General features: G+C 67.5%; 49 protein-coding genes and 2 pseudogenes. 29 read left to right on the plus strand and 22 right to left on the minus strand.

Annotated features, from left to right (window positions below; all coding sequences use genetic code 11):
* From MFF30_RS11480 to MFF30_RS11490, 3 genes are all read right to left on the minus strand, one after another.
* Positions 1-1,304: phosphatase PAP2 family protein (locus MFF30_RS11480; protein WP_238279530.1), on the minus strand; the 1,304-nt coding region annotated here is incomplete at its 3' end.
* 98 nt (positions 1,305-1,402) lie between these two features.
* Entirely contained in the window at positions 1,403-1,870 is a 468-nt protein-coding gene (locus tag MFF30_RS11485) for a hypothetical protein (RefSeq protein ID WP_238279532.1), read from the minus strand.
* Between the two features lie 170 nt (positions 1,871-2,040).
* Positions 2,041-2,784, minus strand: a complete 744-nt coding sequence (locus MFF30_RS11490) for a sulfite exporter TauE/SafE family protein (protein ID WP_238279533.1) — start codon at positions 2,782-2,784, stop codon at positions 2,041-2,043.
* Positions 2,785-3,065: 281 nt separating this feature from the next.
* Between MFF30_RS11490 and MFF30_RS11495 the strand changes: the two genes are divergently transcribed.
* From MFF30_RS11495 to sorB, 8 genes are all read left to right on the plus strand, one after another.
* Positions 3,066-3,383, plus strand: a complete 318-nt coding sequence (locus MFF30_RS11495) for a UxaA family hydrolase (protein ID WP_238279534.1) — start codon at positions 3,066-3,068, stop codon at positions 3,381-3,383.
* 25 nt (positions 3,384-3,408) lie between these two features.
* Positions 3,409-4,671, plus strand: coding sequence for a UxaA family hydrolase (locus MFF30_RS11500; protein WP_373320888.1), 1,263 nt, complete (start codon positions 3,409-3,411; stop codon positions 4,669-4,671).
* Positions 4,672-4,817: 146 nt separating this feature from the next.
* Positions 4,818-6,176 carry a cation:dicarboxylate symporter family transporter gene (locus tag MFF30_RS11505; protein WP_238279535.1) on the plus strand — a complete coding sequence of 453 codons (1,359 nt, stop codon included), beginning with the start codon at positions 4,818-4,820 and terminating at the stop codon, positions 6,174-6,176.
* 34 nt (positions 6,177-6,210) lie between these two features.
* Positions 6,211-7,182 carry a hydroxyacid dehydrogenase gene (locus MFF30_RS11510; protein ID WP_238279536.1) on the plus strand — a complete coding sequence of 324 codons (972 nt, stop codon included), beginning with the start codon at positions 6,211-6,213 and terminating at the stop codon, positions 7,180-7,182.
* 5 nt (positions 7,183-7,187) lie between these two features.
* On the plus strand, positions 7,188-8,177 hold the full coding sequence (locus MFF30_RS11515) for an Ldh family oxidoreductase (protein ID WP_238279537.1): 990 nt from the start codon (positions 7,188-7,190) through the stop codon (positions 8,175-8,177).
* Between the two features lie 161 nt (positions 8,178-8,338).
* Positions 8,339-9,067 (plus strand): GntR family transcriptional regulator, encoded by a 729-nt coding sequence (locus MFF30_RS11520; RefSeq protein ID WP_238279538.1) that lies wholly within the window; start codon positions 8,339-8,341, stop codon positions 9,065-9,067.
* A 37-nt stretch (positions 9,068-9,104) separates the two neighbouring features.
* Positions 9,105-10,319, plus strand: a complete 1,215-nt coding sequence (gene sorA / locus MFF30_RS11525; protein WP_238279539.1) for a SorA family sulfite dehydrogenase catalytic subunit — start codon at positions 9,105-9,107, stop codon at positions 10,317-10,319.
* An 11-nt stretch (positions 10,320-10,330) separates the two neighbouring features.
* Entirely contained in the window at positions 10,331-10,657 is a 327-nt protein-coding gene (gene sorB / locus MFF30_RS11530) for a SorB family sulfite dehydrogenase c-type cytochrome subunit (RefSeq protein ID WP_238279540.1), read from the plus strand.
* Positions 10,658-10,710: 53 nt separating this feature from the next.
* Here sorB and MFF30_RS11535 read toward each other — a convergent pair whose 3' ends face one another.
* The gene (locus tag MFF30_RS11535) at positions 10,711-10,953 is read right to left on the minus strand and encodes a hypothetical protein (RefSeq protein WP_238279541.1); all 243 of its coding nucleotides are present in this window, start codon (positions 10,951-10,953) and stop codon (positions 10,711-10,713) included.
* 134 nt (positions 10,954-11,087) lie between these two features.
* Here MFF30_RS11535 and MFF30_RS11540 point away from each other — a divergent pair, with 134 nt between their 5' ends.
* Positions 11,088-12,173: a YeiH family protein gene (locus MFF30_RS11540; protein ID WP_238279543.1), complete on the plus strand. Its 1,086-nt coding sequence runs from the start codon at positions 11,088-11,090 to the stop codon at positions 12,171-12,173.
* Between the two features lie 20 nt (positions 12,174-12,193).
* Here the strand turns inward: MFF30_RS11540 and MFF30_RS11545 are convergent, their stop codons facing one another.
* Both MFF30_RS11545 and MFF30_RS11550 read right to left on the minus strand, forming a co-directional pair.
* Positions 12,194-12,901 (minus strand): TetR/AcrR family transcriptional regulator C-terminal domain-containing protein, encoded by a 708-nt coding sequence (locus MFF30_RS11545; protein ID WP_238279544.1) that lies wholly within the window; start codon positions 12,899-12,901, stop codon positions 12,194-12,196.
* An 88-nt stretch (positions 12,902-12,989) separates the two neighbouring features.
* A complete protein-coding gene (locus tag MFF30_RS11550; RefSeq protein ID WP_238279545.1) occupies positions 12,990-14,129 on the minus strand; it encodes an anhydro-N-acetylmuramic acid kinase in 1,140 nt (379 codons plus the stop codon).
* A gap of 134 nt (positions 14,130-14,263) precedes the next feature.
* Between MFF30_RS11550 and tyrS the strand changes: the two genes are divergently transcribed.
* Positions 14,264-15,550, plus strand: coding sequence for a tyrosine--tRNA ligase (gene tyrS / locus MFF30_RS11555; protein ID WP_238279546.1), 1,287 nt, complete (start codon positions 14,264-14,266; stop codon positions 15,548-15,550).
* Positions 15,551-15,594: 44 nt separating this feature from the next.
* On the opposite strand, the gene MFF30_RS11560 is transcribed toward tyrS, so the two are convergent.
* Entirely contained in the window at positions 15,595-16,035 is a 441-nt protein-coding gene (locus tag MFF30_RS11560) for a PaaI family thioesterase (protein WP_238279547.1), read from the minus strand.
* A gap of 59 nt (positions 16,036-16,094) precedes the next feature.
* On the opposite strand from MFF30_RS11560, the pseudogene MFF30_RS11565 reads away from it, so the two are divergent.
* Positions 16,095-16,517: pseudogene (locus MFF30_RS11565) on the plus strand (CoA-binding protein); the annotation flags it as partial.
* A 43-nt stretch (positions 16,518-16,560) separates the two neighbouring features.
* Here the strand turns inward: MFF30_RS11565 and MFF30_RS11570 are convergent.
* The 4 genes and pseudogenes from MFF30_RS11570 to MFF30_RS11580 form a co-directional block, all read right to left on the minus strand.
* On the minus strand, positions 16,561-16,815 hold the full coding sequence (locus MFF30_RS11570; RefSeq protein WP_238279549.1) for a hypothetical protein: 255 nt from the start codon (positions 16,813-16,815) through the stop codon (positions 16,561-16,563).
* A gap of 90 nt (positions 16,816-16,905) precedes the next feature.
* Positions 16,906-17,526, minus strand: coding sequence for a TOPRIM nucleotidyl transferase/hydrolase domain-containing protein (locus MFF30_RS26085; protein ID WP_306424574.1), 621 nt, complete (start codon positions 17,524-17,526; stop codon positions 16,906-16,908).
* Positions 17,512-18,663: pseudogene (locus tag MFF30_RS11575) on the minus strand (AAA family ATPase); the annotation flags it as partial. The pseudogene MFF30_RS11575 and the gene MFF30_RS26085, both read right to left, overlap by 15 nt.
* A 222-nt stretch (positions 18,664-18,885) precedes the next feature.
* Positions 18,886-20,202, minus strand: a complete 1,317-nt coding sequence (locus tag MFF30_RS11580) for an MFS transporter (RefSeq protein ID WP_238279550.1) — start codon at positions 20,200-20,202, stop codon at positions 18,886-18,888.
* Between the two features lie 236 nt (positions 20,203-20,438).
* Between MFF30_RS11580 and MFF30_RS11585 the strand changes: the two genes are divergently transcribed.
* The 5 genes from MFF30_RS11585 to MFF30_RS11605 all read left to right on the plus strand — a co-directional run bounded on the left by MFF30_RS11585 (position 20,439) and on the right by MFF30_RS11605 (position 24,279).
* Positions 20,439-21,719 (plus strand): O-acetylhomoserine aminocarboxypropyltransferase, encoded by a 1,281-nt coding sequence (locus MFF30_RS11585; protein ID WP_238279551.1) that lies wholly within the window; start codon positions 20,439-20,441, stop codon positions 21,717-21,719.
* Positions 21,720-21,787: 68 nt separating this feature from the next.
* On the plus strand, positions 21,788-21,943 hold the full coding sequence (locus MFF30_RS11590) for a hypothetical protein (protein WP_238279552.1): 156 nt from the start codon (positions 21,788-21,790) through the stop codon (positions 21,941-21,943).
* Between the two features lie 62 nt (positions 21,944-22,005).
* The gene (locus tag MFF30_RS11595) at positions 22,006-22,410 is read left to right on the plus strand and encodes a response regulator (protein WP_238279554.1); all 405 of its coding nucleotides are present in this window, start codon (positions 22,006-22,008) and stop codon (positions 22,408-22,410) included.
* Positions 22,411-22,446: 36 nt separating this feature from the next.
* Positions 22,447-23,742, plus strand: a complete 1,296-nt coding sequence (locus MFF30_RS11600; RefSeq protein WP_238279555.1) for an O-acetylhomoserine aminocarboxypropyltransferase/cysteine synthase family protein — start codon at positions 22,447-22,449, stop codon at positions 23,740-23,742.
* Positions 23,743-23,880: 138 nt separating this feature from the next.
* The gene (locus MFF30_RS11605) at positions 23,881-24,279 is read left to right on the plus strand and encodes a tautomerase family protein (RefSeq protein WP_238279557.1); all 399 of its coding nucleotides are present in this window, start codon (positions 23,881-23,883) and stop codon (positions 24,277-24,279) included.
* 227 nt (positions 24,280-24,506) lie between these two features.
* Here MFF30_RS11605 and MFF30_RS25970 read toward each other — a convergent pair whose 3' ends face one another.
* The 6 genes from MFF30_RS25970 to MFF30_RS11640 form a co-directional block, all read right to left on the minus strand.
* Positions 24,507-26,834 (minus strand): putative bifunctional diguanylate cyclase/phosphodiesterase, encoded by a 2,328-nt coding sequence (locus MFF30_RS25970; RefSeq protein ID WP_283205891.1) that lies wholly within the window; start codon positions 26,832-26,834, stop codon positions 24,507-24,509.
* A 63-nt stretch (positions 26,835-26,897) separates the two neighbouring features.
* A complete protein-coding gene (locus MFF30_RS11620) occupies positions 26,898-27,728 on the minus strand; it encodes an RNA methyltransferase (protein ID WP_283205892.1) in 831 nt (276 codons plus the stop codon).
* Positions 27,729-27,813: 85 nt separating this feature from the next.
* Complete coding sequence (locus tag MFF30_RS11625) at positions 27,814-28,362, minus strand: formaldehyde-activating enzyme (RefSeq protein ID WP_238279558.1); 549 nt, start codon at positions 28,360-28,362, stop codon at positions 27,814-27,816.
* A 96-nt stretch (positions 28,363-28,458) separates the two neighbouring features.
* Complete coding sequence (locus MFF30_RS11630) at positions 28,459-29,040, minus strand: TadE/TadG family type IV pilus assembly protein (RefSeq protein WP_238279586.1); 582 nt, start codon at positions 29,038-29,040, stop codon at positions 28,459-28,461.
* A gap of 113 nt (positions 29,041-29,153) precedes the next feature.
* The gene (locus MFF30_RS11635; RefSeq protein WP_238279560.1) at positions 29,154-29,744 is read right to left on the minus strand and encodes a TadE/TadG family type IV pilus assembly protein; all 591 of its coding nucleotides are present in this window, start codon (positions 29,742-29,744) and stop codon (positions 29,154-29,156) included.
* Complete coding sequence (locus MFF30_RS11640; RefSeq protein ID WP_238279561.1) at positions 29,741-31,003, minus strand: TadE/TadG family type IV pilus assembly protein; 1,263 nt, start codon at positions 31,001-31,003, stop codon at positions 29,741-29,743. The genes MFF30_RS11635 and MFF30_RS11640 overlap by 4 nt, the downstream gene beginning before the upstream one ends.
* Positions 31,004-31,413: 410 nt before the next feature.
* Here MFF30_RS11640 and MFF30_RS11645 point away from each other — a divergent pair, with 410 nt between their 5' ends.
* Positions 31,414-32,625 (plus strand): NADP-dependent isocitrate dehydrogenase, encoded by a 1,212-nt coding sequence (locus MFF30_RS11645; RefSeq protein ID WP_238279562.1) that lies wholly within the window; start codon positions 31,414-31,416, stop codon positions 32,623-32,625.
* A 360-nt stretch (positions 32,626-32,985) separates the two neighbouring features.
* On the opposite strand, the gene MFF30_RS11650 is transcribed toward MFF30_RS11645, so the two are convergent.
* The 3 genes from MFF30_RS11650 to glgX all read right to left on the minus strand — a co-directional run bounded on the left by MFF30_RS11650 (position 32,986) and on the right by glgX (position 37,398).
* Complete coding sequence (locus tag MFF30_RS11650) at positions 32,986-33,309, minus strand: plasmid stabilization protein (protein WP_238279564.1); 324 nt, start codon at positions 33,307-33,309, stop codon at positions 32,986-32,988.
* A 16-nt stretch (positions 33,310-33,325) separates the two neighbouring features.
* On the minus strand, positions 33,326-34,942 hold the full coding sequence (locus tag MFF30_RS11655; protein ID WP_238279565.1) for a histidine kinase famiy protein: 1,617 nt from the start codon (positions 34,940-34,942) through the stop codon (positions 33,326-33,328).
* Between the two features lie 179 nt (positions 34,943-35,121).
* Entirely contained in the window at positions 35,122-37,398 is a 2,277-nt protein-coding gene (gene glgX / locus MFF30_RS11660) for a glycogen debranching protein GlgX (protein ID WP_238279566.1), read from the minus strand.
* A gap of 238 nt (positions 37,399-37,636) precedes the next feature.
* On the opposite strand from glgX, the gene MFF30_RS11665 reads away from it, so the two are divergent.
* Positions 37,637-38,467 (plus strand): SHOCT domain-containing protein, encoded by an 831-nt coding sequence (locus tag MFF30_RS11665; RefSeq protein WP_238279567.1) that lies wholly within the window; start codon positions 37,637-37,639, stop codon positions 38,465-38,467.
* A gap of 36 nt (positions 38,468-38,503) precedes the next feature.
* Positions 38,504-39,571: a spore photoproduct lyase family protein gene (locus MFF30_RS11670; RefSeq protein WP_238279568.1), complete on the plus strand. Its 1,068-nt coding sequence runs from the start codon at positions 38,504-38,506 to the stop codon at positions 39,569-39,571.
* A 126-nt stretch (positions 39,572-39,697) separates the two neighbouring features.
* On the opposite strand, the gene MFF30_RS11675 is transcribed toward MFF30_RS11670, so the two are convergent.
* Positions 39,698-40,528: a trypsin-like peptidase domain-containing protein gene (locus MFF30_RS11675; protein WP_238279569.1), complete on the minus strand. Its 831-nt coding sequence runs from the start codon at positions 40,526-40,528 to the stop codon at positions 39,698-39,700.
* Positions 40,529-40,556: 28 nt separating this feature from the next.
* Positions 40,557-40,805, minus strand: coding sequence for a hypothetical protein (locus tag MFF30_RS11680; protein ID WP_238279570.1), 249 nt, complete (start codon positions 40,803-40,805; stop codon positions 40,557-40,559).
* Between the two features lie 435 nt (positions 40,806-41,240).
* On the opposite strand from MFF30_RS11680, the gene MFF30_RS11685 reads away from it, so the two are divergent.
* From MFF30_RS11685 to MFF30_RS11730, 10 genes are all read left to right on the plus strand, one after another.
* Positions 41,241-43,124 carry a methanol/ethanol family PQQ-dependent dehydrogenase gene (locus MFF30_RS11685; protein ID WP_238279571.1) on the plus strand — a complete coding sequence of 628 codons (1,884 nt, stop codon included), beginning with the start codon at positions 41,241-41,243 and terminating at the stop codon, positions 43,122-43,124.
* Between the two features lie 133 nt (positions 43,125-43,257).
* Positions 43,258-44,106 (plus strand): methanol oxidation system protein MoxJ, encoded by an 849-nt coding sequence (gene moxJ / locus MFF30_RS11690; protein WP_238279572.1) that lies wholly within the window; start codon positions 43,258-43,260, stop codon positions 44,104-44,106.
* 112 nt (positions 44,107-44,218) lie between these two features.
* The gene (moxG, locus tag MFF30_RS11695; RefSeq protein WP_238279574.1) at positions 44,219-44,812 is read left to right on the plus strand and encodes a cytochrome c(L), periplasmic; all 594 of its coding nucleotides are present in this window, start codon (positions 44,219-44,221) and stop codon (positions 44,810-44,812) included.
* 101 nt (positions 44,813-44,913) lie between these two features.
* Positions 44,914-45,204 carry a methanol dehydrogenase [cytochrome c] subunit gene (locus MFF30_RS11700; protein WP_238279575.1) on the plus strand — a complete coding sequence of 97 codons (291 nt, stop codon included), beginning with the start codon at positions 44,914-44,916 and terminating at the stop codon, positions 45,202-45,204.
* 153 nt (positions 45,205-45,357) lie between these two features.
* Positions 45,358-46,389, plus strand: coding sequence for an AAA family ATPase (locus MFF30_RS11705; protein WP_238279577.1), 1,032 nt, complete (start codon positions 45,358-45,360; stop codon positions 46,387-46,389).
* Positions 46,386-47,243: a DUF58 domain-containing protein gene (locus MFF30_RS11710; RefSeq protein ID WP_238279578.1), complete on the plus strand. Its 858-nt coding sequence runs from the start codon at positions 46,386-46,388 to the stop codon at positions 47,241-47,243. Before MFF30_RS11705 ends, MFF30_RS11710 begins: the two co-directional genes overlap by 4 nt.
* Before the next feature lie 8 nt (positions 47,244-47,251).
* On the plus strand, positions 47,252-48,199 hold the full coding sequence (locus MFF30_RS11715; protein WP_238279579.1) for a nonribosomal peptide synthetase MxaA: 948 nt from the start codon (positions 47,252-47,254) through the stop codon (positions 48,197-48,199).
* Positions 48,196-49,299, plus strand: a complete 1,104-nt coding sequence (locus MFF30_RS11720) for a vWA domain-containing protein (RefSeq protein ID WP_238279580.1) — start codon at positions 48,196-48,198, stop codon at positions 49,297-49,299. Before MFF30_RS11715 ends, MFF30_RS11720 begins: the two co-directional genes overlap by 4 nt.
* A 59-nt stretch (positions 49,300-49,358) precedes the next feature.
* Positions 49,359-49,940 (plus strand): MxaK protein, encoded by a 582-nt coding sequence (locus MFF30_RS11725; RefSeq protein ID WP_238279587.1) that lies wholly within the window; start codon positions 49,359-49,361, stop codon positions 49,938-49,940.
* Positions 49,937-50,625, plus strand: a 689-nt coding sequence (locus MFF30_RS11730; protein WP_238279581.1) for a VWA domain-containing protein, incomplete at its 3' end; no start/stop codon positions are given. The genes MFF30_RS11725 and MFF30_RS11730, both read left to right, overlap by 4 nt.

Here is a 50,625-nt window from a genome sequence, read left to right on the forward strand (position 1 = left end):
TCGTCGAGGAAGCCGCCGCCCGGGCCCAACGTCGCCGTCAGGATCGCGTTGGCCTCCTCCAGGCTCAGAGTCGGGAACGCGGCGGTGAGGAGATGCCCGGCCTCGGGCGCCACTTGGTTCACGTCCGCGACCTGACCGGCGCGCTCGAGGTGAACGACGGGCAGGCCGTAGGTCTGCGTCGCCGCGTAGAGGGCGGCGTTGGCGGCCGGATCCCGGAAGCGACCACCGTCGCCGGCCGCGCAGGCCGCGACCGTCTCGCCGCACGCCTCCCGCAGGAACGCCGTCAGGTCGGCGCGGGCGGCTTTCAGGGCCGCCGGGTAATCCGCGAGGGCCACGGCCGCATCGGTGGCGTGGCTCATCTCGTTGACCACCGCCGGGTTGCGCCGGACCTGACCCACGTAAGCGGGATCGTTGGCGAGGAGGTGCGCCACCGCGTGCAGGGCGACCGCCCGGCCGCCCAGCACGTCCATCGCGTAATGCGCCCCGACGACGATGCGGTTGCTGCCGTATTCGGCTGCCCGAGCGATCATCTGCTGGTAACGCTCCGGCACCAAGATCGCGAGAATCAGGGATTCCGTGTAGCCGTAGGTGGTGTGGCCGCTCGGGTAGGAGGGGCTGTCGGTCAGGCTCTGGCCCGGCCCCCGCAGCCAGTCCAGGCTGTGGGAGGGACGGCCGAAATAGTCGTATCCCCGATAGGCGAACAGCTGCGGCAGCGTCTGGAACGGGCGGGCGTTGCCGTAGACGTCGGACCCCGGCGTTCCCGCCGGCCGCTCGTAGGCTTTGCCGAAGATGTCGGGGGTGCCGCCCCGCTCCGTCAGGATGGCGGCGGCGTCCGCCGAGACCGGCGTCTTGCCGTCCCGGGTCGCGTTGGCGAAGAAATACTTGCCGGCGTTCGAGTCGGACTTGGCGACGTTGTTGGTGTAGCCGATGAGGTCGGCGACGGACTGCGCGACGTTCGTAAAGCTGTCGTGGGCGGTGTAGCGGGCCTTGGCCTGATAGAGTTCGCCGAGGCGGCTGCCGAGGCCGTCGGCGAGTTCCGTCGCGTTCCCGTCCGTGATGAAGGCGTCGCGCAGGGCAAGCTGGCGCTGCTCGGCGAGCGACAGCAGGAAGGCCGGCTGCCCCCAGCCGGACTGGATCTCGCCCGTGACCCTGAGATTCGCCTCGAGGGCGGCCCGCCCCTCCGCGCTGCGGGCGAGCGCGCTCACGGGGGCGAGGCCCCGCAGGCCGGTGAGGTTTGGGGCCGATTGCGCGGAAGCTTGAACGGGGGCAAGCAGGCAGAGGGCGAGCGCCCAGACTCTCGGCATCTCGGACCTTTCCGCATCTCGGGGCATGGCGCGCCTTTCGGTGATCGCCACGTGGTAGCGCGGGCCGAAGCTGGATGCCAACCGGGTTCCGGGCTTGCTTATCGGGGCAGGCGCAGGAGCCGCGGCCGCCAGATCCCCAGGACGACGTTGGCGGTCGCCACCGCGAGCAGCACCCAGAGCGTGTTGCGCTCCGCCCCGAGGGTCTCCGCGAGGGTCGCGGGATCGACGCGCCCCGCCAGCGCCAGGGCGCTCTGCTCTGCCTCCTGGCGCATCGGACCCTGCACGTAGACGAGCACGCCCTCGAACATCAGCACCCCGGTGGCGAGCTTCAGCCAGGCCCATCCCGCCTGGAGGAGGCCGCGATTCAGGGTCATGGCGAGGAGGCCGGAGACCAGCGTCAGCGCGAGGCTCGGCAGCACGATCCAAGTGGCGACCGCGCCCATAGCGCCCCGCGCTGCGGCGTAACCGCCGAGGGCACTTGGGGGCGGTGCCACGCCGAGCATGACCACGAGGGCCGCCATCGCGCCCATCAATCCGGTCGCCCCCATCGTGTGGAGGAACTTCATCAGGCGTCGCCGCACGCGTCTGCCTCCCCTCGGGACCGGCCGATCCTACGCGAGAAGGCCGGCGCGGCGGTAGCGGGCACGCATCGCCACGAAACCGGCCGCGCCCCGGCCCCTCCGGTCCGACACCGGTTTCATCGCCATTTGGACCCGAGACCGGAGGTTCCGGTGCCTCAGTGCAGCAGGCCGGGGAGCGCAAGGGCGGTCGTGGTCAGGCCGATGGCGGCCAGCAGCGCCAGGACGAGGGAGCGGAATCGGCGCTGGTCGATCTTGGCGAACAGCGACAATCCGACGAGCACGCTGACCAGCACGATGGGGAGCCCGAGGGCGAGGTCGCCCATCAGCTCGGGTGGGAACGGGTTGAACACCGCCAGGATCGCCAGAGACCAGACCTGCAGGACCAGGGTGAAGCTCTGGTAGACCGCCCGCTGCATGCGCGGCTCCCAGCCACGTACCAGGCTCCAGGCGGTGGGCAGCGCGCCCGACAGGCCCGCGATGCCCCCCAGGATACCGCCGAGGAAGCCGACGGCGCCGTCGCTCCAGGCGTTGCCGAAAGACACCCGGTAGTCGCTACGCAGCAGCGCGACCAATGCGCTGTAAAGGATCAGGAACACCCCGATCATCACCTTCACCACCTCCGGGTTGAGGTCCTTGAGGAGGTAGATCCCGATCGGCGCGCCGAGCAGGCCGGGGCCGATCATCGCCAGGGCGGTGGCCCGCGGCGGCAGAGTCCGCAGGCGCATCACGGAGAGGACCTGCGAGAGGATACTGCATGTGAGAACCAGTGCCGTCGCCTCGATGGGCGCCCGGATCGACAGCAAGGTGCCGGAGGCCACCAGCGCGAAGGCAAAGCCCGTCAGGCCCGAGATGAGACCGGCGCAGCTCAGGCACAGGACGATCTGGAGAGTCTCGTTCACGGGGCGTCCTGGTCTCCGGGGACTCGGGAACGGTTCGAGCCGCGCCGGGGTGCGATGCCCGGACGTCCTTGTCTTATATAAGATTCATGACCGATCAAGGGATGAAGGCGGAGGGACTTGAGAACCAAGCATCCTCGGCTCCGCACTGACGTGTTAAGCCTACGCTTGCCGCTTCGCTGAACGTCCGTCGCGTAATCCCGGTTGACGCCGAAAATTCTGATATCTTATATAAGACTCAGTCGCCGCAAAGAGCCGACGGCTTCACCAAGGAGGATCCCGGAATGAGCAGCCACGCCGGATCGGGTGGGGGGCGGACGAAGCCGCACCTTCTCGCCCACAGCCCGCTGGACAACGTCGCCGTCGCCGTCATCGAGGGCCTGAGCGCCGATACCGACGCCTTCGGCGTCGTCACCGAGAACGATACGACCTTCGCGGTGCATGTGCGCCACGACATCCCGATCGGTCACAAGGTGGCGCTCGCAGACCTGAAGGCGGGCGATACGGCCATCAAGTACGGTCAGGACATCGGCAAGATCATCCAGGACGTCGCCAAGGGCGAGCATGTCCACGTGCAGAACCTCAAGACGAAGCGCTGGTGAGGTCGCGATGCCCGGAGAAACCATCATGAACGCCCCCGAGACCGCCTCCCCCTTCGTCGGCGGAGCCCCCGATCAGTTCGCCACCGCGGCTCTTGGCTCCAGCCGCGCCTCCGTGGACACAAAGGCCGCCACCTTTATGGGCTGGCGCCGCGAGAACGGCCGCGTCGGCGTGCGCAACCACGTCGTCCTCCTGCCCCTGGACGATCTCTCGAACGCCTCCTGTGAGGCGGTCGCCAACACCGTGAAGGGCACGATGGCCCTGCCCCACGCCTACGGCCGGCTGCAGTTCGGCGAGGATCTCGAGCTCCACTTCCGCACCCTGATCGGCATTGGCTCCAACCCGAACGTCGCGGCCGTGGTGGTGATCGGCATCGAGGACCAGTGGACGAACCGGATCGTGGAGGGCATCGCCAAGACCGGCAAGCCCGTGGTCGGGTTCGGCATCGAGGGGCACGGCGACATCGCCACCATCGCCAAAGCCAGCTACCAGGCCAAGCGCTTCGTGCAGTGGGCGACCGAGCTCTCCCGCGAGGAATGCCCGATCTCGGACCTTTGGATCTCGACGAAGTGCGGCGAGTCCGACACCACCACCGGCCTGTCCTCCTGCCCCACCGTGGGTAACCTCTACGACAAGCTGATCCCCCAGGGGATCTACGGCGTGTTTGGCGAGACCTCGGAGATCACCGGCGCCGAGCACCTCTGCCGCGAGCGCGCGGCGACGCCCGAGATCGGCGACAAGTGGTTCGCCATGTGGAAGTCCTACCAGGACGACGTCATCGAGGCGCACAAGACCGACGACCTCTCGGATTCCCAGCCGACCAAGGGCAACATCCTCGGCGGTCTGAGCACCATCGAGGAGAAGGCCCTGGGCAACCTCGAGAAGATCGGCCACGACTGCCGGTTCATCGACGCGCTGCAGCCGGCCGAGGCCCCCGCCAAGGGACCGGGCCTGTACTACATGGACACCTCGTCGGCGGCGGCCGAGTGCGTGACCCTGATGGCGGCGGCGGGCTACGTGGTCCACACCTTCCCCACCGGCCAGGGCAACGTCATCGGTAACCCGATCGTCCCGGTGATCAAGATCACCGGCAACCCGCGCACGGTGCGGACCATGGGCGAGCACATCGACGTCGATGTCTCGGGCGTGCTCACCCGCGAGATGACGATCCCGCAGGCCGGCGACGCCCTGATCGATATGGTGGTGCGGACCGCGAACGGCCGGCTCACGGCCGCCGAATCCCTCGGCCACCGCGAGTTCGTGATGACGAAGCTGTACCGGAGCGCCTGACCGGCGGCCAATTCCGCCGCGTTCCGTGACGGAACGCGGCGTCCCCACCCCGACGCCATCGGGGTTTTCGCGAAGGGATCCAGACCGCGCAGCGGCGCATCCCGTTCGAAGCGCGCGTGGGAGGAACGCCAATGCGATTCGCGCCAATGCGATTCTTGCGATCGATCTACGGGCAGGTCCTGATCGGCATCGCCCTCGGCATCGTCGTGGGCGTGCTGTTTCCGGATTTCGCCGTCGGCCTGAAGATCCTCGGCGACATGTTCATCAACCTGATCAAGATGGTCGTCGGACCGGTGATCTTCTGCACGGTGGTGGTCGGCATCGCCCATGTGGGCGACATGAAGAGCGTCGGCCGCATGGGCCTGAAGACGCTGGTGTATTTCGAGGTCTCGACCACGGTGGCGCTGGGCGCCGGCCTCCTCTTCGTCAACCTGCTGCGGCCGGGCGACGGCATCAACGCCACCATCGAGAGCCTGGATGCCAAGAGCGTCTCGGCGATCGCCGGCAAGGCTCACGCCCAGAGCGTGATGGAGATCATCGCCAACATCATCCCGCACAGCGCCGTCGACGCCTTCGCCAAGGGCGACCTCCTGCAGGTGATGTTCTTTTCCGTACTGGTCGGAATGGGGCTCGCCGCAATGGGGCCGAAGGGGCAGTTCCCCCTCAAGGTGATCCATGCCTTCGGCGATATCCTGATGAAGGTCGTGGGCATCATCATGCGCTTTGCCCCGATCGGTGCCTTCGGCGCCATGGCCTTCACCATCGGCAAGTTCGGGCTCGGCATCCTGGCCCAGTACGGGATGCTGATCCTGTCCCTCTACCTGACCTTTTTCGTGTTCATCGTGCTGTTCCTCGGCGGCGTGATGCGGTTCTACGTGGGCCTGAGCCTGTGGAAGCTGTTCCTCTACGTCCGCGAAGAGATGTTCATCCTGCTCGGCACCACCAGCACGGAATCTGTTCTGCCTCGCCTGATGGCCAAGCTCGGGGGGCTCTCGGTCGAGAAGGGCGTCACCGGCCTGGTCATGCCGGCGGGCCTGTCCTTCAACATGGACGGGTCGTGCATCTACCTCACCATGGCGATCGGTTTCATCGCCCAGGCGCTCAACATCCCGCTCACCTGGGAGCAGGAACTCGGGATCCTGGCCATCGCGCTCGTTACCTCGAAGGGAGTCGCGGGGGTCGCGGGCGCCATCCTGTTCGTGCTCGCCGCGACGCTCCAGGCATCCCAGTTGCTGCCAGTTGCCGGCATCGCGCTCATCATCGGCGTCGACCGCATCCTGAACGAGCTGCGCTGCATCACCAACGCCATCGGCAACATGGTGGCGACCCTGGTGATCGCCCGCTGGGAGGGCAAGATCGACCTCGCCCATGCCCGCGCCGTCCTCGATGGGCGCATCCAGCCCGACCTCGACAGCCTCGATGAGCCGGATGAGGCGATCGATGACCCCGCCCCCGCGAGTCAGGCCCGCCACCGGGCGATGCCCGCGGTGATCCCGGCTACCTGACGAATCGCATCCCTCGAACCGGAGGCCCAGGGCCATGCCGACATCCCCTGCCCCGCAGGGCCGTCACCCGAAAGTGGTGATCGCCGAATTCATGGACGAGGCCGCCATCGCGGCCGAGCTCGGCGGCTTCACGACGCTCTATGACCCGGCCCTGGTCGACCGGCCGGCGGACCTGCGAGCGGCGCTGGCCGACGCGGACGCCCTCGTGGTCCGCAACCGCACCCAGGTGAACGCGGCGCTCCTGGCCGCCGCCCCCGACCTCAAGGCGGTCGGGCGCCTCGGCGTCGGTCTCGACAACATCGACCTCGCGGCCTGCCGCGCCCGCGGCATCGCCGTCTACCCCGCCACTGGCGCTAACGACGTCGCGGTGGCCGAGTACGTCATCGGCACCGCGATGCTGCTCCTGCGCGGGGCCTACGGCGCTACAGCCGCCGTGGCGGCCGGGACCTGGCCGCGCAACGCGCTGATGGGCCGGGAGATCTCGGGCAAACGCCTCGGTCTCGTCGGGTTCGGCGCCATCGCCCGCGAGACCGCGCGGCGCGCCCTCGCCCTCGGGATGCGGGTCTCGGCTCACGACCCCTTCCTGCCGGCCGACGACCCGGCCTGGCGGCTGGAGTGCGGTCCGGTCGATCGCGCCGACCTCGCGACACTCATCGCCGGCAGCGACGTCCTTTCCCTGCACGTACCGCTGACGGACGAGACGAAGGGGATGATCGACGCGGGCGCCATCGCGCGGATGCCGGCCGGGGCGGTGCTGATCAACGCTGCGCGGGGCGAGGTGGTCGATGGCGCAGCCGTGGCCGAGGCCTTGCGCGCCGGGCATCTCGGCGGCGCCGCCCTCGACGTCTTCCCGCAGGAACCCCTCGACGCCGCTGCTGGCGCGGCCTACCGCGACCTGCCTAACCTTGTTCTGACGCCGCACATCGCCGGGGTGACCCAGGAATCGAACGTGCGCGTGTCCCGCGTTACGGCCCAGGCCGTGCGCCGCCACCTCTCCGAGGGCTGAACCCCATGACCACCCTGAGCCTCGCCGCCGCCCACGCCCTCGTCAGCGAGGCCCTGGTCCGTTGCGGAACGCGCGCGCCGGCCGCCGAAAGCGTCGCCCGCGCCCTGGTCGGGGCCGAGGCCGACGGGCTCAAGGGTCACGGGCTCTCGCGGGTGGCCTCCTATGCGGCCCAGGTCCGGGCCGGCAAGGTGGTGGGCGACGCCGCCGTCGCGGTGAGCCGGCCCCGGCCCGGGCTGCTGGCTGTCGACGCCGCCCACGGCTTTGCCTATCCGGCCCTTGACGCGGTGGTGGAGCAGCTTCCGGCCCTCGTCCGAGAGCAGGGCGTCGCGGCGGCCGGCATCCGGCGCTCGCACCATTGCGGCGCGGCCGGACGCCCGGTCGAGGCCCTGGCGGAGGCCGGACTGGTGGCGATCCTGCTGGCCAACACCCCCGCCGCCATGGCGCCCTGGGGCGGCTCGCGGGCGGTGTTCGGCACGAACCCTCTCGCCTTCGCCTGCCCCCTGCCCGGCCGCGCACCCATCGTGGTCGACCTGTCCCTCTCGAAGGTGGCGCGCGGCGCGATCATGGCCGCTCGCCAACGCGGCGAAGCCATCCCCGACGGTTGGGCCCTCGACGCCGCCGGGCAGCCGACCACCGATGCGGGCGCGGCCCTCAAGGGCACCATGGTGCCGCTCGGCGACGCCAAGGGTACCGCGCTGGCCCTGATGGTGGAACTCCTCGCCGCCGGCCTGACCGGCGGGCGCTTCGCCGGCGAAGCGAGCTCGTTCCTCGACGCGCAGGGCGATCCGCCGGGGACGGGGCAACTCGTCATCGCCCTCGCGGCGGATGCCTTCGGCCCCGGGGCACTGGCCAGGTTCGCGGACCTCGCCGGATCCATCGAGGAACAGGACGGGGCCCGCCTGCCCGGTGCGCGCCGCCTCGCCCTCCGGGCCAAGGCTGAGGCGGAGGGTCTCAGCGTCCCGGACGCCCTCGTGGCCGAGATCGCGGCGCTCTGACAATGCGGACCGCCCTTCCGAACGGAACCCGCCCCCGGCCGCCGGCCCTGCGGATCGACCGATTGCCCGGAGCCAAGCACGGCCTTATCGATGATCGGGACACCGTGCTGGGAAACCTCTCCTTTCCTCCTCCCACGCCCGGAGAGCAGCGGCGCACCGACATGGAACGCACAGGTGGGAATGCGGTGGGTTTCCGGCCGCTCTATCGGCAGGTCTACGACACGCTGCTGCGGCGCCTCGCCGACGCGGTCTGGCAGCCGGGCCAGATCCTGCCGAGCGAGGGCGTGCTGGCGGCCGAACTCGGCGTCAGCCAGGGCACCGTCCGCAAGGCCCTCGACGCGCTGACCGCCGACAGCCTGTTGGTGCGCCGCCAGGGGCGCGGCACCTTCGTGGCCGAGCACGACGACAAGCAGAGCGTCTTCCGCTTCTTCAAGCTGCGCCCCGACGGAGCGGTCGCTGGCATCCCGACGAGCCGCGTCCTCGCGATCGCGGAGGCCGCCGCCACCCTCGACGAGCGTGATCGCCTCGCCCTCATCCGCAACGCGCGGGTGGTGCGCCTGGAGCGGGTGCGCGCCCTCGACGGGCGGGTCTGCCTCGTCGAGACCATCGCCGTCCCGGCGAACCTGTTCCCGGGCCTTGCCGCGATGGAGCTTCCGAACACGCTCTACAGCCTCTACGCGACCCGATTCGGTATCACGATCGCCACCGCACACGAGCGCCTGAAGGCGATCGCGCTGCCCGCCGACAAGGCGGCCTTCCTCGGCCATGCACCGGGTATTCCGGTCCTCGAGGTCGACCGCGTCGCCGTCGACCTCGAGGACCGGCCGGTGGAGTGGCGTCTCTCGACCTGCCTCACCGAGGACATCCACTACGCCTCCGTCCTGCGCTGACCGCGCGGACGCCTTCAAGCCGGAGGGAGATTTCAGGATGACCGAGACCGATCGAAGAACCCTGTTGCGGCAGGCCGGTGCCGGCCTGATCGCGGCCTCCGGCGCGGCCCTTGCGCCCTTCCCGGCCTGGGCCGGCGAGGCCGTCACCCTCCCCTTCGGCAACGGCGAGCGCCCGCTTGTCGCCTATCCGGGCAAGCGCCCGCTCCTCCAGATGACGGCGCGGCCGCCGCAGTTGGAAACGCCGTTCGCGGTGTTCGACGAGGGGGTGATCACGCCGAACGACGCCTTCTTCGTCCGCTACCACCTGGCCGACATCCCGACCGTGATCGATCCCGAGGCTTTCCGCCTGACGGTGTCGGGGCATGTCGACGGGCCCCTCGCCCTGACGCTGGCCGATCTGAAGGCGATGCCGGCCACCGAGATTGTGGCGGTCAACCAGTGCTCGGGCAATTCGCGCGGCTTCGTCGAGCCCCGGGTCGCCGGCGGCCAGCTCGCCAACGGGGCCATGGGCAATGCCCACTGGACCGGTGTGCCCCTCAAGGCCTTGCTCGATCGGGCGGGGGTGAAGGCTGGGGCGGTTCAGGTCGTCTTCGAGGGCCTCGACGGTCCGGTCCTCCTGGAAACCCCGGACTTCGCCAAGGCGCTCGCCATCGACCATGCCCGCGACGGTGAGGTGATGCTGGCCTGGGCTATGAACGGGCAGGACCTGCCCTGGCTCAACGGCTATCCCTTGCGCCTCGTGGTGCCGGGCTTCTACGGCACCTACTGGGTCAAGCACCTCAACGCGATCACGGTGACGGACAAGCTCTACGAGGGCTTCTGGATGAAGTCGGCCTACCGCATCCCGGACAATTCCTGCGCCTGCGTCGAACCCGGCCAGGCGCCCAAGGCCACCGTGCCCATCAACCGCTTCACCATCCGGTCCTTCCTCACCAACCTCGCCGACGGGGCCGCGATCCGGGCTGGCCGGACGGCGTTGCGCGGCATTGCCTTCGACGGCGGCTCAGGCATCCGGGCGGTGGCGGTCTCCTCCGATGACGGACGAAGCTGGATCGATGCGAGCCTCGGCCCCGATCTCGGGCGCTATTCGTTCCGGCCCTGGACCCTGTCGGTCGACCTGCCCGCCGGTGCGCACGTCCTCCGGGTCCGGGCGACGGGCAACGACGGCGCGACCCAGCCAATGGAGCCGCGCTGGAATCCCCCGGGCTACATGCGCAACGTCGTCGAGACCGTTCGGGTCCGAGCGGCATGAGGAGAGACAGGATGACCGTGCGTGTGCGTCCTTTTGCGGTGGCGCTGGCCGTCGTCGGCCTGCTGCCGATTCTCCCGGCCGCTGCCGCGCCTCAGAGCTACGAGCTGCCGGAGCCGACCGCGCAACTGCGCCCGGCGCCAGATCACGAAGTCGGCCTCGCGGCGGCCGAGGCGAACTGTCAGAGCTGCCATTCGGTGGACTACATCGCGATGCAGCCGCCGGGCAAAGGCGCGGACTTCTGGGCCAGCGAAGTGACGAAAATGCGCAAAGTTTACCATGCGCCGGTCAGCGAGGCGGATGGCAAGGCCATCGCGGATTACCTCGCGGCGGCGTACTAGACACTGGAAGAATGAGCGCCGCCTCAGACGGCGCCGAACTTGCCGGAAGGCCCTTACAGGATGGCGGTGATGAAAGCGGCAACCTGCGCATGAGCATTCGCGACCATTTGCGCGACCGGCTCATCGGCAAAGTAGATCCGGCTCGCCGTCAAAATCGTAGCCACCAGCCAGAAGCCGGTCACGGCCACGCTGCGTGCCCTGCGGTCGCCCGCCTGGACTGGGCTCTGGCAGCCGATCTCGACGGGCTCGCCGAAGGGATCGTAGGCCATCGCGGGGCTGTCGGAACGCTTGCTCATGGAGGTGAATGTCGCGCTTCGGCCGCCCGCGATCAATGGACGGGACTTGCGAAGATTCAGGCCGAGAGAGAGTTTTATTCTCGCGGTTATGTCCGTAAGAGAAGTTCCTTCCGATCGGCGCATGGGACGTCCGCATGAGCGTCAAGAGCATTTCCACCACCGCCGCCGAAGCGGATAAGCCAAGGGTCGCGAGCGGCCGGATCGGCTCGCTCCTGCCCGGCATCCTCGTCTGCCTTGCGGTCACGGTGGTGGCCATCGCCGTGCAGGCCCTGGAGGAGCGCGCCACGGGACACCCCTATGTCGAGGCGCTGGTCATCGCGATCCTGCTGGGGATCGCACTTCGCACCCTGTGGAGCCCCGGTGAGCGCTTCCGGGCCGGGATCGCGTTCTCGGCCAAGCAGGTGCTCGAACTCGCCGTCACCCTGCTCGGTGCCTCGATCAGCCTCGGCGCCATCGTCGCCTCCGGCACGAGCCTCCTCGTCGGCATCGTCGCCACGGTGGTGCTGGCGATCGTGGCCAGCTACGCCATCTGCCGGCTGCTGGGCCTGCCGCCCCGGATGGCGATTCTGGTGGCCTGTGGCAACGCCATCTGCGGCAACTCGGCCATCGCCGCGGTGGCACCGGTGATCGGGGCCGACAGCAAGGACGTGGTGGCCGCCATCGCCTTCACGGCGGTGCTCGGCGTGCTGATGGTGCTGGGCCTGCCGCTGTTCGTCCCCCTCGTCGGCCTGTCCGAGCATCAGTACGGCACCCTGGCGGGCCTCACCGTCTACGCGGTGCCGCAGGTGCTCGCCGCCACAGTGCCGGTCGGCATCCTGGCGACCCAGGTCGGCACCCTGGTCAAGCTCGTGCGTGTCCTGATGCTCGGACCCGTCGTGGTGGCGTTCTCGTTCATCGCGCCATACCTGCCGGCGGAGGGCGGCTCGGCCAAGGGCCGACCGGGGCGCCTCGGCTTCTTCAAGATCGTGCCCTGGTTCATCCTCGGCTTCCTGGCGCTGGCGACCCTGCGCTCGATCGGGCTCGTCCCGGATGCGGCCTCCCAGCCGGTGACGCGGGTGGCGGGTCTCCTCACCGTGGTGTCGATGGCGGCCCTTGGTCTCGGCGTCGACGTGCGGGTGCTGGCGCGGGTCGGCGGCCGGGTCACCCTGGCGGTGACGGGTTCGCTCGTCGTCCTCCTCCTCGTCAGCCTGTCGCTGATCTGGGCCTTGGGGATCACCTGAGTCCCGGCGGACGGGTACCTTCAGCGCGCCGTGAGGCGCTCGGGAAGGCCGTGGAGGGTTCCGCCGGGTATCGGGGCGGGACCGGGCTGAAAAGCCCGCAGGAACGTGTCGATCGTTCGGCACAGGGTCTCGCGCTTGATGTGCGTGAGTTCCGGCCGCTCGATCCCGAAGGTCGCCCGGTCCAGGGGCGGTATGATCGCGACGTTGACGAAGTAGTCCGCCGCGAAGCGCAGGTCGTCGACCGCGATGTCACCGCGCTTCACGCCGAGGGCGAGGCTCTGCTCGATCAGGATCGAGATGCGGGCATGCCCGAAATCATGGAGCGTGCGGGCAAATTCGGGGAACCGGACGGCCTCCGCGGCGGCGATGCGGCGCAGGGCGATGCAGGAAGGCGTGATCGCCGCCGTCAGGACCGCGTGGGCGATGCGGTAGAGGCACTCGGCCGTGGAGCCGCCCAGGGCGGCCTCCATCTCGACGCGCGGCATGTGGGTTTCGATGAAGCGCAGGCAGGACGCCTCGAACAGGTCCGCCTTCGAGGTGAACTTCGTGTAGACGGTCTTCTTGGAGGCGCCCGCCGCCGCCGCGATGGCGTCGACGCTGGCCGCCTCGAAGCCGTCCGCGAGGAAAATCGGGATCGCCGCGTCGATGATTCGGCGCGTGGCCTCACCCTCCGTGCCGCGGCGTGGGCGCCCAACGCGCCTGGGCGGATGCGCTTCCTCGATCGCCAATCCGCACCTCCCGCCCGTGTGCGGGCGAGTTTCACACCCGCTCGGCCCCGGCGCAACCTGTACTCTTGGGGGGAGGCGATGCGGTGCATTATGCGGCGGGGCGTGCCAGCACGCCGCCGGTGGTGGGCGCGCGCACCCCGGTGGTCGACGGAAAGGTGATCGGCAGACCCTTCAGCGAGCGCACCGCGAGATGCGCGAAGGCCTGGGCCTCGAGATAGGCCGAGGACCAGCCGATGGCGTCGGCGGTCGTGATCTCGGCGCGCAGGTGGTAGTTCAGGAGGCGCACGAGTTCGCCGTTGCGCGCGCCGCCCCCGGCCACGATCCAGCGGGCCGGGATCTCGGGGGCGTGGTCGAGGGCGCGCGCCACCGCGCGGGCCGTGAAGGCGGTGAGCGTCGCCGCGCCGTCCTCCGTGGAAAGCTGGCCCGCGAGCTTGTGGGAGAACCAGTTCCGGTCCAGCGATTTCGGCGGGCGCCGCGCGAAGAACGGGTGGATCAGAAGCCAGGCCAGCAGGGGCTCGTCGGGGCGACCCCGGGCGGCGGTGCGGCCACCGTCGTCGAGGGGGCGGCCGGTGCGCTCGCGCATCCAGTCGTCGATCAGCGCGTTGCCGGGGCCGGTGTCGAAGGCGATGACGTCGCCGTTGGCCGACAGGATGGTGGCGTTGGCGACCCCGCCGATGTTGAGGATGCCGAGCGCCCCCTCGAAGCCGGAGGCGCGGGCCAGCGCCTGGTGGAACACCGGCACCAGCGGCGCCCCCTGCCCGCCCGCCAGCACGTCGGCGTGGCGCAGGTCCGAGACCACCGGAATGCCGAGACGCTGGGCGAGAGCCGCGCCGTCGCCGATCTGCACGCTCATGCGCTGGTCCGGCCGGTGCACCACGGTCTGGCCATGGAAGCCGACCACGTCGATGTCGGCGGGCGTCAGGCCGTTGTCGGAAAGGAAGCTCTCCACCGCCTCCGCATGGGCGGCGGTGACGAAGGCTTCCGCCGTGACGAGGCAGCCCGGCCGGTCCTCGCGGGCGACGATCCCTTCCGCATCGACCAGCGCTTGGCGCAGCAGCGCCCGGTCTTCGTCCGCGTAGCCTCGGTAGCCGGTGGGCCCGAGGGGTTCGAGGTACCCGTTCTGGCTCTGGACCACCCGCACGGTCTCGCCGTCGGTCTCGATCAGCGCCACGTCGACGCCGTCGAGGGAGGTGCCGCTCATCAGTCCGATCGCGCGCATCATCGTCATGGTGCCCTCCCCGGGCGTACATGCCCGTGCCTTCCGCCCGCAGCCCTGCTAAGGAGCCGCCCATATCCCGTGCGGTGCTATCACGCGGCCTCCGAGCCTGTCGCGCGCCGCGATCCTTTAGACCGGAACCGCGCATGTCCTCCGACGTCACCCAGGCCGCCCCCTTCCAGCCCCGCTCCGACTTCCTGCGGGTGCTCACCGAGCGCGGCTATATCCACCAGGGCTCGGATCTGGCCGGCATCGACGCGGCCGCGCTGGAAGGCCGGCTGACGGCCTATGTGGGCTACGATTGCACGGCGGCCTCGCTCCATGTCGGCCACCTCCTGTCGATCATGATGCTGCACTGGCTCCAGGCCACGGGGGGCACGCCCATCACCCTGATGGGCGGCGGCACCACGCGGGTCGGCGACCCCTCGGGCCGCGACGAATCGCGAAAGATCCTCACCCTGGAGCAGATCGAGGAGAACAAGGTCGGCATCCAGAAGACCTTTTCGCGATTTCTGGCGTTCGAGGGTGCCGCCAACGCGGCGACCATGGTCGACAACGCCGAGTGGCTGACGAAGCTGAACTACATCGAGATGCTGCGCGACATCGGGCGCCACTTCTCGGTGAACCGGATGATGTCGATGGACAGCGTCCGCATGCGCCTGGAGCGCGACCAGGAGCTCTCGTTCCTGGAATTCAACTACATGATCCTGCAATCCTACGACTTCGTGGAGCTGAACCGCCGCTACGGTTGCGTGCTCCAGATGGGCGGCTCGGACCAGTGGGGCAACATCGTCAACGGCATCGATCTCGGCCGCCGCATGGGCACGCCGCAGCTCTACGGGCTGACCTGCCCCCTCCTGACCACGGCGTCCGGCGCCAAGATGGGCAAGACCGCCGCCGGCGCGGTCTGGCTCGATGCCGGTTTCCTCAGCCCGTACGCGTACTGGCAGTTCTGGCGCAACACCGAGGACGCGGATGTGGGCCGCTTCCTGAAGCTGTTCACCCTGCTGCCGATGGGCGAGATCGCCCGCCTCGAAGCGCTTGCCGGCGCCGAGATCAACGAGGCCAAGCGGGTGCTGGCCACCGAGGCCACCGCCCTGATGCACGGCCGCGAGGCGGCGGACGCCGCCGCCGAGACCGCGCGCAAGACCTTCGTGGAGGGCACGGTGGCGCAGGACCTGCCGAGCATCACGGTCTCGGCCGACCTGCTGGAGGCCGGCCTCGGCGTGCTCTCGGCCTTCGGGCCGGACTACGCCAAGCTCCTGCCCTCCACCAGCGAGGGACGCCGCCAGATCAAGAGCGGGGGCTTGCGCGTCAACGACGTGCCGGTGACGGACGAGCGTGCCGTACTGCGCAAAGCCGACCTCACGGCGGACGGGGTCATCAAGCTCTCGTTCGGCCGCAAGAAGCACATGCTGGTGCGCGTGGGCTGAGGCGCGTCCCCTCCCCGCAAGGGGGAGGAGAGCCGCGCCGCGTTTCACCGCGCGGGCGGAATTGCGTAGGTGCCGGTGGCGTGGCAGACGAGCGGCCCGCCCTCCGGCCCCGTGATGTGGACCTCGCCGACCGCGAGGCGCTTGCCGAGCTTGAGCAGGCGCGCGGTGCCGATGAGCCCGGAAGGCCCCGGCTTGCGCAGGAAGTTGAAGGTCAGGCTCGTGGTGACGGCGAGCGCCACCGGGCCGAGGCTCGCCAGGATCGCCGCGTAGAGGGCGTAATCGGCCAAAGCCATCATCGACGGCCCCGAGACCGTACCGCCCGGGCGCAGGTGGCGTTCGTGGTGGTCCATCCGCATCCGGGCGAGCCCGGGGCCGACCTCGACGAGGTGATAGGTCTTGCCCCCGGCCGCCATCTGCGGAAACGCCGATTCGAGGAACGCCACGGTCTCGGGCAGCGACAGGCTCTGGGGCAGGGTCTCGGACATGGTGGGGGGGGCTCCGGCTCACCTTGCGGCACGGCCGTTCCTGCCCGACAAGATGGGGGATGCGCCAGTCCCACGATGCCTACGATCCCGCCCTGATCCGCCGGGTGCTCGCCGAGACCCGGACCATCGCCCTCGTCGGCGCCTCGGCCAACCCGGCCCGGCCGAGCCACCACGTCATGGACTTCCTGCTGGCGCGCGGCTACCGCGTGATCCCGGTCAATCCCGGGCTGGCCGGGCAGACGCTGCTGGGCCAGCCCGTGGTCGCGCGTCTCGCCGATTTGAGCGAGCCCGTCGACATGGTCGAGATCTTTCGCGGTTCGGACGCGGCGGGTGGCGTGGTGGACGAGGCCCTCGCCCTCGCGCCGCCGCCGCGTTTCATCTGGATGCAGATCGGGGTGCGGGATGATGCGGCGGCGGCGCGGGCGGAGGCGAAGGGGTGTGTCGTGGTGATGGATCGGTGTCCGAAGATTGAGATTTTTCGTTAGAGCAAAAATCATCGACGAGACATATTCAGTGATTTTGTTTCTATTCGGAAACGGCTTCTCCCTTTGAGGCAACCGGTGGGCGGAATATCTCGGTAAATATTTCTGATAACTCACAAATACGATTTTCTGCAAGAGGAGCACTTATTTTTGCGAGATCATCTTTGCTTTTTACAAGTTCAATAGCCAGCAATGCGCGCTGAGGTTTTTGACCGTTTTCGGCTCCAGCTGGATAATAGTCTTCAATAGCGCCCCGAGTTAGAATGCAAATCCCAGCATCTCTCAGGCCATCTATCAAAGGTAGAAGATATCTGCGTGCCTCCTCATCTTCACGACAGACATTAATACGAGCGATGTCTTCCTCCCAAGTAAAGAGTCCATCAAATATTTATATTTGATTCTGATCAATATGCCCTGTTTCCTGAATTTTTCTGAGAATTTCCTTTGATTTATAGTACCTATCTTTAAAACTAGACGTATATATCTTGTCTCTAATTTTTCGGGCGCTTGGTTCTGCTTTGGTCCCTAAATCCTTGATTCGCCGATCGATACCAATAATGGCACGTGCTCTTACTTCAGTGAGAGCAGCAGGAGCGCCCAGGTGATGATAACCTTCGAAAATTGCGTCCAGATCAGCCACGACTTTTACTGGAAGTCCGAAAGACTCGAAAAACCGTCGAAATTTAGCAAAATTACCTTTCCCGGAAACACGTACTAACGACATGCATCTGGACTCGAAGCACCATTCTTCATTCAAGATTTTTGCAGTATGCTTACAATAAAAATCATCCGATTCACCCTCAAATAATACCACACCCCTGCTGAAAAAGGCTGCATCAGTGTTCTCGAATTTTGTTAAACGAAAAACCTCCGCCTTGTCGGCATCGAGATTGAGGTTAATCGGATAAAGACGCCCCACAGGTTTTGGTGTGGCAGCCTCTTTGGATACCCGTATGAAATTTGCTGTAACGCCAGGCTCGAAAAATATAGGCGAGTGAGTTGTAACCACTACCTGATTACTGTCGCTGATCTTCGCCAAGGTTTTAAACAAAATCCGCTGGGAGCGGGGATGCAAATAAAGTTCGGGTTCTTCAAATAAGAAGATCAGAGGACGCCGGGTTGCAATAATTCCTTCTATCTCAGGTTGTGGTATAACTGAAAGTTCTCGATGTCTGACGTATGTTTGTAGAAGCGCGAATGTAAGGGATCTTTTAATTCCATCGCCTTTGTTGTCGATTAAATCTCTCGATCCATCGTCAATATAGATCTGAGCAGCGCTAAGGATAGTCTTTAACTCAGGCGGGGGAACGCTGAGTTCTAATTTAATGGCGGGAAAATTGTCTTGAAGGAAGCCTTGTATTGTTCCTTCCAGGATTTTGACTGTGTCATGGCGGTGGTCTGTAAATCCATCACCTTCGTCGATACGGTTAAGTAGCATATTTAAGGAGCTTAATGACTCCTGTATATTCGCAAGTTCGGAAGCAAGGCCTTCGAGTAAGAGGCCCATTAAGCGGCCAAAAGGTGTGGACTGTGTTGTCTTCAGGTCGTCAATTAGGTTTTTCACTGCCGGAATATAGATTGGCTCAGGCAACAAATTTCTTATTGAACTGCCCATACCTGTCGGAAGCGGGCCCTCAATCATTTCATGTTGATCAGCAGGCAGAGCCGCTATCTGAGCCTTCAGAAACTCTTTCGCCGCACCAACGTTCATGTTTTCTGGTGCGCTTGGCGCAAATTCCGGATAGTTCTCTGTAATTGATTGTTTGACGGCTGAGCCGCGTTTTCCCTGCAGGGCTGTAGAAATAGCTTGATCGCGGAAGCGTTCGTCTCGTGGTGTTCTACGCAACGCCATGGTTACGCATTTTTCATTTGGCGGATATCTAACGATTAATTGAAGCTTCTCGTCGGTAATAATGTCGCTAATTTTATCTCGCTGTTCAGGGGTTAACCTTAATAAGTCTCCAGAAGATATATTGATGAATGTGAGTTTGAATTCTACAGTGTTCTGAGGGTTGTAGTACAAGCTAAGCGGAAGCGTTCCGGAACGATCAAGGGCCGATACAACACTCTGTAGAATCGAAGACTTTCCAGAATTGTTTTCACCTACTAAGCAGTCGAAGCTCCCAAATTGGACAAGAGCACTTTTAAGCCCCTTGAATTGGTAATTTCGATCTGTTCAATTTTCACGTTTCCTACCCCTTGATTCGCTGGCTTATTAAAAACGAGGGTAGCCCGACGGAAGCATTTATTGCAACCACAGTTTGAATTTAATTTGTCTAAATTCTTGTGCGCGAGTCGAATTTATAGAAGTATTAATTTTATAATACCGCGATCTATTGATGATAAAAATGCATGCCTTTAGCAATCTTTATTGGATCGCTTTTTCTTTTGTCTCTTGCATCAGCGCCACAGCCACAAAGCTAATCCCAGCCGCCACCGCCAAATAAAGCCCCACCCAACCCACACCACCCCACTCACTCAACCGCTGCGCCAGGTACGGCGCAGCGGACGCCCCCAAAATTCCGGCGAGGTTGTAGGTCACGGAGGCCCCGGTGTAGCGCACGCGGGTGGGAAACAGTTCGGGCAGCAGCGCCCCCATCGGCCCGAACAGCCAGCCCATGGCGAACAGGCCGAGGCACAGGAAGCCGAGGACGAGGCCGCCCTGGCCGCTGCCGAGCATCGGGCCCATCACGAGGCCGAGGCTTGCTGTAAAGATCAGGCCGGAGAGGAGGACGGGGCGGCGGCCGTACCGGTCGGCGGCCCAGCCCGAGAGCGGGATGCCGAGGCCCATGAACAGCACGGCCACGCACTCGAAGAGCAGGAAGGTCGGCCGGGTGAAGCCCAGCGTCGCGACGCCGTAGCTGAGGGCGAACACGGTGGAGAGGTAGAACACCGCGTAGCAGGCCACCATCGCGAAGGTGCCGAGCAGTGTCGAACGGATGTACTTCGTGAAGATGACGGCCAGCGGCACCCGCTCGGGGGCGGCCTTCTCCAGGGCGGCCTTGAAGACCGGGGTCTCGGTGAGTTTGAGCCGGACATAGAGCCCGACGCCGACGAGCGCGGCCGAGGCCAGGAACGGGATGCGCCAGCCCCAGGCCTGGAAGTCGGCGGGGCTGAGCGCCAGCGCCAGCCCCAGGAAGCCGAGATTGGCGGTGATGAAGCCGACCGGGGCGCCGAGCTGCGGAAAGATGCCGTAGAGCGCGCGCCTTCCGGGCGGCGCGTTCTCCACCGCCAGCAACGCCGCCCCGCCCCACTCGCCGCCGAAGCCGACGCCCTGGCCGAAGCGCAGGACGCAGAGGGCCAGCGGCGCCCACCAGCCGGCGGTGGCATAGGAGGGCAGGCAGCCGATCAGCACCGTCGACAGGCCCATGATCATCAGGGAGGCCACCAGCGTGGCCTTGCGCCCGACCCGGTCGCCGAAATGCCCGAAGAAGGCCGCGCCCATGGGCCGGGCGATGAACGCGATGGAGAAGGTGGCGAAGGCCGCGAGCGTCTGCACCGCCGGATCGCCGGGCGGGAAGAAGATCGGCCCGATCACCAGCGCGGCGGCGGTGGCGTAGACGTAGAAGTCGTAGAACTCGATCGCGGTGCCGACGAAGCTCGCGATGAGGATGCGCGCCGCCGGCACGGCTTCGGGGGCGGTCGTGGGGCGGGTCGCTGTCTGGCGCGTTGCTGTCTGGCTCATGGCGGGGGCCATAACCGAAGCGCGACCGGCAGGATAGCGCTGGTTTTTCGCGGTGGGCGCGAGTTCCCCTCCCCGCAAAGGGGGAGGGAAGACGCATCACCCCCGCCTTGACCCCCTCTTCCGTCCGTCATAAAGAACTCACGTTCGTTTCAACGAATTGCGTCCTCTTCCGCCGTCCCCGGTCCGGGCGTAGAAGACGCGCGTTGCGGGCCCGCCGGCCCGGGAGGATTTTTCCGATGACCGATCGTCTGCCCGGCTTCAACACGCGGGCCATCCATGCCGGCGCGGCGCCCGATCCGACCACGGGCGCACGCGCGACCCCGATCTACCAGACCGCCTCGTTCGTGTTCGACGATGCCGAGCACGCCGCTTCGCTGTTCGGGCTCGAGGCCTTCGGCAACATCTACTCGCGCATCACCAACCCGACCAACGCGGTGCTGGAGGAGCGCGTCGCCGCGCTGGAGGGCGGCACCGCCGCCGTCGCGGTGGCCTCGGGCCACGCCGCCGAGTTCCTGGTGATGCACGCCCTGATGCAGCCGGGCGACGAGTTCATCGCCGCCGACCGGCTCTACGGCGGCTCGATCAACCAGTTCAACCACTCCTACAAGAACTTCGGCTGGAACGTGGTCTGGGCCAAGACCGACGACCCGGCCTCCTTCGAGGCCGCGATCACGCCGCGCACCAAGGCGATCTTCTGCGAGTCCATCGCGAATCCCGGCGGCGTCATCACCGACATCGCGGCGCTCTCGGAGATCGCCAAGCGCCACAACATTCCGCTCATCGTCGACAACACGATGGCGAGCCCCTACCTGATCCGCCCCTTCGAGCACGGGGCCGACATCGTGGTGCACTCGGCCACCAAGTTCCTCGGGGGCCACGGCAACTCCATCGGTGGCCTCGTGGTGGACGGCGGCACCTTCCCGTGGGCGGGGGACGCGCGCTTCCCCATGCTGTCGGCGCCGCGCCCCGAATATGCCGGCAAGATCCTGGCCGAGACCTTCGGCAACTTCGCGCTCGCCATCGCGGTGCGGGTGCTGGGCCTGCGCGATCTCGGACCGGCGCTCTCGCCGTTCAACGCCTTCCTGCTCCTGTCGGGCATCGAGACCCTGCCGCTGCGCATGCAGCGCCACTGCGACAACGCGCTGGCGGTGGCGACCTTCCTGCAGAACCACCCCGCAGTGGCCTGGGTCAGCTATGCGGGCCTCGAGACCGACCGCTACCACCAGCTCGCCCGGCGCTACACGCCGAACGGCGCCGGCGCGGTGTTCACCCTCGGCCTCAAGGGCGGCTACGAGGCCGGCGTCAAGCTCGTCTCGAGCCTGACCCTGTTCTCGCACCTGGCCAATATCGGCGACACCCGCTCGCTGATCATCCACCCGGCCTCCACCACCCACCGCCAGCTCACCGACCCGCAGCGCATCGCCGCCGGGGCCGGGCCGGAGGTGGTGCGCCTCTCCGTCGGCCTCGAGGATCCACAGGATCTCATCGAGGATCTCGACGCCGCGCTGAAGGTCTGAGGCGCGTGTGTTAACGCTTCCTTTACCAAGCCGGAGCGAGGCTCCCGGGACGGTCACCGGAGGGTGCGATGTCGGCCATGAGCGGGTTGGAACAGGTCAACGAAATCCTGGCGCTCTGCGGCGTCCTGGCTCTCCTGGTGGCCCTGGCGGTGGCCTGCGCGCCGCCCCTGCCGCGCCGGCGCCCGGCCCTGGCGAAACGAATGCGCGACACCGGCCGTTATTGACGACACCTTCGGCGGGGCCTAGGCCCCCGTCTCACCCCTGTCGCGAGATCGTCCGGCCGCCGATGACGCAGAACCCGCCAGAGAGCCACGAGTCGACAGACCTCCCCGTCGTGCTCCTCGTCGAAGATGACGGCCTGCTTCTGATGGAAGCCGCCGACACCCTCGTGGATGCCGGCTTCGAGGTGGTGGAAGCGAGCCACGCCGACAACGCCCTCTCGGTGCTGGAAAGCCGCGACGACGTCGGTGTGCTGATGACCGACGTCGACATGCCGCGCGGCTCCATGGACGGCTTCGCGCTGGCCCGCCTCGTGGCCCATCGCTGGCCGGGCATCCCGGTCCTCGTCGTCTCCGGCATGGGCACGCCCGGCCCGAACGACATGCCCGACGGGGCGCGCTTCATCCCGAAGCCCTACGAGCCCTCGACCCTGGTCCGGACCCTGCGCGCCTTCGCCCGCCGCGCCGCCTGACCGCTCACGCGACCTTCACACAGACGGGAGGCCCCGATGGCCACCGAGACCCAGACCCATCGCTTCGCGACCCAGGCGATCCATGCCGGCGCCGCGCCCGACCCCGCCACCGGCGCCCGGATCCAGCCGATCTACTTCACCAACGGCTTCGTCTTCGAGGACACACAGCAGGCGGCCGACATCTTCGCCATGCGGCGGACCGGGTTCTCCTACTCGCGGGGGTCGAACCCGACGGTGGCGGCCCTCGAGCGCCGCGTCGCCGCGCTGGAAGGCGCCAAGGCCGCCGTGGCGGTGGCCTCGGGCCAGTCGGCCGTGCTCATGGTGCTGATGACCCTGATGAAGAGCGGCGACGCCTACGTCGCCTCCTCGCGGCTGTTCGGCGGCTCGCTCGGCCTGATGAACCGCCTCGACGGGCGCTACGATCTCAAGCCCCAGTTCACCAAGGGCCTGACCCCGGCGGATTTCGAGGCGGCGATCACCCCGGAAACGCGGGCGATCATCTGCGAGTCGATCGTCAACCCCTGCGCCACCGTGATGGATCTGGCCGGCATCGCCGCGGTTGCGCGCCGGCACGGGCTGCCCCTCGTCGTCGACAGCACCCTCGCCTCCCCGGCCCTGATCCGGCCGATCGAGCACGGGGCCGACATCGTCATTCATTCGACCTCGAAGTTTCTCGGCGGCTCGGGCCAAACCATCGGCGGCGTGATCTGCGATGCGGGCAAGTTCGACTGGGCCGCGATCCCCGGCCGCTACAATCTCATGAGCGAGCCCTGGGCCGATTACGACGGACTCGTGCTCACCGAGCGCTTCCCGGACTTCGCCTTCGCGGCGGCCTGCCGCGTCTTCGGCATGCGCGAGCTCGGCCCCGGCCTGTCGCCGATGAACGCCTTCCTCACGCTCACCGGCATCGAGACCCTGCCCCTGCGGATGGAGCGGCACTGCGCGAACGCGAAGGCCGTGGCGGGCGTCCTCAAGGACCACCCTGCGGTGGCCTGGGTGAGCTACCCCGCCCTCCCCGGCCAGGAGGGCGAGGCCATGGCCGCCCGCTACGTGCCGCAGGGCCCGGGTTCGATCTTCACCGTGGCGCTCAAGGGCGGCGAGGCGGCGGCGGTCAAGTTCATCATGAGCCTGAAGCTGATCTCGCACCTCGTGAACATCGGTGAGATCAAGTCCTTGGCGATCCACCCGGCCACCACCACACACCGCCAGCTCAGCCTTGCCGACAAGGCCATCGCCAAGGTCGGCCCCGAGACGGTGCGGCTGTCGATCGGCCTGGAGAATGCCGAAGATCTCATCGCGGACGTCGAGCAGGCCCTGGCGCAGCTCGGCTGAGCGCGTCCGGCGCGGGCGCGGGTGGCCTATGGGCCAGCTCGCCCGTTCGCGGCACCACTGGCGCGATGATCGCTCCGTTCTACATGATCGGTCGGGTCTCGAGGCCATTCATCGACTGACGATCAGGATCGGACACCGATGCCGCTCGTTCGCATCTCGCTCCTCTCCGGTAAATCCGGAGACTACATCCGGGCCATCGCGGATGGCGTTCACCAGGCGCTGATCGATGCCTACGGCGTACCACCGGGAGACCGGTTTCAGATCATCACTCAGCACGAGCCGGACAGCCTGATCTACGACGCGAATTATCTCGGCATTCGGCGGACCGCCGACATCGTGATCATACACATCGTCGCTGGAAACTGGCGCGACACCGTGACCAAGAAGCGTCTCTACGCAGCCATTGCCGACCAGCTTGCGGCGAAGCCCGGCTTGAGGCGGGAGGACGTCCAAGTGGTCCTCTCGTCGAACGAGCGCAACGAGTGGTCCTTCGGAAACGGACTCGCGTCATACGTCCAGGATACGCCGCCGACCTAAGGCGTCTCCCTGGAGGCTTCGTCGGCTGGAGCGCACAGCGGTGTCCGCGCGTCGGGTCTCCACCTTGCGCCGGCCTCGACCGCCGAGCGGGATCGGTCGGGGAGCGCATCAGGTCTGTCGGGATGCCTCCGGGCGGGTTCGGCTCGATTCCGGGCACTGTGACCAGATCACCCGGGCACCGACCGAGGCGGGCGCTCCCGAGCGGGCTTCGGCGCCGGCACCCCGCCTCAAGCGAGGCGACGCTCCGGCATCGTCTCGTCATCGCCGCCGAGGAGGTCGGGGCGGTTGCGCAGGAACCAGGGGACGCGTTCCGCCGCCATGGGCTTGCCGTAGAGGTAGCCCTGCACGTTGGTACACCCCTCCTGGCCGAGGAAGGTCGCCTGCTCCAGGGTCTCGACGCCCTCGGCGGTGACATCCAGTCCCAGGCTCCGGCCGAGTTGGAGCACGGCAGTGACGATAGCGGCGTCGTTGGCGTCGCGCTCCAGGTCGCGGATGAAGCTTCGGTCGATCTTGATCTCGTCGACGGGGAACTGCTTCAGGTGGGTCAGCGAGGCGTAGCCGGTGCCGAAATCGTCCAGAGCCACCCGGATGCCGGCCGCGTGGAGGGTCTGGAGCACGGCATTCACCCGGTCGGCGCTGCCCGCGAGCAGGACGGTCTCGGTCACCTCGACGCCGATCAACCCGAGCGGCACGCCGCTGCACGCGACGTCGTCGAGAAAGCTCTTGGCCAGATCGCCCTGAGCAAACTGCGCGGAGGACAGGTTGATGAAGACGCGTCCAGGATTGAGCCCGAGGCCGATCCAGTGGACGATATCGGCGCAGATCTGGCGACGCAGGGCGGTGCCCACCGCCACACCGATCTCGGGGTCGTCGAATACGGTCGAGAAGGAGGCCGGCGCGAGCAGGCCACGGGTCGGGTGCTTCCAACGGGCCAGGGCCTCGAACCCGATCACGGCGCCCGAGGCGAGGTCGACCTTCGGCTGGTAGAACGCCACCAGCCCGCTTCCCGCCTCCAGGGCGGCGCGCATCTCGCGGGTCACCGCCACCCGCTCCTCGATATCGGCGCGCAGGGTCGGCACGAACAGCGTCGCGCAGTTTCGGCCGGACGCCTTGGCGGCGTAGAGCGCGAGGTCGGCATTGGTGAACAGGTCGGCGGGGTTGCCGGCGTGTTCCGGGTAGAGCGCCAGCCCGAGGCTGGCCCTGGCCGCCACCATCCGCCCGCGAATCGCCATCGGCGGCCGCAGGGCTTCGAGGATGCGTGCGGCGATCCCGTGAACACCCTGTGCCCCCTGGGCGCAGATGATCACGAATTCGTCCCCCCCGAGGCGGGCGACGAGGTCCTGGGGCTCGACGACGCTGCGCAGCCGACGAGCCACCTCCATCAGCAGGGCGTCGCCGGAATCGTGCCCGAGGGTGTCATTAATCTCCTTGAACGCATCGAGATCGAGGAGGATGAGGCCGACCTCACCGCCCTCGGCGTGCGCGCGGACGAGGCTGGCATCCAGGGTCGTGTGGAACAGGGCCCGGTTCGGCAATCCGGTGAGCACGTCGTGATGGGCGGCCGTGCGGATCTGCTCCTCGATCGCCTTGCGGCTGGTGATGTCGACGAGGCTCGAGATGAGGCAGGGCGCGCCCTCCACCTGCACCGGCTCGATCGACAGCAGGACGTCGTGATGCTGTCCGCCCAGGTCGACGATGCAGGTCTCGTGGTCGCGGATCGTCCCCTTAGCGTCCAGGAGGCGCTGGATCTCGAGGCGCTGCTCCTTGGAGATGAAGCGGGCGGTCTGGTAGTTCGCGAGGCTGTCGCCCGCGCCGACCGCGAAGAAGCGGTTACCCGCATCGTTGGTGCCGACGATGCGTCCGTCCGGGACGCTGGAGACGACGATCGGAACCGGCACCGCGCGGAATGTCGTCTCGAACAGGCGGCGGCTTTCCGTGAGGCAGCGGTGGGCCCGCCGTTCCGCCTCGGTCGCCGTCCATTCCAGGCGCCGCAGCCGGTTCGAGCGAACGACGAAGAGGATGATCGCCCCGTCGGCCATCACCGACACGGTCAGGAGACCCAGGGCCGTCTGCGGAAGCGGCAGGGGCAGCAGGTAGCAGCCGAGCAGGATCACGGCCGTGAAGGCGCCGGACGCGATCGTCCAGACGAAGCGCATGGGCAGCACCAGCATGCAGGCCGCCGGAAAGATCAGGGCGGCGATCAGCCCGATCTCGGTACGCGCGGTCGTCATGTAGCCCACCGCCAGGGTGGTGAGGATCTGCCAGGCCACCAGGATGCCCTGGAGGGCGTCGAAGGACCGGACCCGCCGTAGGCCCACGATGGCCAGGGCCGCGATCGTCACGATCAGGGCGCGGGCGCACAAGACGGGCACGAAACGGTCGGTGTCGACGAAGCGCATGTCGCTGGCCAGGAAGGCCAAGCTCAGGGCGATCGCGAAGGTCAGGACCAGGCGCGCGTGGCGCAGGGTCTCGGGCAGCCGCTCGGCCTGGAATGTGGCTTCCTCGGCTGGCGAGGCGAACTCGCCTCCGAACGCTCTGAGACGATGGCTCGACATGCTTCAGGCTAATAACGGCGAAGTATGGTTCAGCCGTTAAGGTCGCGACGATTGTTCTCCCCGTCAGTCCGCCCGCGTCCGACGGGCCGCCAGCGCGCGCAGGGCGCCGCGCATCGTGCGCACGTCCTGCTCGGTCATGGCCATGCGGTGGAGCATGTCGCGCATGTTGCGGGCGATGATCTCGCGCTTCTCCGGCGGGTAGAAGCCGGCGGCGGCGAGCTGGTCCTCCAGGGTCGAGACCAGGGAGGCCATCGCCTCGCGGGTGGCGGGCGGCGACAGCATCTCGCCCGTGAAAGGCAGGACCGAGAGGCCGGCCGCCCGGCGCCACTCGTAGCCCATCAGCAGGACGCCCTGCGCGAGGTTCAGCGACGAGAACCGGGGATCGACCGGGAAGGTCACGATGGCGTCGGCCAGCGAGACCTCGTCGTTGTCGAGGCCCGCGCGCTCGCGCCCGAACAGGATGCCGACGCGCTGGCCTTCGCGGGCGACCACGTCCTGCATGGCCGCGTCGGGGGCGAACACGCGCTTCATCTGGCCGCGCTCGCGGGCGGTCGTCGCTAGCACGTAGTGCAGATCGGCGATCGCGTCGGCCAGGGTGTCGTGGATGCTGGCCGCGTCGAGGATGTGGGTGGCGCCGGAGGCCGCCTCGCGCACCCCCTTCTTCGGCCAGCCGTTCTTCGGGGCCACCAGGCGCAACTCGGACAGACCGAAATTCGCCATGGCGCGCGCCGTCATGCCGATGTTCTCGGCAAGCTGCGGCTGGACCAGAATGATGACGGGGCCGGCGGAGGGCGTCGCTTGGGTCTCGGGCGTCGCTTGGGTCGGGGGTGTCGCTTGGGTCGAGGGTGTCGCTTGGGTCATGATCGCGTGGGGATCGTCGGGGACGGAGGACATCTCCGCCCTCTCGCATGGCGCGCGCGGTCGCGCCAAGGGGCGCGCGGGCCATCGGGATGGCCCGCGCGCGGGTGCCGGGGCTGCTTCAGATCTTATCGTCGAGGCCCATCTGGTAGTACTTGTGGGTGATCTTGTCTTGGTTCTCGAGGAGCCAGTCGATCGAGGGCTCGTTTGTCATGGCCTTGCGGATCGCCTCCGTCATGCCCCGGCGCTGGATGTCGAACAGCGCCTTGTGATCGACGCGCTCCGCCTCGATCACCCCGGGGCTGAGCCAGACCGAGCAGATGATGCCCAGATCATTGGCCTTTTCCTTGGGGATGTAGCCCGCCCGCACCGCGTCGAGCACGCCGTTGGCGATGGCGAACTGCACCGTGCCCATCAGGATCGAGGTATATTTCGACTCGGTGACGCTCACCTTCGAGACGCAGAGCGTCACCGGGCGCACCATGATGTCGGTGTTGAGGAGCGCGAAGACCCGGCTGTGGCCCACCACCTGGTCACCCGTGAGGGTGGCGAGCGCCGTGCCTACCGGCCCGTCCAGTTCGCCGATGATGACCTCGGGCTCGGCCGCCGTGTTGGGCGGACCGCCGGCCACCAGGGCCTCGCCGGCCCGCAGGATGATGCGTTCGCTCATGGGGTTCCTCACGCTTGTGCGTCGCTGATCGGAGGCGCAGAGTCCCGATCGGACCGGCATTGTCCAGCCCCGGATCGGGCTGTGCGAGGTCCGCGCTCAGCCGGCGAAGGTCGCCGGGCACGCATTGCCGCCCGGGAGCACGACTTCGAGCTGCGTGTTCGGCATTACCGCCGCCCCGCCCCGGACGGCCCAACTCACGGTCTCCGTCCACTGGAAGGCCGTATTCAATCCGGGCAGCAGCGCCATCGGCGTCGCGCCGAGGATCGGCTGGTAGCTCATCGTGACCTCGGCGTAGATCCAGCGCGCGCCGTTGAACTGATACTGGACCGGAACCGCGATGTCCGCCGTGAGGCCGCGATTACGCTGCGTCGCGTTTCGCGCCGCGCTCGAGCAGACGAAAGCCGTGGTCAGCGGTCCGATGAGGGGGATCCCGACCGCGCTGACCTTCATCTGAACGCCCGTCGCGCTGAACGGCGCGAGCACCACGGAGGACGAGTCGAAGATGTTGCTCATCGTCGCGGCGGTGACGGGGTTGGTCGCGTCACCGAGCGATGTCAGGTCCGCCAGGGTGCGGGCCAGTTGCACGACCTTCCGGCGGTTCTCGACCGCGTTCACGAGTTCGGCTCCCACCAGGAGCAGCACCAGCAGAACGGGAAGCACGAGGGCGAATTCGATCATCGCCACGCCATGCCGGTCCGTGGCCAAGTCTCGCAGGCGCCGGATCGGCGTCGGGGACCTTTCCAGGGGCGCGGACCCCGGATCTCGAGGGCGACGGATCATGATCACGGTTCTCAGCACGCGCTCGACGAATCCGACTGGTAGGGCTCGACCCGGAAAACGGCGTTGGACTGGATGAGGGCGCTGCCGTCGCCGAACGACTTGATGCCAGCGTTCATCATGCTGAAGAAGACCGCGTATTTCAGGGCCGCACGCACCACGACGATCTTACTCGGTTGCGGGCAGGTGTAGGCGGTACCGAAACCGGCGCGCCAGTTGCCCGTCGATGGATCGAGGGCACTCCCGTTGGCGCCTGTGACGCCTGCGAAGGTATCGACGACCTGAACATCGAGAATTACGTCGTTACAGTTAAAGAAGGCGGCTGCCGCGACCCCGGTGTTGTTGCAGAGTTGCTTGCGAAGTTTGCCGATCAGTGCCGTCTTATCCTTGTTGGCGCTGTTCTCGCTCTGGAATTGCCCCGTCACGAGGGTGCGCACGGTCGATTGCAGCCCCGTATCGAGGTTCTGGCTCACCAGGAACATCAGCATCATCTGAAGGGCCGCGCCGACGACCGCGAGGAAGATCGGACAGACCATCGCGAACTCGACCGCCGAGGCACCGCGTTCGTCGCGCAGGAACGCCCACTGCGCCGATGTCGTTCTCATCGCGCCAGCCGAACCTGCGTGAACTTCTGGAAGATCGACACGAACGCCGACCCGATCGACGACGTCGACGCGGCGTTCACGAAAAGGTCCGGCGTGGAAGCGCACCCGGTGAGCTGGGGGACGATGTCGTCGAACCGCGTTCCGGAGCCATTGACCAGGCTCGGGGCGCCAAGCGTCGCCTGATAGCCCCAGTCGTAGCTCATCTTCAGGTAGGGCGCGTAGAGGACGCTCACGGAGACCGAGGGGTCGATCAGCCGACAGGAGGTGGGGCTGAACGGCGCCACCTGCGTGCGCAGCTTCGTGTCCCACGTCCAGGAGCGGGACGGGTCCTGGACGCCGTCGGTCGCGACAATCACGAGCTTCTTCGGTGCGCTCTTCCCGTCACCCGCCTTACCGACCTCGGCGGCAAATCCGGGCATGATCTCCTTGAAGTGCGTGGCGCCCGCATATTCGTCGGAGGTGTTGGGCGCCTGGGGCAGGTTGGTCAGGGCGAAGTTGAGGTCGGACGTTGTGCTGACCAGCTTCGCCAGGTCGTTGCTGAAGGTGTAGGTCGCGACCCGGATTCGCTTGGAGGAGGAGGTCTGGGTTTTCAGCCAGGTCACGAAGTCGGTGATGCCCTTGTTCACCTCCTGCGTCCGCAGTGTGATGCCGTTCCGGACCGCCCATTCGTAGGAATCGAAGTTCGTTCCCTTGACCTTGGCGCCGTCATGACAGGCGAAGGCACATCCGAACGCCGCGTTCAGCTTGTCGACGTCGGCCTGGGTCGCGCCGAGGGCCATCGAACCCGAGACGTCGATCAGCAGGTAGATGTCCACCATCGGCGAAAGATCAACGGCCGATTCCGCGTGGCCGGAGAGTTGGATCTGGTTGTAACCCGCTGCCTTGAGGATCGTCGTGTCGGTCTTGGACGTGTAGTCGCCGACGACCCTGACGGCCCGGTTGCTGATTGAAACGACGAGCGTGGGAACGGTACCGTTTGGCAGCTTCGCGGTGGCGTTGAACGCCTTCAGGCCGACGTTCTGCGCGTAATCGATAATCTGGGCATCCGTCATGCCCTTGGCGTCCGCATCCTGGGCGGCGCGCGCCGCCAGGATGATGGCCCCATCCATGGCATTGTCCAGGAGAGCTTTGTCGACGACGGAGCGTCCGTAATCGATGGCGCCGCCGGTCAGTCCCAGGATCGGAACGAGGGCTGCGGCGAAGATCATCGGGATCGATCCACGCCGGTCCGACTTAAAGCGCTTCGACAGGGTGTTCATGGGGCGGGGACCGCTTCTGGGTGGCGTATACGCCGTTCGTGACGACCCATGAACGCGGCCTCGACGTTAAAAAATGATGCGTCCAATGAACCGGGATTCAGAGACTCATCCGTTATTCGACGATGTCGGGCGTTTGATTATCTCTGTTTGGTTTACTCTTCGTTGCCGAAGATCGGGGCGGGACGCGAATTGAGTTCGGTCATGCGGCGGGACCGGGCGGGTACAGAGCGCGCGGTCCGCTGACAAGTTGCCGTTGCTGTCATGCGATCGATCCGCCGGCGCGCCTTCCCCCCCTTTCGTGCCCGCGCTATGACCCCGGCACGGCCGGACGGCTCGTGAGGGTGGTGGGTCCCGCGTGGGGCAATCCTTGCATGGGTGGTGCGGATCTTACGCGGAAGGCTTGAAGCGCAATGGAAAAGATCAAGGTTGCGAACCCGGTCGTCGAACTCGACGGCGACGAGATGACCCGGATCATCTGGAGCGAGATCAAGAACAAGCTGATCCACCCCTATCTCGACCTGAATCTCGAATATTACGACCTCGGCGTCGAGCACCGCGACGCCACCAACGACCAGGTCACCGTGCAGGCGGCCGAGGCGATCAAGCGCCACGGCGTCGGCGTGAAGTGCGCCACCATCACCCCGGACGAGGCGCGGGTGAAGGAGTTCGGCCTCAAGGAGATGTGGAAGTCGCCCAACGGCACCATCCGCAACATCCTGGGCGGCGTCATCTTCCGCGAGCCGATCATCTGCCAGAACGTGCCCCGCCTCGTTCCGGGCTGGACGCAGCCCATCGTCGTCGGCCGCCACGCCTACGGCGACCAGTACAAGGCCACCGACTTCAAGGTGCCGGGCAAGGGCCGCCTGACCATCAAGTTCGAGGGCGAGGACGGCACCGTCTTCGAGCGGGAAGTCTTCAAGTTCCCGAGCCCCGGCGTCGCCCAGGCGATGTACAACCTCGACGACTCGATCCGCGACTTCGCCCGCGCCTCGATGAACTACGGCCTGAACCGCAAGTATCCGGTCTATCTGTCCACCAAGAACACCATCCTCAAGGCCTATGACGGGCGCTTCAAGGACCTGTTCGAGGAGGTCTTCCAGAGCGAGTTCAAGGCGAAGTTCGACGCCGCCGGCATCACCTACGAGCACCGCCTGATCGACGACATGGTGGCCTCGGCGTTGAAATGGTCCGGCGGGTACGTCTGGGCCTGCAAGAACTACGACGGCGACGTACAGTCCGACACGGTGGCGCAGGGCTTCGGCTCGCTGGGCCTGATGACCTCCGTGCTCCTCACCCCCGATGGCCGGACCGTCGAGGCCGAGGCCGCCCACGGCACGGTGACGCGCCATTACCGCGAGCACCAGAAGGGCAAGGAGACCTCCACCAACTCCATCGCGTCGATCTTCGCCTGGAGCCGTGGCCTCGCCCATCGTGCCAAGCTCGACGACAACGCGGCGCTCGCCAAGTTCGCCACCACCCTGGAGACCGTCTGCGTCGACACCGTCGAGGCCGGCTTCATGACCAAGGACCTCGCCCTCCTCGTCGGTCCCGATCAGAAGTGGCTCTCGACCACGGGCTTCCTCGACAAGGTGGACCAGCACCTCAAGACCGCGATGGCCTGAGGCGGTCGCGAGCAGGGCAGCGTTGGCGGTGGCGTCGTTTGGGTGACGCCTCCGTCCGACGCCCGCCGGCGCGGGCACCTTACGCAGCGCCCCGCGTATCCATGCATCTGCGAAGGCCCTCCGAGGGGCCTTCGGCCCTGCCATCGATCTGTGTCATTCCGGGGCGCCGCAGGCGAACCCGGAATCCAGGCCCACTACGATGGCAAGAGGGAGTCCTGTCGGCGGCTCTGGATACCGGGTTCCGCTTCGCGGCCCCGGGGATGTCGACGCTGTCGCGAACAGCGATCAGACCGATCGAACTGCGTGCCTCCGATAACCCGGGTGGGGGCGTGCCCCATCCGGAAAGGTCGCACACCTCGCTCAAGGCGCGTGCCGCGCGGCGTCCGCATTCCGCTTGCGGGTGGCGGCGGCCTTGCGCGCGGAGGCCGAGCGTTCCTCCGGCGTGCGCGCGGCCGAGGCTTTGCCGCCGATCGCGCCGCCGCGATGCGCAGCCGGGTGGTCGCTGGCCTTGCCCCGTCCCGAGCCGCCCGGCTTCTTGCCGCCACCGTCATCTTTGTTGACCGTGGCCCAGGCCCGCGCCTCGGCCTCCGGCTCGGGCACGCCGCGCGCCTCGTAGGATTCGGCGATGTGCTCGGCCTTACGGCGCTGCTTGTCGGTGTATTTCGATTTGTCGCCCTGGGCCATCGCAGACCTCCGATGTTCAGCCCAATACGGCCGGTCCGTCGAGGACCGCCCGGACGCGCCGGATCAGGTCTGTCCGGCGATAGGGCTTGTTCAGGAGATCGAACGCCGAGCCACCCGCATCGGTTCGCTCCAGGCTGGCCTCGGCGTAGCCCGTGGTGAGCAGAACGCGCAGGCCCGGGCGCCGCGCTTGCGCCTCACGGGCCAGCGCGATTCCGTTCATGCCGCCGGGCATGATGAGGTCGGTGAACAGCAGGTCCACCGTGCCGCCGCCCTCGAGGATGTCGAGGGCTTCGCGCCCGTGCCCCGCCATCAGCGTGGTGTAGCCGAAGTCGCGCAGGATGGTGCGGGCGAGCTCGGCCACGTCCTCCCGATCGTCCACGATCAGGATCGTCTCCGTGCCCGTCCCGTCCGCCACCGCCAGCACCTCGGTCTTGGTGTCCGCCTCGTCCTGCTCGGTGGCCGGGAAAGAGAGCCGCACCACGGTGCCTTCGCCGAGGGTCGATTCGATGCGCGCGAGGCCGCCCGACTGCTTGGCGAAGCCGTAGACCATCGAGAGGCCGAGGCCCGTGCCCTTGCCCTCCTCCTTGGTCGTGAAGAACGGGTCCATCACGCGGGTCAGCACATGGGCGGGGATGCCGCTGCCGGAATCGGCGACGCTCACCGTGACGTAGCGGCCCGGCGCCAGGCCGCCGCCCGTTTCCGCGCCGAACGCCTGGTTTTGCGTGGTGATGCGAAGGCGGCCGCCGTCCGGCATGGCGTCGCGGGCGTTGATGAAGACGTTGAGGAGGGCGACCTCCGCCTGGTTCGGGTCGACCCGACAGTTCCAGAGATTGGGTGCGAGCTCGCGCTCCATCGTGATGGCCTCGCCCAGCGTCCGGGCCGCCATATCGCCCATGCCCTGGACCAGGGCGTTGAGGTTCACCGAGCGCCCCTCGAGCCGCTGCTTGCGGGCAAAGGCGAGCAATTGCTGCGTCAGCGTGGTGGCGCGCTCGGCGGCCGTGCGGATGTTATCCGTGGCGCGCCGCAGCCGGTTCCTGTCGGCATCGGGATCGTCGAGCCCGGCGCCCAGTATGTCGACGTAGCCGACGATGACCTGGAGCAGGTTGTTGAAGTCGTGGGCGATCCCGCCGGTGAGCTGGCCCAGCGCCTCCATCTTCTGGGCCTGGCCGAGGGCCTCCTCGGCATCGCGCCGGCGGGAGACGTCGAGCTGCGAGGCGAAGAAGTACACCAGCGCGCCGTCCGCGTCGTAGACCGGCGAGACGAAGAGGGCATTCCAGAACGGCGAGCCGTCCTTGCGATAGTTGACGATCTCGGTGGCGACGTTCTCGCGGGCCGCGACGGCGCGGGCGAGCTCGCGCACGACGGCGCGGTCGGTCTCCGGTCCCTGGAGGAAGCGGCAGTTGCGGTCGAGGACCTCGTCCCGGCCGTAGCCCGTCATCGCCAGGAAGGCATCGTTGGTGAAGATGATCGGGTTGTCCGGCCGGCGCGGATCGCTCACCACCATCGGCATGCGGGAAGCCGCGACCGAGGCGAAAAAGAAGGCCGTCGCCGGGTCGGCCGGAGCGCCGCTCGCCGGGCTGGCGCCCCCGGCGCGGCTGTCACCCGCCGGCGGGCGGTTCGGCGTCTCGTTCATGGTCGCGCCATCACATCGGTGGGTTTATCGGCGGCCTTGTGCCCCGTGAGCCCCTGCTCGTCTTCAAACGCCCAGTGCCGTCCGGGTTTCCCGCGAAAGAGGCGCTGCGCGCGCAACCCGGCGTGAACCACCGCGCCCCGGGAACGCCGCGCGCCAGGACCGGCGCGCGGCACGGCGCATCAGCGCTGCTTCATCTCGAAGCGAACGCTGTTCACGTTGGCCCGCTCGAAGGCCTGCATGACGTGCTGGTAGGAGCGCTCCATGTCGGTAGCCTCGACCCCGTCCACCTCCTCGGGCTTCAGGACGAACATCAGCATCGAGCGCCCGGTGACCTCGTAGGTCGCGCCGATGGGCTTGCTGACCACGTCCTGACTGTCGGGCAGGTTCGTGTCGAGGAGCCGGGTCCAGCCCACGCCGCCCACGGATTCCGGCAACGTAAACGACACGAGGTCGTGGTAGGCGTTGTAGAGCAGCAGCAGGGTGGCATCGCCGCCGCGCTGGTGGATGCCGGAGGCCTGGGCCCGGCCGTCGAGCAGAACTGCGATGGCCCGCGCATCGCCCTGCGTCCAGTTCTCCGGGGACATCTCGCCGCCGTCCGGGCGAAGCCAGGTCACGTCCTTGACGCCGAACTCCTCGTCGTAGGCGCCCGTCAGGAAGCGCCCGCGCGTCAGGATCGGCAGGGCCTCGCGCAGCAGGGTCAGGCGCTGCGTGAACTCGGCCAGATCCCGCTCCTCCGGGCCGATCGCCTCCCAGTCGAGCCAGGAGATCTCGTTATCCTGGCAATAGGCGTTGTTGTTGCCGTTCTGGGTACGGGCGAATTCGTCGCCCGCCAGCAGCATCGGGGTGCCGCGAGACAGAAACAGGGTCGCCAGCATGTTGCGCATCTGGCGCAGGCGGATGGCGCGGATCTCCGGATCGTCCGTCGGTCCCTCGGCGCCGTAATTGTTCGAGAGGTTGTGCGAGTGGCCGTCCCGGTTGTCCTCGCCGTTGGCCATGTTGTGCTTCTCGTTGTACGACACCGTGTCGTTCAGCGTGAAGCCGTCATGGGCGGTGAGGAAGTTCACCGAGGCCCAGGGCTTACGCCCGCGCTTGTTGAACTTGTCGGCCGAGCCGGTGAGGCGGGCGGCGAGATCCGGCAATTTGCCTTCGTCGCCGCGCCAGTAGCCGCGCACGTCATCGCGAAAACGGTCGTTCCATTCGGCCCAGCCCGGGGGGAAGCCGCCGACCTGGTAGCCGCCCGGGCCGCAATCCCAGGGCTCGGCGATCAGCTTGACGGCGTTCAGCACCGGGTCCTGTCGGCAGGTGTCGAGGAAGCCGCCGCCCTCGTCGAAGCCGTGCGGCTCGCGGCCCAGGATGGTGGCGAGGTCGAAGCGGAAGCCGTCCACCCGCATCTCGGTGGCCCAGTAGCGCAACGAGTCGGTCACGAGCTGCAGCACGCGCGGGTGCGACAGGTTGAAAGTGTTCCCGGTGCCGGTGTCGTTGATGTAGTAGCGCGGCTCCTTGGGCATCAGGCGATAGTAGGACGCGTTGTCGACGCCCTTGTAGGAGAGGGTCGGTCCCTTCTCGTTGCCTTCGGCGGTGTGGTTGTAGACCACGTCGAGGATCACCTCGAGGCCGGCGCCGTGCATGCGGGCCACCATCTCCTTGAACTCGGAGAAGGCGAAGTCCGGCACCGCCGCGTAGCGCCGGGCGGGGGTGAAGAACGAGATGGTGTTGTAGCCCCAGTAGTTAACCAGCCCCTTCTCCTGCAGGTAGTCGTCCTGCACGAAGGCGTGGACCGGCAGGAGCTCCACCGAAGTGACGCCGAGGCTCTTGATGTAGTCGAGCACCGCCGGGGTGCCGAGGCCCGCATAGGTGCCGCGCAGCTTCTCCGGCACGGCCGGGTGCAGCTTGGTGAAACCCTTCACGTGGGTCTCGTAGAAGATCGTCTTCTCCCACGGCACGTGGGGCTTGCGGTCCCGGCCCCAGGTGAAGGCCGAGTCGATGACGCGCGAGCGCCGGGTGTAGGGCGCGGAGTCGCGGTCGTCGAAGCTCAGGTCGTCGCCCGTCTCCATCTTGTAGCCGAACAGGGCCGGGTTCCAGGTGATGGAGCCGACGAGTCCCTTGGCGTAGGGGTCGATGAGCAGCTTGTTGGGGTTGAAGCGGTGGCCGGCCTTGGGTTCGTAGGGGCCGTGCACGCGGTAGCCGTAGATCGTGCCCGGGCGCGCGTCGGGCAGGTAACCATGCCAGATCTCGTCCGTGTACTCGGGCAGTTCGATGCGCTCGATCTCGCTCACGCCGTCATCGTCGAACAGGCAGAGCTCCACCTTGGTGGCGTTGGCGGAGAAGAGCGCGAAGTTGACGCCGAGGCCGTCCCAGTTCGCGCCGAGAGGATAGGGCGATCCCTCCTTGATGCGCGAGCGGGCGCTGCGGCTCTGGGGGCTCGCGCGATCGGCGGGAGAAGTCGTGTCGGCCATTTGCGCTCCGGAAGCGTTCTCGACGCAAGCCCGGGCATCGGCGATGCCCAGGCCCTGAAAATCACGACGGCAACGCTCACGCTTCGGCGGAAGGTCCGCCGGGTCGGAAACTTTTTGCGCTGCGCAAGCCGGTGCCCGGACGGGCATGCCTTCGACCTCCCGTCTTTCCTGGCACTCGCACATGCGGCATGACTGATGCTAACCGCCGCGCTGCGGCGAACCCCACGAGGAGCCCCGCATGACCGAGCATCCCAACGCCTTGCAGAGCATCGCGGAGCGCCACGGATTCAGTCTCGATGCAGTCCGCCATCTCGTCCGGTCCCTGGAGGCGGGCCAGGGGCGCATGGCGCAGTTCGACCATCCCGACCTCGGTGGCTTCGGGCAGTGGACCAGCGGCGGCATGACGATGATCGGCGATATGTTCAACACCGGGTTGAAGACTCGTGTGAGCGCTCTCTGCGCCGATCTCGCCTCCTCCCTTCCGGCGACGGGTTGGGCCGAGCCCCGGCCGGCTTCAGCGCACTGGCCGGCCGAATGGGGACCGCCCGCCACGTCGGGTTCGCAGAACGGGATGCGCTACGCCTATTTCCCGGCCCTGCATCGCCTCGCCGTGGAAACGGACGGCCGGGTCGCGCTCTACGACACGGAAGGCTACGACATCAGCGGCGTCGCCCAGCAGCAGGGCGGCACGTCGAGCCTGCGCTTCTCCGGACGCGACGGCGCGGTCGACCTCGCCAGCTTGAAGCGTGTCGACGGGGTCGGGGCCATCTCCGAGGGGGCCTCGGACGTGGCGCCCGAGGCTCAGCCGTTCGAGCCCGCACCGTTCGAGCCTTCACCGGGCGGGTCTTCGTCGGGCGGGTCTTCGTCGGGCTGGTCTTCCTCGGGCGGGGCCTCGCCGCTCGAGTCCCTGCCGTCGGAGTCCGGGGCACACGCGCCCTCGGCAGCCCCCGCTGGCCGGGCGGACGACATCCTGGGGACGATCGAGCGCCTGGCCGACCTGCACCGCCGTGGCATCCTCGATCAGACGGAATTCGCGTCGAAGAAGGCCGAGTTGCTGGCCCGCCTCTAGTCCCGGCGGCTCCGGCGCCCGATCTGAAGCGGGACCATGGCCCGGCCCCGCGATCTCCTCGACGTCACCACCATCTACCACGAGCCGGCGGTGCCGGATTTTTCGCGTGGGCGGGAGATCCTGGATCGGTTCCCGGGGGCCGAGCGCATCGTGGTGCCCTCGCACTGGAACATCCCGAGCCTGCACGGCAATGCCGGCTCGGTGGAGGATTGGGTGCGCATCAAGCGCTCCACCCTGGTCCTCGGCGTGAAGAAGGGGCTGGCGATGCGGCCGAACGGGCGCAGCGCCCACTTCATCGCGCCCTCGACCTCCAACGGCTGCGCCATGGCCTGCGCCTACTGCTACGTGCCGCGCCGCAAGGGCTTCGCCAACCCGATCTCGGTCTTCGTGAACGTCGAGGCGATCGCCGCCGCGATCGTCCGGCACGCCGCCCGCCAAGGCCCGCTCGGTACGCCCGATACCATCGATCCCGCTCTCTGGGTCTACGACCTCGGCGAGAACGGCGACCTCTCGGTGGACGCGATGGTGAGCGACACGGTGCGGGACCTCGTGGCGCTGTTCCGGGACATCCCGAACGCCAAGGCGTCCTTCGCCACCAAGGCGGTGAACCGCGATCTCCTGGCCTACGACCCGCAGGGCAAGACTCGCATCCGCTTCTCGCTGATGCCGGAGCGCATCGCCCGTATCGTCGACGTGCGCACCGCGCCGATCCCCGAGCGCATCGCCGCGATCGACGACTTCGTGGCCGCCGGCTACGAGGTCCACCTCAACTTCTCGCCGGTGATCCTCTACGAGGGCTGGGAAGCGGACTGGTGCGCCCTGTTCGATGCCGTCGACGGCGCGATCGGCCCGGCGGCCCGCGCCCAGTTGAAGGCGGAGATCATCCTCCTCACGCACAACGCCGACCTGCACGCGGTCAATCTCGGCTGGCACCCCAAGGCCGAGGACCTGCTCTGGCGCCCGGACATTCAGGAGGCCAAGGTCTCCGAGGGCGGCGGCGCGAACCTGCGTTACCGCACCGGCTGGAAGGGCAAATGGCTCGCCCGGTTCAAAGCCCTGCTCGCGGAGCGCATGCCGTACTGCACGGTGCGTTACGCGTTCTGAGAGCGAGAGGGTTCGGGGCCGCGCGCGAAGTGCCGGACGCGGGACCATTGCCTGAAGCAAGGTCCTCCATCGCAGCCGGCGGGATATCGCGGTCCGGCCGGAGCGCCGCTTCACCGATGCCGAAATCTAGCGGACCTTCGAAGTCGAGGTGAGGCGCGCGCGGATGGCATCCAGCAACGCCCCTTCGAACATCAGGGCCGAGCCGTAATGGTACTCGATGTCGAAGGCGCGGCGTGAGTTCATCGACAGAGATGCGCTGTGGAGGGCGATGAGGCGGCCGCTCGTGTCAAACAGGCCCGAGCCCGAGCCGCCGAAGCCGTTGTTGCAATCGTGGCGGACGCGACGGATCGCGTCCTCGCTCGGCGGATCGATCTGGCGGATCGAACAGGCTTCGAGGCTGCTCTGGCCGGGGTAATTCGCATGGCCCCCCGGTGACACCATCACGATGGGTACGGCCTCGCTGCCGGTTTGCAGGGTCGGATCAGCCGGGACCGGCTGCGGGCGAACGTCCTCGGCCGCCTGCGCGAGATCCACGAGGGCCCAATCGTCGGTAATGTGCAGGGACATGGCCCCCGGCACGGTACCGAGGTGCAGCGTTTCCGGCGCGAATTCGTAGTTCCGCCCTGCGATCTGGAAGAAGCAGTCGGCGACCTCCCGCGTCGGCTCCAGGTGCCGGCTGCGAAAGTTGTGGGCGTTGAGCACCACGAGGCGTTGATTGCCGATGAGCCAGGCGGCGGCCGCCTTGCGGGGAATGCCGTCCGCCCGGCAGAACAGGATGCCGGCGCCCGGATACTGGTCGTAATCCGCGCCCTTCAACTCGCGGCGACCGTCCTGCGGATAGAGCGCCGCCAGACGCTCTCCCTCCGCGCCGGCGGTTCCGGCCCACCCCGCGAAGATCAGCCCGAGGCAGGCGCGGATCCAGGCAGGCGGCCCTCTTTCTGTCCGGACGCATGGCATCGCGACGCTGCTCCTGTCCGCCGGGCGGCTATTCGTCGGCCTTCTGGTGGACCGAGACGCAGATCTTCACCGCCTGCTCAAGTTTCGTGTCGCGGGGATTACCAATATTGGCGGTCTCTTCCAAGCAACGGATGAAATAATTCATGTCGAGCTGCGGTGACAGGCTCGAGAATGCTTTGCCCATTCGGGTCGCGAAATCGACCTTGTCGGTCGTGGGTGTACGCGGCCAGTTCGAGACCGGATCGTCCAGAGTCAGCCGTGCGGCCTGCACGGGCATGGCGCATCCGATGGTACAAAATAAGAAAAATCTAAGATGACGGACCATGTTGCCAAGTCTCTTGCGTGACGGGTGAGCCTTCCGGTGGGTGTCACATTCGGTCTGACGGGACCGGACTGTCAATTCGATCTTTCCACGCTACGCTTAAAAGTAAATCTCCATTTGATCTGTTCCGGATCGCACTTTCAAAATTGCCACTTGCTCCCGGCAAAAAAAGGCCAACTGGCCGCAGACACCGCATCTGACAAATGCTTTTATGAATAGCCAAGGGTTCAGTAATAAATCTTTCATAAGAAGCACTTCATCTCAGTGTTTTCTTATAAATACAAGTGTGTTCGCAAATCGATGCGGATGCTTTTGCTGACCCGGTGAAATCAAAGGCGGCGCCGGACCGTAAGGTCGACGGACGCGGCAATCAGGGAAGGAGACGTTCAGATGAACAGGTTTCTTGGCTCGGTCTCACTGCTGGCCATCGGCGCCCTGGCGCCCCTCGGCCTGACGAGCATCGCTTTCGCGAACGACAAGCTCGTCGAGATGGCGAAGGACGATTCCAACTGGGTGATGCCCGGTAAGAACTACGACTCCGACAACTATAGCCAGCTTAAGCAGATCAACACGAGCAACGTGAAGGACTTGAAGGTGTCCTGGACGTTCTCCACCGGCCTCCTCAACGGGCACGAGGGTGCCCCGGTGGTGGTGGATGGCAAGATGTACATCCACACCTCCTTCCCGAATAACACCTTCGCCCTCGGCCTCGACGATCCCGGCAAGATCCTCTGGCAGGACAAGCCCAAGCAGAACCCGGCCGCCCGCGCGGTGGCCTGCTGCGATCTCGTGAATCGCGGCCTCGCCTACTGGCCCGGCGACGGCAAGACCCCGGCGCTCATCCTCAAGACGCTGCTCGACGGCAACGTCATGGCGCTCAACGCGGAGACTGGCGAGACGGTCTGGAAGGTCGAGAACTCCGACATCAAGGTCGGCTCGACGCTGACGATCGCGCCCTACGTGGTCAAGGACAAAGTCATCATCGGTTCCTCCGGCGCCGAACTCGGCGTACGCGGGTATCTGACCGCCTACGACGTGAAGACCGGCGCGCAGGTCTGGCGCGCCTACGCCACCGGCCCGGACAAGGACCTCTTGCTGGCCGACGACTTCAATATCCGCAACGCCCATTACGGCCAGAAGGGCCTCGGTACCGCCACCTGGGAGGGCGATGCCTGGAAGATCGGCGGCGGCACCAACTGGGGCTGGTACGCCTACGATCCCGGCACCAACCTGATCTACTTCGGCACCGGCAATCCGGCGCCCTGGAACGAGACCATGCGTCCGGGCGACAACAAGTGGACGATGACCATCTTTGGCCGCGACGCCGACACGGGCGAGGCCAAGTTCGGCTATCAGAAGACCCCGCACGACGAGTGGGATTACGCCGGCGTCAACGTGATGATGCTGTCGAACCAGAAGGACAAGGACGGCAAGGACCGCAAACTCCTGACCCATCCGGACCGCAACGGCATCGTCTACACCCTCGACCGGACCGATGGTTCACTGGTCTCGGCCAACAAGATCGACGACACCGTCAACGTCTTCAAATCGGTGGATCTCAAGACCGGCCAGCCCGTCCGTGATCCCGAATACGGCACCCGGATGGATCACCTCGCCAAGGACATCTGTCCCTCGGCGATGGGCTACCACAACCAGGGGCACGATTCCTATGATCCGGAGCGGAAGCTCTTCTTCATGGGTATCAACCACATCTGCATGGATTGGGAGCCCTTCATGCTGCCCTATCGTGCCGGTCAGTTCTTCGTCGGCGCCACGTTGAACATGTATCCCGGCCCGAAGGGCGATCGCCAGAACTACGAAGGTCTGGGTCAGATCAAGGGCTACAACGCCATCACGGGCGAGTTCAAATGGGAGAAGATGGAGCGCTTCGCCGTCTGGGGCGGCACGACGGCCACCGCCGGCGGGCTGGTCTTCTACGGAACCCTCGACGGCTACATCAAGGCGCGCAACTCGGACAACGGAGACCTTCTCTGGAAGTTCAAGATGCCCTCCGGCGCCATCGGCTACCCGATCACCTACACGCACAAGGGTGAGCAGTACGTGGCGATCTACTACGGCGTCGGCGGCTGGCCGGGCGTCGGCCTGGTCTTCGACCTGCAGGACCCGACCGCTGGCCTCGGCGCGGTAGGCGCCTTCAAGAAGCTCGCCAACTACACCCAGATGGGCGGCGGCGTGATGGTGTTCTCGCTGAACGGCAAGGGCCCCTACGACGATCCGAGCGTCGGCGAGTACCAGACGGCGGCCGCGAAGTAAGCGGCACGCCAAGGCCGCGCCCGCACCGTGAGCGTGTCCCCCCTCCCCCTTCGTGGGGAGGGGGGCAGCGCCCGACGCGCCGCGTCCCGGTCCCAAAAAGAATCCGACCATCGAGATGAACGGAAACGCTCCCATGTCCTTCGCCAAAGGATGTTTGTCTGTCGCGGCCCTTCTCGCTCTCGGCGGGGTCGCGTTCGCGCAAGGCGCCGCGACGCCCGCGCCCGACGGCAAGACACTGCGGGTCTGCGCCGCCAACCAGCCGCCGCTCTCGCTCAAGGACGGCAGCGGCCTCGAGAACCGCATCGCCGCGTCGATCGCCGAAGCGATGGGGCGCAAGGCCGAGTTCGTCTGGTCGGATAAGGCGGCGATCTACCTCGTGCGCGACAGCCTGGACAAGAAGCTCTGCGACGTGGTGGTCGGCCTCGACAGCGACGACCAGCGGGTGCTCACGACGAAGCCGTACTACCGCAGCGGCTACGTGTTCATCACCCGCGCCGACCGCGACCTCGACGTAAAGTCCTGGGCGGACCCGCGCCTCAAGACCGTCGACCACATGGTGGTCGGCTTCGGTACCCCCGGCGAGGTCATGCTGAAGGATATCGGCCGCTACGAGGAGGACATGGCCTACCTCTACTCGCTGGTGAACTTCCGCGCGGCCCGCAACACCTACACGCAGATCGATCCGGCCCGGATGGTCAGCGAGGTCGCCACCGGCAAGGCCGACGTGGCGGTCGCCTTCGGCCCGGACGTCGCCCGCTACGTGAAGGACTCGGCCCAACCCCTGCGCATGACCCTCGTGCCCGACGACACCACCCGCAGCGACGGCCGGAAGATGCCCCAGAGCTTCGATCAGTCCATGGGCGTGCGACGGGACGATGCCGCCCTGAAGGCCGCCCTCGATGCGGCGATCGTCAAGGCGAGGCCGAAGATCGAAGCGATCCTGGCGCAGGACGGCGTGCCCCTCGTCCCCGTCACCAACTGAAGCGGCGCGCGACGCGTCCGCGCCGAGATCCGATCCCTCGCCGGTGTCCCGATGGGCACCCGGTCCAGCCCCGCCCGGCCGGTCAGCCGTCCGGCGTCATCAGGTCGAATTCATGCGTGAGTCCCACGGCATCCTGGCCATCTGCCTCAGCTTCGCCGCCGTTCTCGGCGGCGTCGCGGCCCTGGCGCAGCCCGCCGCCGGCCCCCAGACCGGTTTCGTCTTTCGCAACACGGTCACGGGTGAGCAGCTCAACGTCGCGGAGGGCAAGGAGGGTGGCCGCGACACCCCGGCGGTCAAGCAGTTCTTCCAATCCGGCAATAATGCCTACATCGACGACAAGTCCTGCCTGCGCAACGGCGAGTCTCTCTTCGCCACCTCGTGCTCCGGCTGTCACGGCCACCTGGCCGAGGGCAAGCTCGGACCGGGTCTCAACGACAATTACTGGACCTATCCGGCCAACACCGAGGACACCGGCCTGTTCGCCACGATCTTCGGCGGCGCCAACGGCATGATGGGTCCGCACAACGAGAACCTGACGCCCGACGAGATGCTCCAGGTCATCGCCTGGATCCGACATCTCTATACCGGTCCCGTCAAGGATGCCGTCTGGCTCACCGACGCGCAGAAGAAGAACTACACGCCCTACAAGCAGGGCGAGACCTTCCCCAAGGACGTCAAGGGCCAGTGTCCCCCGCTGGCGGAGTAGCGTCCGAGGAAGTCACGGCGCGCCGTGGAGCCCGCCACGGTGTCGATCCGTGAAGCACGAAACGGCAAAGCCGCAACAACGATCAGATGGAGGAGACGACCATGCGGACACTCATCACGGCCCTGGCGATCGGTGCGGGTGCGCTGCTCGCGATGCCGGCCCAGGCCTATGACGGCACGAAGTGCAAGGCGGCCGGCAATTGCTGGGAGGCCAAGCCCGGGTTCCCCGAGAAGATCGCCGGCACCAAGTACGATCCCAAGCACGACCCCAAGGAACTGAACAAGCAGTCCGAGTCGATCAAGGCCATGGAAGAGCGCAACAAGAAGCGCATCGAGGCCGCCAAGAAGACCGGCAAGTTCGAGTACGACGTCACCAAGCTGTCGTCCAACTGAACGCACCGACCGTCACCGGACACTGGACCTCGCTGGGCGCGTCCCACCGAGGTCCGCACCGCGTGACAAGGCACCGATCCTTCGGACGACCCTCGGGACGACCGCGCGTCCGGTACCGCGACGGTCGCGGTCGTTTCCCCCAAGGCAGGCTTCATGAACCAGTTCCGCTCCGGCGATGCGATGCTCACCGATTGGCGCGCGGCGGCCGGCCGCTTCGAGGCCGCGGTGGGCGGGGCAGTGCTCGGGCAGGACCGCGCAATCCGGCTCCTCACCATCGCGCTCTTCGCGCGCGGCCACGTGCTGCTCGAAGGCGATGTCGGCGTCGGCAAGACCACGCTGCTGCGCGCCGTGGCCCGCGCCCTCGGGGGGGCCTACGAGCGCGTGGAGGGCACCGTCGACATGATGCCGACCGACCTCGTCTACCACACCTATCTCGCCGATGACGGTCGCCCCCGGGTCGAGCCCGGACCGGTCCTGCGGCGATCCGAGGACCTGTCGATCTTCTTCTTCAACGAGATCAACCGGGCCCGCCCCCAGGTCCACGCCCTGCTGTTGCGCCTCATGGCCGAGCGCACCCTGACCGCGTTCAACCGCGAGTACCGGTTTCCCAACCTCCAGGTGTTCGCGGACCGCAACCGCGTCGAGCGCGAGGAGACCTTCGAATTGCCGGCCGCCGCCCGCGACCGCTTCCTGATGGAGATCGGCCTGGAGGCGCCCCGCGACGCCGGGGCCCGCCGCGCCCTGGTCTTCGACCCACGCTTCCACGACACCGACGCGCTGATCGCCGCCATCCCGGGCGCCGTCCTCGACCACGCCGCCCTCCCCGGCATCGCCGCCGCGATCCAGCACGGCATCCAGGCGAGCCCGGCCATCGAGGCCTACGTCATTGGGCTCTGGGAGGCGCTGGTGCGGCCGGGAGACGCCGGGATCCGTCTCCCCGGCATCGACATGGAGGCCCTGGTCCAGGGCGGGGCCTCGCCGCGCGGCGTCGCCTTCCTGGTCCGCGCCGCCCGCGTCCGGGCCTGGCTGGAGGGGCGCGACTGGATGGTGCCCGAGGACATCCGGGCGATCTTTCCCGAGATCATGGGACACCGGGTCTTCCTGGAGCCGATCTACGAGATGCGCCGGGCCAGCATCGTGCCCGACCTCGTCCGGGCGGTGTTCGAGACCGTGCCGGCCCCATGACAGAGCCTGCCGATCAGCCCGACATCGTCTACCGGCCACGTGGGCGCCTGCCCGGCACCCGCCCCGGCGCCCATCGCGGGCGCGAGGCCGGTGGCCTCGGCACGTTCCGCGATCAGGTGCCGTTCCTGCGCATGCCGGATGCGCGCCGCATGGACGTACGCGCCACCCTGCGCGACCCCTTCGAGGGCACCTATGTGCGGCGCTTCGAGGCGCGCACCCTGGTGGAAGTCTGGGCGCTCCTCGACCTCTCCGCCTCGATGCGCTTCTCCGGCGAGGCCGACCGCATGGCCCTGGCAGCCACCTTCTGCACCGGGCTCGCCGCCTCCGCGACCCGGATCGGCGACCCGTTCGGCCTGATCGGCTGTGACGCGGCGGTGCGAGAGGACGTGTTCCTGCCCGCGAGCCGGGGACGCGGCCGTGCCGCCGAGGTCGCGCGCCGCCTCGCTGGCACGGCCTGCACCGGGACCGGCGCCGAGGGAATGGCCGAGGCCGCCCACCGCCTCGACGGGCGCCCGAAGATCGTCTTCCTGATCTCCGATTTCCGGTGGCCGGAGGCGCTGATCACGCGGGTCTTCGCGTCCCTGAGCGGCTACGACCTCGTTCCGGTCGTGCTCGGCGATGCCGCCGAGAGCGAGGGCCTGCCGGACTGGGGTCTTCTCGAACTCGACGATCTGGAGGGCGCCGGCCGCCGGGTGGTGTTCATGCGACCGAGCCTGCGTCGGCGCTGGATCGCCCGCGAGGCGGAGCGGGCCGAGACCCTGCGGCGTGTCGCGACGCGCCATGGGCGTCCGCCCTTTCGCCTCGCCGGCCGCTTCGATCCCGACGCGGTCAGCCGTCACCTCCTCGGCACATGAAGGGGCGCATGACGATCCTCCCAGACGGTCCCGTTCTCCGAACCGGCCGCTTCGTGCTCCTCGCCGCCTGCCTCGCCCTCCCCGCCCCGGCGGAGGCGCAGGTGCGCGGGGTGGAGGTGCGGACGCCGCGTCCCTTCGGCTATTTCCTCGGCGATCTCGTCCAGGCCCAGGTCGATCTCGTGGTGGAGCCGGGCTTCCGGGTCCAGGCGGCGTCCCTGCCGCAGCCCGGCGCCCTGACTTACTGGCTCGATCTGCGCACCGTCTCCGTGTCGCAGTCCGACATGGGCGATGCCCGGCGCGTGCGCCTCGCCCTGACTTACCAGAACTTCTACGCCGCCCTTGACGCTCGCACCCTGGAGATCCCGGGCTTCACTGTCACCTTCGTCAGCGAGAGCGAGCACGGCGCCACCACCGCGAAGGCCGAAGTGCCGCCCTGGTCCTTCAACGTCTCGCCCTTGCGGGAGGTGCAACCCCCCGCCCGGGACGATCCGCGAGACTACATGCGCCCCGACGGGCAGGTCGGCCCCGGCGATCCGCGCGCCTTCCTGATGGGGGCCGCCGGCTCTGCCGCCCTCGCCCTGCTGGGGTTCGCGGGGCTCGCCCGCGACCGGACCTGGTGGCCGTTCCGTGCCCGGCGCGGGCGCCCCTTCGCGATCGCCGCCCGGCGCCTTCGCGCCCTCGCCCGCGAGCCGGAGGCGGCGACCGGCCAACGCGACGCGCTCCTGGCGCTCCACCATGCCATCGACGCCGCCGCCGGCCGGCGCCTCCTCGCCGACGACCTGCCCGGCTTCCTAGACGCCCATCCGGCCTATCGCGGGGAGGCGGCGGGGCTAGCCCGCTTTTTCGAGGCCTCGCGGCGGACCTTCTTCGGACCGGGCGCCGGCCACGACGCGTTCTCGCTCGGGGACCTTGCGTCCCTCGGCCAGCGCCTCGCACGCGCCGAGCGCGCCGCATGAGCAACGCCCTCGCCCGCCTCTCCGCTGACCATCCGGCTCTCTTCTGGCTCCTGCCCCTCGCGCTGCTCCCGTTGCTGACCTCCGCCCAGCGCATCACACCGGTGGCCGCCATTGCGGCCGGGCCGGCCGACGGGCTCTCGCGGGCGCTCGGCTGGGCCCTGCGTGCAAGCGGCATCCTCGCCATCGCGGCCCTGATCCTGGCGCTCGCCGGCCCATACCGTCAGGGTGAGACCCTGACCCGGATGGGAATCGGCGCCCAGGTCTCGATCCTGATCGACCGCTCGGGCAGCATGAACGAGACCTTCGCGGGGCGGCAGCCCTCCGGAATCGAGGAATCGAAGGCCGCCGCCTCGCGCCGCCTGCTCGCCGCCTTCGTGGGCAGCCGGGCGCATGACCAGTTCGCCGTCACGGCCTTCTCGACGGCGCCGATGCTCGTGGTGCCGATGACCGATCGCCATGCGGCGGTGCGGGCCGCGATCGCGGCCATCGACCGGCCGGGACTCGACTACACCAACATCGCGCGCGGCCTCGCCATGGGCCTGTCACAGTTCGGCCCGGCCAGCCCAGCCACCTCCCGCGCTCTGCTGCTGGTGTCGGACGGGGCGGCAGTCATCGACCCGCGCGTGCAGGACACTTTGCGGGCCGCGTTCACCCGGCTGCATCCGAACCTCTATTGGCTCTTCCTGCGCACCAAGGGATCGCCCTCGATCTCCGACCGGCCGTCCGGCGAGGATACACCGCAGGCCGCGCCGGAGCGCCATCTCGACCTGTTCTTCAAGAGCCTGCGCACGCCCTACCGGGCCTTCGAGGCCGAGGGCGCCGACGCAGTAGCCGATGCCATCGCGCAGATCGAGCGCCTGGAGCGCGACCCGATCCCCTATACCGAGCAGCGCCCGCGCCGGGATCTCGCGGGCCTCGCCTATGGCCTCAGCCTGTTCGGCCTCGCGATCCTCGTGGGTGCCAAGCTCTGCGAGGCCGACCTGCGCCGGACCCGCCCCGTCCCCGTCGTCGCGCGAGCGACCGAAAAGCTCGCGAACGGCAAGCTCCCGACCGGCAAGTCCGCGACCGATCCCGCCGTCCCCCCGAGGTTCGCCGCATGACGACGCTCGCCACCGCGCCGGCGCGCCGCTTCCCGCCCACGGGCGGGATCGGTGCCGGGATGTTCCGGCTTGGTCTCGGACGGGTCTGGGGGCGGGCGCGCCCGCTCATCATCGTTGCCCTGCCGCTCCTGATGCTCGCCGTCACCCTCGGCCTCCTCGCGGGGGCCTGGCGGATCACGCGCGACAACGCCGCGATCCGGTCGCTCGCCGGGGGGAACGACGTCGCGGTCCCCCGTGACGCGGCCCCCGCGCTCCTCCTCGCCCGCGTCCAGCACCTGGCCCGGCGTGGGGCGGTGGAGGCGATCGAGCCGCTGATCGAGGCCCTCGACCGGGCCGGCGAAGTGGAGCGCGCCGCCCGCGCCCGCTACGCCCTCGCCAACGCGCATCTGCGCCAAGCCTTCGATCTTCTGGAGCGCGGGGACCTCGACCCGGCCGGCCCCCGCATCACCCTCGCGCGCCAGGAATACCGGCGGGCGCTCCAGGGCCGGCCGGATTTCTGGGACGCGAAGTTCAACCTCGACGTGGCCTCGCGCCTCCTGCGCGATTTTCCCGATTTCGACCGCAAGTCCGGCGATGAGCTGAAGGCCGAGCCGAAGAAGATCTGGACCGACATTCCGGGTCAGCCGCGGGGCCAGCCATGAGCCTGTCGCGCCTGGTTGCCCGCAATCTCGCGGATGGGCGCCTGCGCCTCCTGGCCGGCGCCCTCACGCTGGTGGCCCTCACCTTCGCGGCTCGCCCCCTGGTCCTGACCCGCGACGGGGTCGCGGTCCTGGCGGTCGTCGACATCACCGGCAGCATGAACGTGCGCGACTATGCCGATCCCGACGGGCAGCCCGCGAGCCGCCTGGAAACCGCCAAGGCGGCGCTCCGCGACCTCGTGGCCGGCCTGCCCTGCGGCTCGCGCTTCGCCCTCGGCCTTTTCACCGAGCGCCGGCCCTTCCTGCTGTTCACACCCATCGAGACCTGCGCGGGCTTCGCGCCCATCGACGGGGCGCTGGAGGCGATCGACTGGCGCATGGCCTGGGAGGGCGACAGCCGGATCTCCGCCGGCCTGTTCCGTAGCATCGCCCTTGCGGAGGAACTCGGCACCGACCTCGTCTTCATCACGGACGGGCAGGAAGCGCCGCCTTTGCCGAGCAGCGGCGGCCCGGCCTTCGAAGGCAAGGCCGGCGCCGTGAAGGGCCTCATCGTCGGGGCCGGAGCCGCCGGCCTCTCGCCGATTCCGCGCTTCAACGACCGGGGCCGCGAGACCGGCTTCTACCGGGCGGACGAGGTCCAACAGGAGAACCGCTTCGGTCCGCCCCCGGCCGATGCCGAGAGCCGCGA

The sequence above is a fragment of the Methylobacterium goesingense genome (assembly GCF_022179225.1).
GTDB classification, from domain to species: Bacteria; Pseudomonadota; Alphaproteobacteria; order Rhizobiales; family Beijerinckiaceae; genus Methylobacterium; species Methylobacterium goesingense.

Coding starts and splice junctions, on each gene's coding strand:
- MFF30_RS11640 (WP_238279561.1), bottom strand. CDS start 31,003: ATGAACACCCTGTCGAAGCGCTTTAAGTCGGACCGGCGTGGATCGATC.
- MFF30_RS11485 (WP_238279532.1), bottom strand. CDS start 1,870: ATGAAGTTCCTCCACACGATGGGGGCGACCGGATTGATGGGCGCGATG.
- MFF30_RS11715 (WP_238279579.1), top strand. CDS start 47,252: ATGACGATCCTCCCAGACGGTCCCGTTCTCCGAACCGGCCGCTTCGTG.
- MFF30_RS11655 (WP_238279565.1), bottom strand. CDS start 34,942: ATGAACGAGACGCCGAACCGCCCGCCGGCGGGTGACAGCCGCGCCGGG.
- MFF30_RS11600 (WP_238279555.1), top strand. CDS start 22,447: ATGGCCACCGAGACCCAGACCCATCGCTTCGCGACCCAGGCGATCCAT.
- MFF30_RS11510 (WP_238279536.1), top strand. CDS start 6,211: ATGCCGACATCCCCTGCCCCGCAGGGCCGTCACCCGAAAGTGGTGATC.
- MFF30_RS11705 (WP_238279577.1), top strand. CDS start 45,358: ATGAACCAGTTCCGCTCCGGCGATGCGATGCTCACCGATTGGCGCGCG.
- tyrS (WP_238279546.1), top strand. CDS start 14,264: ATGTCCTCCGACGTCACCCAGGCCGCCCCCTTCCAGCCCCGCTCCGAC.
- MFF30_RS11585 (WP_238279551.1), top strand. CDS start 20,439: ATGACCGATCGTCTGCCCGGCTTCAACACGCGGGCCATCCATGCCGGC.
- MFF30_RS11645 (WP_238279562.1), top strand. CDS start 31,414: ATGGAAAAGATCAAGGTTGCGAACCCGGTCGTCGAACTCGACGGCGAC.
- MFF30_RS11550 (WP_238279545.1), bottom strand. CDS start 14,129: ATGACGATGATGCGCGCGATCGGACTGATGAGCGGCACCTCCCTCGAC.
- MFF30_RS11685 (WP_238279571.1), top strand. CDS start 41,241: ATGAACAGGTTTCTTGGCTCGGTCTCACTGCTGGCCATCGGCGCCCTG.
- MFF30_RS11590 (WP_238279552.1), top strand. CDS start 21,788: ATGTCGGCCATGAGCGGGTTGGAACAGGTCAACGAAATCCTGGCGCTC.
- MFF30_RS11700 (WP_238279575.1), top strand. CDS start 44,914: ATGCGGACACTCATCACGGCCCTGGCGATCGGTGCGGGTGCGCTGCTC.
- MFF30_RS11665 (WP_238279567.1), top strand. CDS start 37,637: ATGACCGAGCATCCCAACGCCTTGCAGAGCATCGCGGAGCGCCACGGA.
- MFF30_RS11635 (WP_238279560.1), bottom strand. CDS start 29,744: ATGAGAACGACATCGGCGCAGTGGGCGTTCCTGCGCGACGAACGCGGT.
- MFF30_RS11595 (WP_238279554.1), top strand. CDS start 22,006: ATGACGCAGAACCCGCCAGAGAGCCACGAGTCGACAGACCTCCCCGTC.
- MFF30_RS11505 (WP_238279535.1), top strand. CDS start 4,818: ATGCGATTCTTGCGATCGATCTACGGGCAGGTCCTGATCGGCATCGCC.
- MFF30_RS11725 (WP_238279587.1), top strand. CDS start 49,359: ATGTTCCGGCTTGGTCTCGGACGGGTCTGGGGGCGGGCGCGCCCGCTC.
- MFF30_RS11720 (WP_238279580.1), top strand. CDS start 48,196: ATGAGCAACGCCCTCGCCCGCCTCTCCGCTGACCATCCGGCTCTCTTC.
- MFF30_RS11625 (WP_238279558.1), bottom strand. CDS start 28,362: ATGAGCGAACGCATCATCCTGCGGGCCGGCGAGGCCCTGGTGGCCGGC.
- sorB (WP_238279540.1), top strand. CDS start 10,331: ATGACCGTGCGTGTGCGTCCTTTTGCGGTGGCGCTGGCCGTCGTCGGC.
- MFF30_RS11500 (WP_373320888.1), top strand. CDS start 3,409: ATGAACGCCCCCGAGACCGCCTCCCCCTTCGTCGGCGGAGCCCCCGAT.
- sorA (WP_238279539.1), top strand. CDS start 9,105: ATGACCGAGACCGATCGAAGAACCCTGTTGCGGCAGGCCGGTGCCGGC.
- MFF30_RS11605 (WP_238279557.1), top strand. CDS start 23,881: ATGCCGCTCGTTCGCATCTCGCTCCTCTCCGGTAAATCCGGAGACTAC.
- MFF30_RS11540 (WP_238279543.1), top strand. CDS start 11,088: ATGAGCGTCAAGAGCATTTCCACCACCGCCGCCGAAGCGGATAAGCCA.
- MFF30_RS11560 (WP_238279547.1), bottom strand. CDS start 16,035: ATGTCCGAGACCCTGCCCCAGAGCCTGTCGCTGCCCGAGACCGTGGCG.
- MFF30_RS11675 (WP_238279569.1), bottom strand. CDS start 40,528: ATGCCATGCGTCCGGACAGAAAGAGGGCCGCCTGCCTGGATCCGCGCC.
- MFF30_RS11495 (WP_238279534.1), top strand. CDS start 3,066: ATGAGCAGCCACGCCGGATCGGGTGGGGGGCGGACGAAGCCGCACCTT.
- MFF30_RS11680 (WP_238279570.1), bottom strand. CDS start 40,805: ATGCCCGTGCAGGCCGCACGGCTGACTCTGGACGATCCGGTCTCGAAC.
- MFF30_RS11580 (WP_238279550.1), bottom strand. CDS start 20,202: ATGAGCCAGACAGCAACGCGCCAGACAGCGACCCGCCCCACGACCGCC.
- MFF30_RS11710 (WP_238279578.1), top strand. CDS start 46,386: ATGACAGAGCCTGCCGATCAGCCCGACATCGTCTACCGGCCACGTGGG.
- moxG (WP_238279574.1), top strand. CDS start 44,219: ATGCGTGAGTCCCACGGCATCCTGGCCATCTGCCTCAGCTTCGCCGCC.
- MFF30_RS11515 (WP_238279537.1), top strand. CDS start 7,188: ATGACCACCCTGAGCCTCGCCGCCGCCCACGCCCTCGTCAGCGAGGCC.
- MFF30_RS11650 (WP_238279564.1), bottom strand. CDS start 33,309: ATGGCCCAGGGCGACAAATCGAAATACACCGACAAGCAGCGCCGTAAG.
- MFF30_RS25970 (WP_283205891.1), bottom strand. CDS start 26,834: ATGTCGAGCCATCGTCTCAGAGCGTTCGGAGGCGAGTTCGCCTCGCCA.
- MFF30_RS11520 (WP_238279538.1), top strand. CDS start 8,339: ATGGAACGCACAGGTGGGAATGCGGTGGGTTTCCGGCCGCTCTATCGG.
- MFF30_RS11535 (WP_238279541.1), bottom strand. CDS start 10,953: ATGAGCAAGCGTTCCGACAGCCCCGCGATGGCCTACGATCCCTTCGGC.
- moxJ (WP_238279572.1), top strand. CDS start 43,258: ATGTCCTTCGCCAAAGGATGTTTGTCTGTCGCGGCCCTTCTCGCTCTC.
- MFF30_RS11630 (WP_238279586.1), bottom strand. CDS start 29,040: ATGATCGAATTCGCCCTCGTGCTTCCCGTTCTGCTGGTGCTGCTCCTG.
- glgX (WP_238279566.1), bottom strand. CDS start 37,398: ATGGCCGACACGACTTCTCCCGCCGATCGCGCGAGCCCCCAGAGCCGC.
- MFF30_RS11620 (WP_283205892.1), bottom strand. CDS start 27,728: ATGTCCTCCGTCCCCGACGATCCCCACGCGATCATGACCCAAGCGACA.
- MFF30_RS11670 (WP_238279568.1), top strand. CDS start 38,504: ATGGCCCGGCCCCGCGATCTCCTCGACGTCACCACCATCTACCACGAG.